Below are 57,671 nucleotides of genomic sequence, written 5' to 3' on the forward strand. Positions count from 1 at the left end.
TAAGACCAGGCTGAAATCAGGATAGCGTGCCACGCTGTGCATTGCTATTGGCCCGTCTGCACCACTACACTGAAGTGAAACTGTTTATTCAACAATAACAGATACAGGGACTTAATATGCTTTGGTCATTTATCGCTGTCTGTTTCTCCGCATGGCTGTATGTCGATGCGTCCTACCGCGGCCCTGCCTGGCAGCGCTGGCTGTTTAAACCCGTCACCCTCCTGCTGCTACTGCTGCTGGCCTGGCAGGCGCCGATGTTCAACGCCATCAGCTACCTGGTGCTCGCAGGGCTCTGCGCATCGCTGGTGGGCGATGCCCTGACCCTGCTGCCGCGCCAGCGCCTGCTCTATGCCGTGGGGGCGTTTTTCTTATCGCATCTGCTCTACACCATCTATTTCGCCAGCCAGATGACGCTCTCCTTCTTCTGGCCGCTGCCGCTGGCGCTGCTGGTCGTTGGCGCGGTGCTGATAGCGGTGGTCTGGACGCGTCTGGAGGAGATGCGCTGGCCAATCTGTACGTTTATCGCCATGACGCTGGTGATGGTGTGGCTGGCAGGTGAGCTGTGGTTCTTCCGTCCGACGGCCCCGGCGCTGTCGGCTTTCGTGGGGGCCACGCTCCTGCTGCTGAGCAATATTGTCTGGCTGGGCAGTCATTACCGTCGCCGTTTCCGCGCCGATAATGCCATTGCCGCCGCCTGCTATTTTGCCGGGCACTTCCTGATCGTGCGTTCGCTCTATATTTAACGCTTGACTCTGGAGTCGACTCCAGAGTGTATGCTGCGGTTAATGAGAAAATTATCATTGCCGGAGAGTGCCATGTCGACTCCAGAAACACCGAAAAAAGTGCCGCAGTTCGCGGCGCTTAAACTCGCCCCCCTTCCTGCTAAAGAGGCCTGTTGTAGCGTGGATCACACTCCACCGCAGGCCGAAACCGTGCTGCCTGCCGAGGGCGAGCGTTACAGCTGGGTGGTCAATGGCATGGACTGCGCCGCCTGCGCGCGCAAAGTGGAAAACGCCGTTCGCCAGGTGGCGGGGGTGAACCATGTCCAGGTGCTGTTTGCCACGCAAAAGCTGCTGGTTGATGCCGCAAGCAACGTCAGCGGCCAGGTCGAGGCCGCGGTAGTGAAGGCAGGCTACACGCTGCGCAATGAAAACGCGCCGGTCGAAAAATCCTCCATGCTGCGCGATAACCTCCCGCTCCTCACGCTGATAGTGTTGATGGCCCTGAGCTGGGGTCTGGCGCAGGTTAACCCTCCCCTCGGCAATATCGCCTTTATCGCCACCACGCTGGTCGGGCTCTGGCCGGTGGCCCGTCAGGCGCTGCGTCTGATGAAGAGCGGCAGTTGGTTCGCCATTGAGACGCTGATGAGCGTCGCCGCCATCGGGGCGCTGTTTATCGGTGCCACGGCGGAAGCGGCGATGGTGCTGCTGCTGTTTTTAACCGGCGAACGGCTGGAGGGCTGGGCGGCGAGCCGGGCGCGCAAAGGGGTGAGCGCGCTGATGGCGCTGAAACCGGAAACCGCCACGCAGATAATCAACGGCGAGCGCAAAACGGTGCCCATTGCCGGGCTGCGCCCGGGGGATGTGATCGAAGTCGCCGCTGGTGGACGCCTGCCCGCCGACGGGACGCTGCTTACCGCCGCCGCCAGCTTTGATGAAAGCGCCCTCACCGGCGAGTCCATCCCGGTCGATCGCACCGCGGGCGAAAAGGTGCTAGCGGGAGCCACCAGCGTCGATCGTCTGGTCGAGCTGACGGTCTTGTCGGAGCCGGGCGAGAGCGCCATCGACCGCATCCTGAAGCTGATTGAAGAGGCGGAAGCGCGCCGCGCCCCGGTGGAGCGCTTTATCGACCGCTTCAGCCGCCTCTATACCCCGGTGATTATGCTCATCGCCCTGCTGGTTGCTGTAGTGCCACCGCTGCTGTTCAGCGCGCCCTGGGAGGGCTGGATCTACAAGGGGCTGACCCTGCTGCTGATTGGCTGTCCATGTGCGCTGGTGATCTCGACGCCAGCGGCGATCACCTCCGGGCTGGCAGCCGCAGCGCGACGTGGCGCGTTGATTAAGGGCGGCGCGGCGCTGGAGCAGCTGGCGCAGGTGCAGCGGGTGGCCTTCGATAAAACCGGTACCCTGACGGTCGGCAAACCTCAGGTGACGGGCATTTATCCGCTCGACAACAGCGAAAACGCCCTGCTGGCGCTGGCGGCGGCGGTAGAGCAGGGTTCCACCCACCCGCTGGCGCAGGCGATTGTGCGTGAAGCAAAAGCTCGCGGGCTGACGATTGCGGCGGCGACCGCGCAGCGGGCGCTAATGGGCTCCGGGATTGAAGCCGAGGTCGCGGGCAGTAAAGTGCTGATTTGCGCCGCGGATAAATTCCCTGCCCCGCACCTGGCGGTGCAAATCACTACCCTGGAGCAGGCCGGACAGACGGTGGTGACGGTGGTTCAGGAGGGCGTGGCCAAGGGACTTATTACGCTGCGCGACACCCTGCGGGATGATGCGAAAGAGGCCGTGCAGGCCCTGCATCAGCTGGGGATCAAAGGTGTGATTCTCACCGGGGATAACCCGCGCGCCGCCGCGGCCATTGCCGGCGAACTGGGGCTGGATTTCCGGGCGGGGCTGCTGCCCGCCGATAAAGTGCAGGCGGTGACGGCGCTGAATGACACCGCGCCGCTGGCGATGGTAGGAGACGGTATTAACGACGCCCCGGCAATGAAGGCGGCAACCCTTGGCATTGCAATGGGCAGTGGCACCGATGTGGCGCTGGAGACCGCCGACGCGGCCCTCACCCACAACCGCCTGAGCGGGCTGGCGCAGATGATCAGCCTCGCGCGCGCCACCCGCGCCAATATCCGGCAGAATATTACTATCGCGCTGGGGTTGAAGGGAATTTTCCTGCTGACCACCCTGCTGGGCATGACGGGATTATGGCTGGCGGTGCTGGCGGATACCGGGGCGACGGTGCTGGTGACGGCCAACGCGCTGCGGTTATTGCGCCAGAGGTAAGAAAAAGCCCGGTGGCGGCTGCGCCTTACCGGGCCTACGATTTTCCAGGCCGGGCAAGCGCAGCGCCGCCCGGCCCCATCGTTACTGCATTCCCAACGTGTGCGGCAACCACAGCGATATTGCCGGAATGTAGGTCACCATCCCTAACACTATCAGCAGCATGGCATAGAACGGCAGCATCTCCTTCACTACGGCTTCGATCTTCTGCTTGCTCACCGCGCTGGCGACAAACAGCACCGAGCCTACCGGCGGGGTAATCAGGCCGATCCCGAGGTTAACCATCATGATCATGCCGAAGTGCACCGGATCGATACCCAGGGCGTTGGTCACCGGCAGCAGGACCGGCGTCAGGATCAGGATGATCGGCGCCATGTCCATCAGGGTGCCAATCAGCAGCAGCATGATGTTGAGGTACATCAGAATGACGTACTTGTTATCCGACAGCGACGTAAAGAATGCGGTGATGCGCATCGGCAGCTGCATGTAGGTCATCACCGCGCCAAAGGCCGCGGCAAAGCCAATCAGGATCATCACGATGGTGACCGTTTTGACCGTGCGGCACATCAGCTTCGGCAGCTCGTTCCACTTATAGTCGCGATAGATAAACATGGTGACGAAGAAGGCCCACAGGCAGGCGACCGCCGCAGACTCCGTTGCGGTAAAGATACCCGACAGGATCCCGCCGAGAATAATCACCACCGTCATCAGGCCCCACAGCGCATCCAGCATGGTTTTTAACGCCTGCTTGAACGGAATGCGCTCCCCTTTCGGGTAGCCGCGCTTGCGCGCGAAGCATAAACAGAGCGCCATCAGCCCCATGCCCAGCAGCAGACCCGGCAGTACGCCCGCGATAAACAGCGTGGCGATAGAGACCGTGCCGCCTGCCGCCAGGGAGTAGATCACCGAGTTGTGGCTCGGCGGGATCAGAATCGCCTGCACAGAGCCGCTGGCGGTGACCGCCGCCGCATATTCGCGCGGATAGCCCTTCTTCTCCATCTCCGGGATCATCACGGTCCCGATGGAGGCGGTATCCGCCACCGAGGAGCCGGAAATAGCGCCGAAAAAGGTCGAAGCGACGATATTCACCAGCGACAGCCCGCCGCGAATAAAGCCGACAAAGATATAGGCGAAGTTAACCAGCCGCCGGGCAATGCCCCCTTCCGCCATGATCGCCCCCGCGAGGATAAAGAACGGGATCGCCAGCAGGGTAAATTTGTTCACCCCGCTGGTGATTTGGATCATTAATGCTTCCAGCGGCAGATCAATCCACAGCGCGCCAGCCACGGCGCTTAAGCCGACGGCAAAGGCCACCGGCATCCCCAGCGCCAGCAGAATGGCGAGGGTGAATAACAAAACAAAGGCATCCATTGTTCACCCCTTAACTGTGGTTGCCGATCAGCACGACCGGGCGACTTTCCTGAGAGCCAAACAGCAGGCGCTCAAGCACAAACAGGATCAAAATCGCCGACCCCACCGGCAGCGGCAGATAACTTTCGCCGGAGGTCAGGATCGGAAACTCCGCGACCGGCTGGTCCCAGAGTTCAATGCACAGCAGGTAGCTGTACCAGAACATGATGCCGGAGATGACCAGCATCAGCAGATCCACCACCCGTGCGCAGACCGTTTTCAGTGAGTCTGGCAATCTGTCTGTGAGCATGTTCACCGCAATATGTGAGCCGGCGCGGTAGCTCACCGCCGCGCCGATAAAGGTGAACGTCACCATGCAGATAATGGCAATCGGCTCCGGCCACGACTCACCGCGGTTGAGTACGTAGCGCGAAAAGATGCCAATCGGGATAACGATGGTCATCACCAGCAGCGACAGCCCGGCAATGGCCATCGCCAGCAGGTAGAGACGGTCCATCCATTTCAGATAGAGTTCGGACATAAATACTCCGGCTTACTTAACGTCAGCGATGGCTTTCATCAGATCCTGATGTTTTTCACCATACTGGGCGCGCACCGGCTCGGTCGCTTTGACGAACACCGCCTTGTCGATGTCGTGGAACTGCACGCCGCCCGCCTTCATCTTCGCCAGCGCTTCGTCGTTGTAGGCCTGCCACAGCTTACGCTGCTCCATCTGCGCTTCACGGGCCAGGGTCTTAATTTTTTCCTGCTCGTCGGCGCTCAGCTTGTCCCACTTCACTTTGGAGTAGAGCAGCATTTCCGGAGTGATAAAGTGGCCGCTCAGGGTGTAGTTTTTGGCCACCGGCATGTAGTTGTGGGCGATATAGGTCGGTGGGTTATTCTCAGCGCCGTCGATAACGCCGGTCTGCATGCCGCTGTAGACTTCACTTACCCCCATCGCCACCGAGTTGGCGCCCATATCTTTCAACGTCGCCAGCGCCACCGGGCTGCCCTGAACGCGGATTTTCTTACCTTTCAAATCTTCCGGTTTAACAATCGGATCTTTGGTGATCAGGTTACGGGTGCCGGAGTCCATCCAGCCGAGGAAGACCAGCTTCGATTTCGGGTTCGCCGTCAGTTTTTCGCCGATCTGCTTACCGATGTCGCCGTCGATCACTTTGTGCATATGGTCTTCATCGCGGAATACATACGGCAGGGTAAAGACTTCGATATCCGGCAGGATGGCCGCAACCGGCGCCATGGAGACGCGGATCATATCGATGGCGCCCATCTGCGCCTGCTCAATCATCTGCTTTTCATCACCCAGTACGCCGCCAGGGAAGACTTTGATCTCCAGCTTGCCGTCGGTTTGTTGTTTAAGTTTTTCACCCATATGCTCCACCGCCACCACGTTCGGGTAGCCTTCAGGATGCACATCAGCAGCTTTAATGGTTTGAGCAGAGACAGAGGCAGCAAAAGCAGACAGACACAGAGCGGCCAGCAACGGCTTGATGGTCGTTTTCATTGAGTCAACTCCAGGGTATGAGGTAAGCGTTGGAACGGCGTTTTAGTTTTCAGCTTCAAAACTAGCCTAAGGCCTGGAAAACGAGGGTGAAGCGCCTCACAAAAAAGCGCTAAAATTTGAAACAATGGTTCAAATTGGTGATGGAGTTCAAACGAATGGCCTTTCAGGCCCGTGCAGGAGGGCGTGCCGGAGGGCGGCTACGCCTTACCCGGCCTACGCGTAGGCCCGTGCAAGCGCAGCGCCGCCGGGCAAAATGGCATTAGCCTTTGCGGATCAGATAGCGATAGGGCAGCGAGGCGGTTTCCTGTGCCAGCAGCTCATGTTCCATAAAGGTACAAAAGCCGGGAATATCGCGGGTGGTGGCCGGATCGTCGGCAATAATTAATAGCGTCTCGCCGGTTTGCATCGTGCGCACGGTTTTGCGCACCATCATCACCGGTTCCGGGCAGCGCAGGCCCTGGGCGTCAAGAGTATGGTCTGGGCTGGAAAACAGATCGGTCATCGTCGTCTCGTTCAGATAAAAAACGGCAGTAGTTTACGCCCCAGGCCGGGCAAAGCAAACCAGGTTAACGATTGCGTAAAAATTAGCCGTTGCAAAGCACAATGAAAGCAGTATGATGCGGCCGGTTTATTGGGTTCCCTCACCCCAACTCTTAAAAAGGTCACAATATGACGCAGTTCTCTCAATCGCAGCGCGTAAAAGCGTTGTTCTGGCTTTCGCTTTTCCATCTGCTGGTGATTACCTCCAGTAACTACCTGGTACAGCTGCCGATCTCCATTTTTGGTTTTCATACCACCTGGGGCGCGTTCAGTTTCCCGTTTATCTTCCTTGCGACCGATCTTACCGTCCGTATCTTTGGCGCACCGCTCGCCCGACGCATTATTTTTGCCGTCATGCTTCCGGCGCTATTTGTGTCATACGGGATCTCCTCGCTGTTCTATATGGGAAGCTGGCAGGGCTTTGAGGCGCTGACGCACTTTAACCTTTTTGTCGCCCGTATCGCCGCCGCCAGCTTTATGGCCTATGCGCTGGGGCAGATCCTCGACGTGCATGTCTTTAACCGCCTGCGCCAGAACCATCTCTGGTGGATGGCGCCGACCGCCTCCACGCTGTTTGGCAACGTCAGCGATACGCTGGCCTTTTTCTTTATCGCCTTCTGGCGCAGCCCGGATGCGTTTATGGCCGAACACTGGATGGAAATTGCCCTCGTGGATTACGCCTTCAAGGTGCTTATCAGCCTGGTCTTCTTCCTGCCGATGTACGGCGTACTGCTGAATATGTTGCTGAAAAGATTCGAGGATAAATCTGAAATTTCAGCATTACGGGCAGGTTAAAGGTTCCCCTGAACAGTTGTGATAAGATGGATTGATGCGCCGTTATGGCCGTTTATCGAAAGGAAGAATGTAATGCGCAATCTGGTTAAATATGTCGGGATTGGCCTGCTGGTGATGGGGCTTGCCGCTTGTGATAACAGCGACACGAAAGCACCTGCTCAGGCTGCGTCTGCGGAAAGCAACGCCACGGGTCAGCCGGTCAGCCTGATGGATGGCAAACTCAGTTTCTCACTGCCCGCGGATATGACCGATCAGAGCGGCAAGCTGGGTACGCAGGCGAACAATATGCACGTCTATTCCGATGCCACCGGGCAGAAAGCGGTGATTGTGATCGTCGGCGACGACACCAGTGAAGACCTGGGCGTGCTGGCGAAACGTCTGGAAGATCAGCAGCGCAGCCGCGACCCGCAGCTGCAGGTGGTCACCAACAAAGCCATCGATCTGAAAGGCCACACCCTGCAACAGCTGGACAGCATTATCTCTGCCAAAGGCCAGACCGCTTACTCATCCGTGGTGCTGGGTAAAGTGGACAACAAGCTGCTGACCCTGCAGATCACGCTGCCTGCTGACGACCAGCAGAAAGCGCAAACTGCCGCAGAGAACATCATCAATACCCTGGTGATTCAGTAAGTCATCACGATGAAATGGCCTCCTCCGGAGGCCATTTTTTTAGCCGCCACGTCAGCAGTAACGCCACCGCCACCAACCCCGCCGCCGCCAGATAGATAACCGGTACCCCGGCCCACGCCATCACCAGCCCGGCCAGCGGCCCGGTCACCCCCAGCGACATATCCATAAACACCGTATAGGTCGCCAGCGCCGCCCCCTGGTTCTGCTGCGGTACCGCTTTGACCGCCACCACCCCCAGCGCCGGGAAGACCAGCGAGAAGCCTGCCCCCGCAAGGAACACCCCGATCCGCGCCATCCACGGCGCCTCAGCGATGCCGGTCAGCAGCAGGCCGAGGATCTCAACGCTAAAGCAGATCATCGCCACGTTCAGTCCGCCCAGCCGGTTGATGCCGTTGGGGAACAGCAGGCGGGTGCCGACGAAGGCGCAGCTAAAGAGCGTCAGCGCGAAGGCCGCGCCGTCCCAGCCTTTATCGGCGTAAAACAGCGTAATGAAAGTGGCGATAACCCCAAAACCTGCCGAACCGAGCGCCAGCGCCATGCCGTAGGGCCAGACGCGCCCCAGCACCGTGCGAAACGGCATCGGCTTGCCTTTGCTGGCCTTCACTTTCGGACGTGGCAGGGCGAAGAGGATCGCCAGCAACGCCACCCCCATAATGGTCAACGCCAGCCCGCTCAGGCCGGTGTAGCGATAGCAGAGCACGCCAAGGGGCGCGCCCATCGCCATTGCGCCATAGGTGACGATGCCGTTCCAGGAGATCACCCGCCCGATGTGCGAAGCTCCCACTACCCCCACGCCCCACAGCGTTGAGCCCGTTCCGGCAAGGCTTTGTCCGATGCCTAAGATCACCCGGCCAAAACAGAGCAGCGCCAGGCTGACCACCGGCCAGGCGCTGGTCAACCCGGCCAGGAAATAGCTCACCCCGCTCAGGAAGCAGCCGCACAGCCCCAGCACCACAATGCTCTTGGGCCCGAACAGATCGGCATAGCGCCCGGCATAGGGGCGGCTTAACAGGGTGGCGAAGTATTGCAGGCTGATGACCAGACCCGCCCAGAAGGCGCTAAATCCCATGATGTCATGCACATAGCCCGGCAGGACGGCCAGCGGCAGGCCGATGGTCAGATAGCTGGCAAAGTTGAAAATCACGACGGAAACAATACGCAGGTTGAGGCGCAATCCACTCAGTGCCGGTTCGGCGGCAGGTTCGGGCATCAGGTTCACCAGAATTTTTACAACAGTGTTTCACTATTACCACGCCAGGGAGAGAAATGCAGCAGCGACTTTAAGATTAACGGCGTCAGCCGAAGCGCTGCGGGCGCACTACACTTAGGAGCATCTTATAAGAGGAATAATCATGATAATCACGCCGCCCGATAAAACGGGTCTTCCACCCGCTGATAAAGCGGGTCTCCATATTTTAATGAAGCTGGCCTGTCTGGTGGTGATCCTGGCAGGCATTCACGCCGCAGCAGATATTCTCGTTCAGCTATTGCTGGCGCTCTTTTTCGCCATCGTCCTTAACCCCCTCGTCACCTGGTTTTTGCGCCGGGGGGTAAGCCGCCCTGTTGCCATCACCATTGTCGTGGTGGTAATGCTGATTGGACTGACGGCGCTGTTTGGGGTGCTGGCGGCCTCGCTCAATGAATTTGCCGCCATGCTGCCGAAATACAACAAAGAGCTGACGCGCAAGATTGTCGATCTGCAGCAAATGTTCCCGTTCCTCAACCTGCACATCTCCCCGGAGCGGATGCTGAGACGGATGGACTCGGAAAAGGTGATGACCTTTGCCACCGCGCTGATGACTCAGCTTTCCGGGGCGATGGCCAGCATTTTGCTGCTGGTGATGACCGTGGTCTTTATGCTGTTTGAAGTGCGCCACGTGCCGTACAAGATGCGTTTTGCCCTCAATAATCCGCAGATCCATATCGCCGGTTTACACCGCGCCCTGAAGGGCGTGTCGCACTACCTGGCGCTGAAAACGCTGCTGAGTTTGTGGACCGGGGCCATTGTCTGGCTGGGGCTGACGCTGCTGGGGGTGCAGTTTGCCCTGATGTGGGGCGTGCTGGCCTTCCTGCTGAACTATGTGCCTAATATCGGCGCGGTGATCTCCGCCGTACCGCCGATGATCCAGGCGTTCCTGTTCAACGGTTTTTACGAATGCATGATGGTGGGGGCGCTATTCCTTATCGTCCACATGGTGCTGGGCAATATCGTTGAGCCGCGAATGATGGGCCACCGGCTGGGAATGTCCACTCTGGTGGTCTTCCTGTCGTTATTGATCTGGGGCTGGTTGCTCGGCCCGGTGGGGATGTTACTTTCCGTGCCGCTCACCAGCGTCTGTAAGATCTGGATGGAGACCACCCGGGGCGGCAGCAAACTGGCGATCCTGCTTGGGCCAGGCAGACCAAAAAGCAGGCTGCCGGGATAATCCCTGTACGCGCTGGAGGCGTGAATGAGCCCGCAGATGATGCGTGGGGGCGGGTTCGCGCCGACCATCAATTTAAGATAACCGGATGAGCAATGCGGCACGTTAGATTATATTATGGGTGAAGCCCGTCACATTGACTGCGAATATATTCAAAGTAATAACTTCGCGTTCGGCGGCATTAATACTTCCATAATCATTAAACGCTGGGCGTGACTATGTACCAGTTTCTTCTGGGAAAGATTTCTACCCTCAGCGCTGACTCTCTGGCGTCAGCGCTTTCTGAGCAGGCGCCGCAGGGCGCGCGCCGACTCCCCTGGCTGGCTGGCCGGGCGCTGCTCGCCCGGGCCTTATCGCCCGCCCCGGTACCGGAAATTGTCTTCGGTGAACAGGGCAAACCGGCCTTCGTCGATGCCAGACCCTATTGGTTTAACCTGAGCCACAGCGGGGACGATATCGCCCTGCTGTTAAGCGACGAAGGCGAAGTGGGCTGCGATATCGAAGTGATCCGTCCGCGGGATAACTGGCAGGCGCTGGCTAACGCCGTCTTTAGCCTCGCCGAACATGATGAGCTGGAGCGGGAGGCACCTGAGGCAAAACTGTCGGCCTTCTGGCGCATCTGGACGCGTAAAGAGGCGATCGTCAAACAGCGCGGCGGCAGCGCCTGGCAGATTGTCAGTATCGACAGCACCTTAAGATCGGCGCTCTGCGTCAGCCACTTTCAGCGCGGCGAACTCAGCCTTGCGGTCTGTACGCCAACGCCCTTCACCCTCCATAACGGCGCACTTCAGCTTCTGTAACCCGCTTATTTCAAATTATTCGGAAAGTCTGCCGGCAGCTCGCTGGCAGCACAGTCAATGACAGCATCGTTATTGGCACCGCAGTCGCGCACAAAGGTAATGGTGGCGAACTCATCAATGACCTCGGTTGGGTAGGCCGGGCCCGCCTCGCGATAAGAGACCATCAGCGGAATATGATCGTTCTGGAAGCAGACGGTTTTTTCCGGGTTATTCATCACCCAACGCGGGAAGAAGATCGTGCCGTGGAACAGCTTGTCGCCGAGGTTCACAATCAGGCTCACATCGGTACCGGTCGGTTCAGTCCACGAAATTTTATAAATACTCTCGCCCACACGAACGATATAAGCCTGCTGATCTTTTACCCAACGGTTTGCCACGATCCCGCTATGAATACGGTAGTCGAGCGTCTGCTCGTTTTTGACATAAATTTCGTAGTTCCAGCCGTTATCGTAGGTATATACCAAATGTTTGCCGACGAAACCGCTCAAATCATGTTTATCAAACTGGCTCATAATCTTTCTCCTCTGTTTCAATGAGCCCATCTTACGCCTGCAAAAATTGGATGAATAACGCTATGATTTAATCAAATTCATCCAAAAATTAGATTAGTTATGCACAAAACTACCCTTGAGCAGTGGTCGCTGCTGGAACGCGTCGTTGAGTTGGGCAGCTTTGCCCGCGCCGCAGAGGAGACGCATCGCAGCCAATCTTCCGTCAGTTATAACCTGGCATTGTTGCAGGAGCGGCTGGGCGTGGCGCTTCTGGTCCAGGTGGGGCGTAAGGCGGTGCTGACCCCGGAAGGAGAGCTGCTGTTAAATCAGGTCAAACCGCTGCTAAACGCCTTTACCCTGCTGGAGACGCGCGCCACGACGCTACGCAACGGGATGCGTACCCGACTGGATGTGGTGGTGGACAGCATTTTCCCTCGCCGTCATCTGTTTGCCATTCTGCGCCAGTTTCAACAGCGCTATCCGCAAACCGAGGTGCATCTGACCGAAATACTTGAGAACACCGGCGAGGCGCTGGCCCAGAGCGAAGCCGACGTGATGGTGCTAACCCGCCGCCAGGATGTGACCGGGCGCGGCGAGTGGTTGATGAATATCGACTTTGTCGCCGTGGCGCATCGGGAACATCCGCTGTTTGAACACGACACGCCGCTCACTGATGAAATGCTACGCTCCTGGCCACTCATCCAGATCGCCGGGCAGAACTACGCCGCGCCTCCCGGCGGCGAAGCCTGGACCTTCTCCACCATCGACGCCGCTATCGATGCGGTGATGTATCAGGTGGGGTATGGCTGGCTGCCGGAAGAGCGAATTCAGCAACAGCTGGAAACCGGTGTGCTAAAAACGGTGCCCCTGAGCCACGGCACGCGCCGTGCTACACCGCTGCATCTGATTGTAAAACGCACGCTCGCCCCGCTCGACGAACAGGTGGAAACCTTACTGCACCTCTTCAGCCAGCCGTCGCAAAGGTGAACTGCTACGCTTAATGGTCTGAACTTCAAATATGACAAGGAGCAGACCGTGAAAATCGATCTTACGGGAAAAGTGGCGTTAGTGACCGCCTCCACAGGCGGCATTGGCTTCGCCATTGCCAGAGGGCTGGCGGAGAGCGGTGCAGAGGTGATTGTTAACGGACGCAGCGTCGACTCGGTCAACCGGGGCATCCAGCAGCTGCAGCAGCAGATACCGGGCGTTCAGGTGCGGGCTGCCATTGCCGACCTCAGTTCGCAGGAAGGGGTGGATGCTCTGCTCCGGGTCGCTTCGGGCGTCGATATCCTCGTCAACAATGCCGGGATCTACGGCCCTCAGGATTTTTACGCTACCGACGACGAGACCTGGAATCACTACTGGCAAACCAACGTGATGTCCGGTGTACGGCTATCGCGCGCCCTGCTGCCCGGCATGGTGCAAAAAGGCTGGGGCCGGGTGGTCTTTATCTCCTCCGAGTCGGCCTGCAATATTCCGGCGGACATGATCCACTATGGGGTCACCAAAACCGCCCAGCTCTCTCTGGCGCGCGGTCTGGCAAAGTTTGTCGCCGGGAGTGGCGTCACCGTGAACAGCGTCCTGCCTGGCCCGACGATGTCGGACGGCTTTGCTGAGATGATGAAAGACGAAATAGAGAAAACCGGCAAGTCCCTGGAGACGCTGGCAAAAGAGTTCGTGATGGCCAATCGCCCAAGCTCGGTGATCCAGCGAGCCGCCACGGTAGACGAAGTGGCGAACATGGTGGTTTACGTCTGTTCCCAGCAGGCATCCGCCACCTCCGGCGCGGCGCTGCGCGTGGATGGCGGCGTGGTGGACGATATTATCTAGCGCTGCCGATGGCTACCCGTCCGCTGGCGGGTGGCATCTGACGCTAAAGCAGGTAAACTGAGGACAGAATGTGAATTTACGCTAAGACTCTGTTATGACCAATATGATTGCCGATGAGGCGATGGCAAAATCCAGCGTCCTCTCCGTGTTCGACTTTGATGGCACGCTGACCCATCACGACAGCTTTATCCCCTTCTTACGCTTTGCGTTCGGTAAGCGCTACTTTGCCGGTCGCCTGGTGCGGATGGCCTTGCCCACCATTCACTGCGTACGCCGCAAGCTGACCCGTGATGAACTGAAAGAGGTGCTGATCAAAACCTTCCTGACCGGCGTGGATGAGCACTGGCTGCGTGAGCAGGCAGAGCGGTTCTGCGAAAAGTACTGGGATAAACTGATGCGCCCCCAGGGGGTGCTGGCGGTGGCGGCGGAAGTCAACTCCGGCGCGGAAGTGACCATCTGCTCTGCCTCGCCGGCGCTGGTGTTGCAGCCATGGGCTGACAAGCTCGGCATTAAGCTTATCGGTACCCAACTGGAGGTGAAAGAGGGCAAGCTGACCGGGCGGATCACCGGCCATAACTGCCGCTGTGCGCAGAAGGTGGCCCGGCTGGAGAGCGTGTACGGCAGCCTGACCAATTACCACGTGCGCGCCTGGGGCGACACCCGGGGCGACCACGAGCTGCTGGCGGCGGCGCAGGATCCGCACTGGCGCCATTTCCATCCGCCGCGCGCGCGCCGCAATTCACCGATCAAGCCGTAAAAGATGCCGGGTGTTGTAGGCCCGGCAAGCGTAGCGCCGCCGGGCAAAATCCGTCAGGCTTCCCGTTTCCCCGGGAAGAGCAGGCTCGCCAGAATCCCCGCTGCCAGTACGCCCAACACCACCAACAGACTCGCCGTAGCGCCGATACCGTAGCCGTGGTGCCAGAAGTGATCCGTCGCGTTCAGACCGAGCTTAAAGGCGACGAAGAAGAGCAGCGCGATCACCGCTTTCTCCAGATGCACCAGATACTGCTTCAGCGCCTCCAGCACGAAGTAGAGGGTACGCAGGCCGAGGATGGCGAACATCATGGCGCTGTAGATAATCAGCGGCTCGCGGCTGACGGCGATGATCGCCGGCACCGAGTCAAAGGCGAACATCACGTCTGACAGCTCCACCACCGCCACACAGAGCAGCAGCGGCGTGGCATAGCGCTTCGCCTTCTTCACCCGTCCCACCATCACATCCTGGTTTTCAGGCTTGGCCAGCTCGGCATCCACCTCTTTCTGGCTGAGAAGAAACGCGTTACCGGTGATTTTTGGCCAGATCGGATAGAAGCGTTTTACCGCGCGGTAGGCCAGATGCTGGGAGTAATCCTCAATCTCGTCCTGCTCTTCGCCGCGTTTAAGCATCATCACCGCCGTCCAGGCCACAATCAGGGCAAAGACCACTTCAACGTATGGCCCCAGGCTCAGCAGGCTGGTGCCGATGGCGACGAAGATCCCGCGGAAGACAATCGCGCCAATCACCCCCCAGTAGAGCACCCGGTGACGATACTGATCCGGCACGCCAAACCAGGCGAAGATCGCCATCATCACGAAGAGGTTATCAACGGAGAGCACCTCTTCCAGGGCGTAACCGGTGAGGAACAGGCTCGCCACTTCGGCACCGTGATGCACGTAGAGGAACCCGGCGAACGCCATCGCCATCATCACCCAGAAGAGGGACCAGAGTGAGGCGCTTTTCAGTGAAATTGGTTTGTCATGGCGATGCATGAAGAGGTCGATAAACATCGCCCCGACAGCCATAACCACAAAAACAACAACGGTTTCCGTCGGGAAACCGAGATGAGCAGAGGACATAGACAACCCTTTTTGAAGACAAAATACACACCATGCAGACTGGCGAGGCCAGTAAAGAAAAAAAAGGGACCGTTTACCGGCTTCTCCCCTTAAAACGCATAACCCTGCGTGAGGGAGTGTACTTTACCTCACATTGCGGAGGTTCTGCCATCGGCGCTTTACTGGCTCATGCCGCGCAGCCGCTGCAGGACGGCCACCAGCACCGCCACCGACCAGCCAACCATCAGCGCGCCAACCAGCCCTTCCACTCCGCCAGTCAGTCGCCAGTGTTCCGGCAACGTGACGTCGCCATATCCCACTGTAGCGTAGCTGACCAGCGAGAAATAGAAGCTGGTGTTCCAGTCATTAAACGCGCCGACATAGCGATAAAAAACGGCAAACAGGCTGGCTTCAAGCAGATGGGCAAACAGGGCAGTCATGATGATAACGATATTGCGGAACACCACGCGCATCACCGATTCCACATTCAGGTTGATGAATTTCAGTATAAAAAACATCCATGTGGAATGAATGATCACCGTCAGGTTGATCAAAATAATAATGCTCACAAGCTGCATATCACACTCTCTGAAAGGTAACGCAATACGCCCTGCTCAGCTGAACAGGGCGTAAAATAGCGGAACGTTTGAGATGCAGTGTAGCGGATGGGGGCGAAGTACAGGGTGCAATAGTTGCGCCGGAATACTACCTTTCTGCCAGCGCCTCTGCACAGGCCCAGGCGCTGGCCCACGCCCACTGGAAGTTATAGCCACCCAGCCAGCCGGTAACGTCCATGACTTCGCCGATAAAATAGAGTCCAGGCACGTTGCGGGCCTCCATGGTGCGCGAAGAGAGTTCGTTAGTGTCCACACCCCCCAGCGTCACTTCCGCGGTGCGATAACCTTCGGTGCCGTTGGGTTGTACGCGCCAGGCGCTTAAGGTTTCGACCAGCGCCTGCTGATCGCGGCTGTTGAGCTGCTTGAGTGACACATCAGGAATTTGCCCCAGCTGCTGCAGGCACTCCACCAGCCGTTTCGGCAGCTGTATCGCCAGGGTGTTTTTCAGGCTCTGGTTAGGGTGCGCCGCACGCTGCTCATTGAGGAAGCTCTCCAGATCGCAATCCGGCACTAAATTGATGGTGACAAACTCACCCGGCTGCCAGTAGCTGGAGATTTGCAGCACCGCCGGGCCGGAGAGGCCACGATGGGTGAACAGCAGATTCTCCCGAAACACCGTACCGTCTTCGGCGGTAATCACCGACGGCACCGACACGCCGGAGAGGGTCTGCAGCTGTTCCAGCAGCGGCTTATGCAGGGTGAATGGCACCAGTCCGGCACGGGTCGGGAGTACCTTCAGCCCAAACTGCTCGGCAATTTTATAGCCAAACGGCGTGGCACCCAGCCCCGGCATGGAGAGCCCGCCGCTGGCGATCACCAGCTTATCTGCGCACACGGTTTCGCCATTAAGCTGCAGCGTGTAACCTGCCTCATCACGCGCCACATCCAGCACTTCGCTGCGAAGTCGCAGGGTAACCTGACCTTTTTCACACTCCGCCACCAGCATATCGACGATTTGTTGCGCGGAATCGTCGCAAAATAATTGCCCCAGCGTTTTCTCATGCCAGGCGATCCCATGTTTACCGACGAGGTCGATGAAGTCCCACTGGGTGTAGCGCGCTAACGCAGATTTGCAAAAATGACGGTTCTGGCTCAGATAGGCCGTAGGTTCGATATAAAGATTAGTAAAGTTGCAGCGGCCCCCACCAGACATCAGGATTTTACGACCTGGCTTTTTGCCGTTATCGAGCAGCAGAACCCGGCGTCCTGCCTGTCCGGCCATCGCCGCACAGAATAAACCCGCCGCACCTGCGCCAATAATGATGGCATCGTACTTTTCCACGTCTCGATCCTCCTGGTTTTCAGGCGCGAATTGTAAAGTTTCCTCAAGAAACGCACCAGCGTAAAAATCTGTAATTTCATGCATTTCGTTGAAATTTAAAAAGTAATTCTTTTGCTGCTACGCTTATGTCAGTAAGCAAATCAAAAAAAGGCTATATTTCACTTTGCCCGTTGCGCATTTGTCCTGGATAATGCGCCGCGTTCATGTCCTCAAAATGGCGTAACGTCCTATGCTACATTTGTTTGCTGGCCTGGATTTCCATACCGGGCTTTTACTTTTGCTTGCTCTGGCCTTTGTATTGTTCTACGAAGCGATTAACGGCTTCCACGATACTGCAAACGCAGTGGCAACGGTTATCTACACCCGGGCATTACGATCGCAAGTTGCGGTGGTGATGGCTGCAGTGTTTAACTTCTTTGGCGTTCTTCTTGGAGGTCTGAGCGTAGCCTACGCCATTGTGCATATGCTGCCAACGGATCTGCTGTTGAATGTCAGCTCTGGTCATGGTCTCGCCATGGTCTTCTCCCTGCTGTTTGCTGCAATTATCTGGAACCTCGGTACCTGGTATTTCGGCCTGCCAGCATCCAGTTCCCACACGCTGATCGGCGCTATCATCGGTATTGGTTTAACCAATGCGCTGATGACCGGTACGTCTGTGGTGGACGCCCTGAACATCCCTAAAGTTCTGGGTATTTTCGGTTCACTGATTATCTCCCCGATTGTCGGTCTGGTTGTGGCGGGTGGCTTGATCTTCCTGCTGCGTCGTTACTGGAGCGGTACGAAAAAACGTGCCCGTATCCACCTGACGCCGGCCGAGCGTGAAAAGAAAGACGGTAAGAAGAAGCCGCCATTCTGGACGCGTATCGCCCTGATCATCTCTGCTATCGGCGTGGCTTTCTCGCACGGCGCTAACGATGGTCAGAAAGGCATTGGTCTGGTGATGCTGGTGCTGATCGGCGTGGCCCCGGCGGGCTTCGTGGTGAATATGAATGCGTCCGGTTACGAAATTACCCGTACCCGTGACGCCATCAACAACGTCGAGACCTATTTCCAGCAGCGTCCTGACCTGCTGAAAAAAGCGACCGGCGTTGACCAGCTGATCCCTTCTCCGGAAGCGGGCGCGACCCAACCGGCGGAGTTCCATTGCCATCCGGCTAATGCGATCAGCGCCCTGGAGCGCGCAAAAGGCATGCTGACGGACGTTGAAAGCTACGACAAGCTCTCCGTAGAGCAGCGTGGCCAGATGCGCCGCATCATGCTGTGCATCTCCGACGTCACCGACAAAGTTTCTAAGCTGCCTGAAGTCTCTGCCGACGACAAACGTCTGCTGAAGAAGCTGAAAGTCGACATGCTGAACACCATTGAGTACGCACCGATCTGGATCATCATGGCGGTCGCGCTGGCGCTGGGTCTCGGTACGATGATCGGCTGGCGTCGCGTGGCGACAACCATCGGCGAGAAGATCGGTAAGAAAGGCATGACCTATGCCCAGGGGATGTCCGCTCAGATGACGGCGGCAGTCTCTATCGGTCTGGCCAGCTACACCGGTATGCCGGTATCCACTACCCACGTTCTCTCTTCGTCCGTGGCGGGTACCATGCTGGTTGATGGCGGCGGTCTGCAACGCAAAACCGTGACCAGCATTCTGATGGCCTGGGTATTTACCCTGCCGGCATCGATTCTGCTGTCCGGCTGTCTGTACTGGATCTCCCTGCAATTCCTGTAATCGCAGGCAGGTTACGCGAAGAGCGGGTCAGGTAACTGGCCCGCTTTTTTTTGCGCTCAATGCCAGATGAGGAGAGCAATCATGCTCACCACCACCAGGCCGCACAGTGCGCTGGTCAGGATGAACTGACGACGCAGGCGCTCACAGCGACGGATAAACTCATCATCATGATGATCGCGATAACGCTGGGCGTAGATATACCACACCAGGCGCATCTGTTTGCTGGGCTGCCCGTGCGAGGTAAAGAAGCCCCCGCCATCCACATATTGATAAAGCAACGGATCGCAGCCACGAAGTACCACCAATAGCGCGCGCAAGGATGAGAAATAACGCGCCATATTTACAATGCAAACCACACATAACGCCCAAAACAATGCGACGGTGCTAATCATACTTCCTCCCCGGCGTCCGCCCTCGAAGCAACGCTTCGGGACTACCGCACCCCAATGCCCTGACAGACGGTTCAGTGATAGAGAGACGTAAAAACCGATCGGCTTCACATTTTATTATCCGAACGGCTTATTCAATAGTGTAGGAGATCCGTTAATTTTTTTGCCACAAGGTTAATCGTTATCAACACCAATGCTTGAAAATTTTGTTTAACTGGGCCGTAATGAAAGCAGGTAGACGACTGCTACAGGCATTGGTCATCGATAACTTAAGGAAGGAGTAACACTATGGCTTATAAACATATTCTGATCGCTGTTGACCTCTCCCCGGAGAGCAAAGTGCTGGTTGATAAAGCGGTATCCATGGCGCGTCCGTACAATGCGAAAGTTTCCTTAATTCATGTGGACGTAAACTACTCCGATCTCTATACCGGCCTGATCGATGTGAATCTGGGGGATATGCAGAAGCGTATCTCCGAAGAGACCCACCATGCACTGACCGAGCTTTCCACCAATGCGGGCTATCCGATCACCGAAACCCTGAGCGGCAGCGGCGACCTGGGCCAGGTGCTGGTCGATGCGATTAAGAAATACGATATGGATCTGGTGGTCTGCGGCCATCACCAGGACTTCTGGAGCAAGCTGATGTCATCCGCCCGTCAGCTGATTAACACCGTACACGTTGATATGCTGATTGTGCCGCTGCGCGACGAAGACGACGAGTAAGGCGGGATTGCCTGAATGTAGGCCGGGTAAGGCGAAGCCGCCACCCGGCTTTTTTTATTCCGGGGTACCGGAATAGATATCAAACCGGTGCCCTTTGGTCACCACCGCATTGGTCGTCGCAACCTCCGCCAGTGGCGGCGCGTAATCCGGGCGCTTCACCACCACGCGCTTCGTAGCCAGCAGACGCGCAGGCGCCAGCAGGCCATCCGCATCGAGATCCGGCCCCACCAGCGACTGAAACACCCGCATCTCTTTCTTCACCAGCGCGCTTTTCTGCTTATGCGGGAACATCGGGTCGAGATAGACCACCTGCGGGCGTGGGGTGATATCGGTCAGCGCCGTCAGGCTTGAGGCGTGGATCAGCTGTAACCTCTCCTGCAACCAGCCGCCGATTTCCGGATCGGCATAGCCACGGGTCAGGCCGTCATCCAGCAGCGCGGCCACCACCGGATTGCGCTCCAGCATCCGCACACGACAGCCTACCGAGGCCAGCACAAAAGCGTCGCGCCCGAGTCCCGCCGTGGCATCCACCACGTCCGGCAGGTAGCTGCCCTTAATCCCGACCGCTTTGGCCACCGCTTCGCCGCGTCCGCCGCCAAACTTGCGCCGGTGCGCCATCGCCCCACCAACAAAATCGACGAAAATGCCGCCGAGTTTGGGCTCGTCGCGCTTGCGCAGCTCCAGATGGTCCGGGGTCATCACCAGCGCCATCAGGTTTTCTTCATCGTGCTCCAGCCCCCAGCGGGCGGCAAGAACAGATAAGGCGCCGTCTCCGGCGCCTGTTTCATCAACTAAGTGAATCTTCACGAATCAACTAACCCTTGATCCCGTAATGCTCCAGCATCGCATCCAGCTGCGGTTCGCGGCCACGGAAGCGTTTGAACAGCTCCATTGGCTCTTCAGAACCGCCGCGGGTCAGGATGTTATCCAGGAATGACTGACCGGTTTCGCGGTTGAAAATCCCCTCTTCCTCGAAGCGGGAGTAGGCGTCTGCCGCCAGCACGTCTGCCCACAGGTAGCTGTAGTAGCCCGCCGCATAGCCGCCCGCAAAGATATGGCTGAACGCGTGCGGGAAGCGTCCCCAGGCCGGGCCTGGAATAAGGGCAACCTGCTTTTTGATCTCCGCCAGGGTTTCGAGGACCTTCGCCCCCTGCTCCGGGCTGAACTCCGCATGCAGACGGAAATCGAACAGACCGAACTCCAGTTGGCGCAGGATAAACATTGCCGCCTGGTAGTTTTTCGCTTCCAGCATCTTATCCAGCAGCGCTTTTGGCAGCGGCTCGCCGGTCTCATAGTGGCCGGAGATAAACGCCAGCGCGTCCGGCTCCCAGCACCAGTTTTCCATAAACTGGCTCGGCAGCTCCACGGCATCCCACGGTACACCGCTGATACCGGCAACGCCTGCCGCTTCAATGCGGGTCAGCATGTGGTGCAGACCGTGGCCGAATTCGTGGAACAGAGTGATCACTTCGTCATGGGTGAACAGCGCAGGTTTGCCGTTAACCGGACGGTTGAAGTTACAGGTCAGATAAGCAACCGGCTTTTGCAGCGAGCCATCCGCTTTACGCATCTGCCCTACGCAGTCATCCATCCAGGCGCCGCCGCGTTTATTTTCGCGGGCGTAGAGGTCGAGATAGAAGCTGCCGCGCAGTTCGTTCTGGTCGTCGTACAGTTCGAAGAAGCGCACGTCGTCGTGCCACACTTCCACATCGTTGCGCTCTTTGGCGGTGATGCCGTAAATGCGTTTCACCACTTCGAACAGGCCGTTAACGGCTTTGTTTTCCGGGAAGTACGGACGCAGCTGCTCATCGCTGATGCTGTAGAGATGCTGCTTCTGTTTCTCGCTGTAATACGCGATATCCCACGGCTGCAGCTCATCGACGCCGAATTCCGCTTTGGCAAAGGCGCGCAGCTGGGCCAGCTCTTTCTCGCCCTGAGGACGAGCGCGTTTGGCCAGATCGGTTAAGAAATCGAGTACCTGCTGCGGGTTTTCGGCCATTTTGGTAGCAAGAGATTTATCTGCGTAGCTGTCAAAGCCCAGCAGCTGCGCCAGCTCGTGACGCAAGGCAAGAATTTCCGCCATCACCGGGGTGTTATCCCACTTCCCGGCGTTCGGGCCTTGATCGGACGCGCGGGTGCTGTAGGCGCGATACATCTCTTCACGCAGGGCCTGGTTATCGCAGTAGGTCATTACCGGCAGATAGCTCGGGATATCCAGCGTCAACAGATAACCGTCCTGCTCTTTCGCTTCGGCTTGCGCTTTTGCTGCCGCCAGGGCGCTTTCCGGCATGCCAGCCAGCTCCGCTTCGTCGGTAATCAGCTTCGTCCAGCCCATGGTGGCATCCAGCACGTTATTGCTGTACTGGTTGCCCAGCTCAGACAGGCGCGTCGCGATTTCGCCGTAGCGCTGCTGCTTCTCTTTTGCCAGACCAATGCCCGACAGTTCAAAATCGCGCAGCGCGTTATCGACAGCCTTTTTCTGCGCGATATTCAGCGTCGCATAGTGATCGCCCTCGCGCAGGTCGCGGTACGCTTTGTAGAGCCCTTCGTGCTGCCCGACCCAGGTGCTGTACTCCGACAGCAGGGGCAGGGTTTGTTCGTAGGCCTCACGCAGTTCCGGGCTGTTTTTCACCGAGTTCAGGTGGCTGACCGGGGAAAAGATGCGGCCGAGCACATCATCCACTTCCGCCAGCGGCTGACACAGGTTTTCCCAGGTATAAGGGGCGCCATGCGCTACCACGCTCTCAACGGCGGCACGGCAATCGTCCAGTGCTTTGGTGACAGCGGGAACAACATGTTCAGGCAAAATGGAGGAAAACGGTGGCAACGAAAAAGGCGTCAGTAATGGATTGGTCATAAGCACTGTCCTGTTAAATGAGTGAATGAAGCGCGCATCCTGCGCGAGCATATTGTTTCCAGGATGGGGTTAAGTGTAGTGAATTTCAATGGCTGAGGTGACAGAAAAACAGCCGCCGCGACGGTGCGTGCCGGGCCTGCGGGTAATCTGTGCCGTTCTGCTGTAAACTGTGCTCAATCGACATTATCGGAACATATCTACCCATGCTCAGTTATCGCCACAGCTTTCACGCGGGCAACCACGCCGACGTTCTTAAACACACCGTACAGAGTCTGATCATCGAGGCGCTGAAAGAGAAAGATAAGCCTTTTCTCTATCTGGACACCCATGCCGGCGCGGGCCGCTATCAGCTGAGCGGCGAGCATGCCGAGCGCACCGGAGAGTACCTCGAAGGCATCGCCCGCATCTGGCAGCAGGATGACCTGCCGGCGGAGCTGGAACCCTATATCGGCGTGATCAACCATTTTAACCGCAGCGGCCAGTTACGCTACTACCCGGGTTCGCCGCTTATCGCGCGCCAGCTGCTGCGCGAGCAGGACAGCATTCAGCTGACTGAACTGCATCCAAGCGACTACCCGCTGCTGCGCTCTGAATTCCAGAAAGACAGCCGCGCGCGCGTGGAGAAATCGGACGGCTACCAGCAGCTGAAAGCGAAGTTGCCGCCGGTTTCCCGTCGCGGTCTGGTGCTGATCGACCCGCCATACGAAATCAAAAGCGACTACCAGGCGGTGGTTGCGGGTATCAACGAGGGCTACAAACGCTTTGCCACCGGCACCTATGCGCTGTGGTATCCGGTGGTGCTGCGTTCACAGATCAAACGCATGATCAAGGATCTGGAAGCGACCGGCATCCGTAAGATCCTGCAAATTGAGCTGGCCGTTCGCCCGGACAGCGATCAGCGCGGCATGACCGCGTCCGGCATGATTGTGATTAACCCGCCCTGGAAGCTCGAAGCGCAGATGAATAACGTCCTGCCGTGGCTGCACAAAAAGCTGGTCCCGGCCGGTACCGGCCATACTACCGTTAGCTGGATCGTGCCAGAGTAATCGCAGTCATCGATGGAAACTATTGATTTCAGGTATACAATCGCGGCAATTAACGATTAAGGATAAGACCATGACCAAGCATTACGATTACATCGCTATCGGCGGCGGCAGCGGCGGTATCGCCTCGATTAACCGTGCGGCCATGTACGGCCAGAAGTGCGCGCTGATTGAAGCAAAAGATCTCGGCGGCACCTGCGTTAACGTCGGTTGTGTACCGAAAAAGGTGATGTGGCATGCGGCGCAGATCCGCGAGGCCATCCATCTCTATGGCCCGGATTATGGTTTTGATACCACCATTAATAACTTCGACTGGGATCGTCTGATCGCCAGCCGTACCGCCTACATCGATCGTATTCACACCTCCTACGATAACGTGCTGGGCAAGAATAATGTCGATGTGATCCGCGGTTTTGCCCGCTTTGTCGATGCGAAGACGATCGAAGTCAACGGTGAAACGATCACCGCCGATCATATCCTGATCGCTACCGGTGGCCGCCCGAGTCATCCAGCTATTCCGGGTGCGGAATACGGTATCGACTCCGACGGTTTCTTTGAGCTGCCTGCCCTGCCGAAACGCGTTGCCATCGTTGGCGCGGGTTACATCGCCGTGGAGCTGGCGGGCGTGATTAACGGCCTCGGCGCCGAAGCGCACCTGTTTGTGCGTAAACACGCCCCGCTGCGCAACTTCGATCCGCTGATCGTCGATACCCTGGTGGAGGTGATGAATGCCGAAGGCCCACATCTGCATACCGAAGCCATTCCGAAAGCGGTTGTGAAAAACGCTGACGGCAGCCTGACCCTTGAGCTGGAAGATGGCCGCAGCCAGACCGTTGATTGCCTGATCTGGGCCATTGGCCGTGAACCCGCAAACGACAACTTCAACCTGGCCGTCACGGGTGTCAAAACCAATGAGAAAGGCTATATCGTTGTCGATAAGTTCCAGAACACCAGCGTACCGGGCATCTACGCCGTGGGCGATAATACCGGCGCCGTTGAACTGACCCCTGTTGCTGTCGCCGCGGGTCGTCGTCTTTCCGAGCGTCTGTTTAACAACAAACCGGAAGAGCACCTGGATTACAACAACATCCCGACCGTGGTCTTCAGCCACCCGCCAATCGGTACCGTCGGTTTAACCGAGCCTCAGGCGCGAGCGCACTATGGCGACGACCAGGTGAAAGTGTATAAATCCGCCTTCACCGCCATGTATACCGCGGTCACGTCTCACCGTCAGCCGTGCCGCATGAAGTTAGTGTGCGTCGGCCCGGATGAGAAGATTGTCGGCATTCACGGTATCGGCTTTGGTATGGATGAGATCCTGCAGGGCTTTGCGGTCGCGCTGAAAATGGGTGCGACCAAGAAAGACTTCGATAATACCGTAGCTATTCACCCAACGGCGGCAGAAGAGTTCGTGACCATGCGTTAGTTCGCCTTGTCAGCGAGTATGCACGTTTAAAGACCGGCCCTCAGTGGCCGGTTTTTTTATGCACCCTCCCCCACCGCCACGCCGCTGCTGGCGCAGATGTACATACGGTAACAAAATTCACCGGTAATGACGGCAGGCCTGGCTACGCTTAAAAAGTATTAAGCGCTTACCTGGATCGATTAATTAAGATTAGAGAAAAGAGTATGCAAGTGAAGATCAACGCAAAAAGGCTGGCTAAATTCCATCTGATTCTTGCCCTGGTATGGGCGATGTTAACCATACCCACCCTTCTGTGGTGGAAAAACAGTATTCTTTGGGTCTCTCTGATGAGTATTTACGCCATTGTGGTTTCGCATCTGGCGGCCTATAGCGCGGCCCATGCGGAAAAAGCGGCCAGCAATGCCCTGAATCAAAGCGAAGAGACCCGGCAAAAGACTGATGAAATAGCAGGCGATCCACGTCAGGCGCACTGATCGTGCCTCACCGGTGTCAGGCAAACAGGATCTGCCCGACGCCGGTACACTCCTCAAAAATAAACATTCTGCGTGGCATATTTAACAGGCGCATTCCCGCCACCTGGCAATAGCGTAAGCGGATCGGCTGCGTAACCACGCTATTTGATAAAAAGACATTGCGCATATCGCAATTTTCAAAACAGAGCTCGTCGATATAACAGCGGTTAATTAATAAACTGCTGAACTGTATATTGCGGAACACACTCTGCTTCAGATTACAGCGGAAAATAATGGCGTTGTTCTCTCCTTCAAAAATATCCAGCCATGCTAAATGGTGGCTTTCCAGCAGCCCCTGCAGTTCTGTTATAGTGGATTGATAGCCGCTCGGCTTTGCAAAAGAAAAAGGCATAGCGCCCTGACGCTTCGCGTTAAGGTTCATAAGGATTTCCTGTTTGAGCGCGTCATCAGAGACGATGACGACGAGGTGAAAGGCCTTAATTACTTATTTGCGCGTAGCGAAACAATGGCGATTTTGGACACTTATTTGCAGAGTTGGCCAATAAAAGAAAAGTCGAATACACAGCGTTATTAAACAACTACAAAAATAATTTACCTTAAGGGGATATTTAATGCCAATCAGCAAAAGTAAGAACGCTATTCTGGTGTTTGAATCACCGTGGAAACTCGATGATTATGATGCCAACCGCTCATCCGTGCTGCCGTTCGTGCACGGAATTGCCAAAATGCATGGCGACACTGAGGTCTACTCTCTGAATTTTTATAATAAAAAGAGCTTCGAGATTGCGCTGGATTGCCTGTGCCGTCAGAAATTTGATAATACCCTCGTCTATATTGCGGCGCATGGCAGTAAAACCCGTATCGGCGATGTTTCTCTCACCGACATCCTTGACGCCATTAATGATAAATCCCGGAAGTTCAACATCAAAGGTTTGATGCTGGGCTCATGTTTTGCGGGCAGCGACCCCCATTTACTGGAGGCGTTTCTGGAAGGTAGCAAACTGACCTGGTGCGCCGCCTATTCCTCTTCATGCTACTGGTTGCAGGGCACGATGCTTGACTGCGCTCTTCTCCATAGCGCCCTTAATATCGAAGATGCGCATTATAAAACGCATGAAGAGATGCAGGAGGCGTTTGCTGAGGCTATTGCCCACTTCGCCCCAAATGCCAACATCGGGACCGACAGTAATGAGCAACCTGTCGCGCTATCAGCATCCCTACAGATCGTAATTCAGCCTGAAGGCCGGGGTTTCCGCGCCCGTCTCTCCTCTGAAGAGATTTTTGACCGCGCGAAAGCCTGGCGCTTCAACGAGGAGACAGAAGAAGCCCTCTGATTCATACTCTGTTGCAAAGCGAATGATCCGAATTTTAGATCGCCTGCGCACTGCTGGATTGCCCGTTTATTGCCTGCAATAACATCAACATGCCTCCAGTAGTGCCCGTTTTGCCCCGCCAGTAAAATGTGATCTACCGCACATATACCTCTTCACAGACCGAAGCGAATGTCTAAGATTAGTAAGCAACCGGATAAAACCAGACCTGAGACTACGCAAACCGGAGGTCCTGACCACCATGTTCAACCAGAAAATACGCACTGTAGAGACCGTAGAGTTCGACATAGAACAAGAACTTCTCTACGAAATCGATCCCTGCGAGTTAAAACTGGATGAAATGCTCGAGGCGGAACCGGAACCTGAAATGATTGAAGGGCTGCCCGCATCCGATGCGCTCACCCCTGCCGATCGCTACCTTGAACTCTTCGAGCATGTTCAGTCGTCGCGACTGTTTGAAGACAGCAAAACCTTTCCAGACTGTGCGCCGAAAATGGATCCGCTGGATATCCTTATCCGCTATCGCAAGGTGAGACGACACCGCGACTTTGACCTGCGCCAGTTTGTGGAAAACCACTTCTGGCTGCCAGAAGTGCTGTCGAGCGAATATGTATCGGATCCCTCTTTCTCGCTCAAAGACCATATCGACAACCTGTGGCCGGTACTGACCCGGGAGCCGCAAGATCATATCCCGTGGTCGTCACTGCTGGCGCTGCCGCAGGCCTACATCGTCCCCGGCGGGCGATTCAGCGAGACCTACTACTGGGACTCCTATTTTACCATGCTGGGGCTGGCCGAAAGCGGTCGCCACGACATGCTCAAGTGCATGGCGGATAACTTTGCGTGGATGATTGAAAAGTACGGTCATATTCCTAACGGCAACCGCACCTACTATCTGAGCCGCTCGCAACCGCCGGTGTTTGCCCTGATGGTGGAGCTGTTTGAAGAGGATGGCGTGCGCGGTGCCAAACGCTATCTGGACCATCTGAAGATGGAGTACGCCTTCTGGATGGACGGCGCAGAGTCGCTGCTGCTCAACCAGGCTTACCGCAGTGCGGTACGTATGCCGGACGGCTCTCTGCTCAACCGTTACTGGGATGACCGTGACACTCCAAGGGATGAATCCTGGATAGAGGACGTTGAAACCGCCCGTCACTCCGGGCGTCCACCTAACGAGGTCTATCGCGATCTGCGCGCCGGGGCTGCCTCCGGTTGGGACTACTCCTCCCGCTGGCTGCGGGATCCGAGCCGGCTGGCGAGTATCCGCACCACGCAGTTTATCCCTATCGATCTCAACGCGTTCCTGTTCAAGCTGGAGAGCGCCATCGCCAATATTTCAGCCTCAAAAGGGGATAAAGAGACTGCGGATCGCTTCCGCCAGAAAGCGAGCGATCGCCGCGCGGCGGTTAACCGCTATCTGTGGGATGAGGAGAACGGCTGCTATCGCGATTATGACTGGCGCCGGGAGCAGCTGGCGCTCTTTTCCGCGGCCAGCATCGTGCCGCTGTATGTCGGTATGTGTACCCATGAGCAGGCCGAACGGTTATCCGACGCGGTAAAAGCGCGTCTCCTGACGCCGGGCGGTATCCTTGCCACCGAGTATGAAACCGGGGAGCAGTGGGATAAACCTAACGGCTGGGCGCCATTACAGTGGATGGCGATCCAGGGATTCAAACAATACGGCAATGATTCTCTGGGGGATGAGATCGCGTGGAGCTGGCTGCACACGGTAAACCATTTCTACAAAATGAATCACAAGCTCATCGAGAAGTACCACATCGCCAGCAGCCAGCCCCGGGAAGGGGGCGGGGGTGAGTATCCCCTGCAGGACGGTTTTGGCTGGACTAACGGCGTGGTGCGCAGACTCATTGGCCTGTACGGGGAGCCGTAGCTCCCCGCGTTGTCAGCGGATCACCTCATAAATGGCTGTATGAATCGTCTGCCATTTTTTGGTACTGGCGTCCGGCTGGGCCTGTGCCCGCCGCTTCGCCTGATCCATCTCGCGTCGCTGGCGTTCTACCACCGCCGGAACGGTACAAAATGCCTGCAGATACTCTTTACGCAGATCCGTCAGCGGTTCGCCCGCTGACATCGCGTGTGCGAGGGTGTTGATAAACTGTCGGCAGGGCTTCGCCTGCCCCATCTGCAGACGATAGCGCATCAGGATATCCAGCACCTCCCGATGTCCCACCGACAGGGCGTGCTCTGTCCAGGAGAGCTTCCACTCCATTCCCGCCTTCAGAAACAGCAGCGCCACGCGGGTATCGTTCCTGTCAATCGCTGCGCGGAAGTTATTCTCATCCCAGGTGACGCCCATGCGCGTCAGCGTTTCGCGGGAGGAGGGCGACTCACGCATCTCTTCCGCCGCCGTTTGCACAGGAGGCGAGGTGGTACTGGCCGCCTGGGTCGGCGTGCTGCTTTCCATTAATAGCCAGGTACCCGCCGCCAGCATTCCCATCACCATCACCCCCACCGCCCCCCACAGTCCCACCGAGATCAGATGATCGCGTTGCTCCGGGGTGCGCGCGGGCCGACGGTTCGGTTTATCGATAGCGTCGCGCACCTCAAAAATGTCATCGCCGGTGGCCCGGCTTTTTTCTCGCGCATTTTCCCAGAAGAGCTCCAGCTCGTGGTTATTCTCTGCCATCAACCCCGTCGGGTTTACGGCGGTACGGCCTTCGTTAAAGGCACGCTGAACGGGGCCGGCAATCTGGGCGTAGTAGTTGTCCAGCAGCAGGATTTGCGCAGAGGTCAGCGGCTGCCGGGCAATGATGTTGTTGCGGATCAGGCGGATATCATCAAGAAAGGAGTGGAGCGTCTTACGCGGTTCCACCATCAGCGTCAGCAGAGCGGGATCGCTGAACAGCGCCGAATAAGAGCGGGAGTACTCTTTCTTGTCCACCAGCATCAGCGCCAGCTCGCTAAACATCATGCCGCCGAGGGCATCGTTGCGCTCGCCCTGCTGCAGCCAGCGGCGAACCCGATCGGCACCGAAGAGCGTTTTAAGGTGATTGTTCAGGCGCGTTGGATCTGGCCAGGCCTGCATAATCAGCCCTTTAATCATCAATTCCAGCGCACGTACCTGTTTCCGGGCTTGCTGTTGCTGAAGCTCATCGCCGGGGCTCATTTCGGTACTGTAGGTCAGCAGCGGCTGCTGCAAACGCAGGTGTTCCAGGGCCGTCACAAAGCGCGTCGCGGCAATCAGCTGGTTGTCGCTCACATCCTGCCCGCTCTCATACTGCGGCACCCGCTGCTGCAAAAGCCGCAATTGCAGGGTGAATTGTGAGAGCTCCGCATCGTTGAGGTTCAGGCGTTTTGCCACGCTCGCCCAGCCCCCCAGCGCCAGCCTGGCGGAATCCAGCTGCTCAAGGAACCAACGGGGATCTTTGCCTTCGGCAACATGCACCTTTAACAGGAGCAGGATCTCCACAGAGGCCTGACGAATAATTCCCAGACAGCGTTCAAACTGCTCGCGGATCACGTGCGATTTACTGAGGGTCATCATTATCCTTAACTGCCGCGCAAAGATTCAGGCGCAGCGAACGGAGAGCGGTTGTTTTTTAAGTGGTTATACCAGATTAAACATACCCGATAACCGGCACTATTTCAGTGATAATGTTAATATCATTTACAAAAGCTCCCGGAGATCTGGCATGCCTGTGCTGCACACCCCGCGTTTAACCTGTTCCCCACTGCAGGAAGAGGACTGGCCCTTTTTTCTCTCCCTACAGCAACACCCCGATGTGATGCGCTACGTGGCCGAAGCCCGTCCGGAAGAGGCCATTCGCGAAACGTTTACCTCTCGCCTGCCCGCGTGGTCTCCAGGCAGTGATCACTGGCTGTGCCTGGTGGTGCGCGATCACAATCAGACCCCGCTTGGGGTCACGGGCTATATTCATCGCGATGATGATTGTGCCGAAGTGGGGTTCCTTTTCGCCCCGCAGGCGCAGGGCAAAGGTTACGGCTTTGAATCCTTACAGGCGGTGTGCGATTACGCCTTTATGCAGGGAGATATCCGCCGTTTGACCGCTACGGTGACGGCGGGCAATGTCGCCTCTAAACGTCTGCTGGAAAAAGTGGGCTTTGTGCTGGAAGGTGAACTGCGCGAAAGCTACTGGCTGGCAGGTGAGTGGCAAAACGACTGGCTGTTTGGGCTGTTAAGAAAAGAGTACTGCTAAGCGTGCCGCGGGGCTCCCTCCCCGGCACCTGATTACAGGAACATCCCTCCGGAGACCTCAACGCGCTGCGCATTCATCCAGCCGAGTTCGTCGCTGAGCAGCGCCGCAATCGCATCGCCGATATCGTCCGGTAACCCAACGCGGCCCAACGCTGTCTGGGAGGCGATCTGCTGATTGATTGCTTTGTTATCGCGTACGCGACCGCCGCCAAAATCGGTTTCGATAGCCCCCGGGGCGATAATGTTGGCGGTGATCCCGCGCGCCCCCAGCTCCTTAGCCTGGTAGCGGGTGAGCACTTCCATAGCCCCTTTCATCGCCGCATAGGTGCTGGAGCCCGGTAGCGCAAAACGAGCCAGGCCAGATGAGACGTTGAGGATCCGCCCGCCGTTTTCCATCAGCGGCAATAGCCCCTGGGTCAGAAAGAACGGGCCTTTGAAATGGATGTTCATCACTTCATCAAACTGCGCTTCAGTGGTTTCCATATAGGGGGCATATAAACCCACACCTGCGTTGTTCAACAAATAATCGAAGGTGTTGCGCTTCCAGACTGAATGCAGTTTTTCAATCACCTTAGTGGCGAACTGTTCAAAGCTGGCAATATCCCCGACGTTCAGCTGCAATGCTGCTGCTTTTACCCCTTTTTGTTCAATTTCACGTACAACTTCGAGCGCTTCCTGCTCGCTCCGGTTGTAGGTCAGCAGGATCCCGACACCCTTTGCTGCCAGCTTCAGCGCCGCGTTTTTACCGAGCCCGCGGCTGCCGCCGGTCACTATTGCTATACGTTCAGTCATAAGAAACCTCGTTTCGGCTGTTGTGATGATTGAGAAAGAGCTTATTAGGTGATAGAAAATCAATAAATACGCTACGCAACGCTTCACTGTTTCAAAATAAACAACAATGAGCGCTCCCTATGGATAAAATTCACGCAATGCAGTTATTTATTCGCGTCGCTGAACTGGAGAGTTTTTCCCGCGCCGCAGATTCAATGGGCCTGCCTAAAGGTAGCGTATCGCGCCAGATTCAGGCGCTGGAGAACGGGCTTGGCACCCAGCTGCTGCACCGCACCACGCGTCGGGTCAGCCTGACGCAGGACGGTATGGTCTACTACGAGCGGGCCAAAGATCTGCTGACCAATATGGAAGAACTGGATGGTCTTTTTTTGCACGATCCTGCCAGCGTCAGTGGAAGAATACGCGTCGATATGCCGGCCAACGTTGCGCGAAATTTAGTCATCCCCAAACTGCCACTCTTCCTGCAACAGTACCCCGGCATTGAACTGGAGCTGAGCAGCAGCGACCGGCTGGTGGATGTGATTCGGGAAGGATTTGATTGCGTGGTGCGCGTCGGCACCCTGAAAGATTCCGGCTTAATTGCCCGCCCGCTCGGCAGGCTGTCGGTGATCAACTGCGCCAGCCCCGATTATCTGTCGCGTTTTGGCTATCCCGACGGGCTGGATGATTTAACCTCCCATGCGGTGGTGCATTACGCAACGCATCTCGGCACCCGGCCCCAGGGGTTCGAATATTACGATGGTGAGGCGACCCACTGGGTTAAGACCGGCGGTGTCCTGACGGTCAACAGCACCGAGACTTACCATGCCTCCGCCCTCGCCGGGCTGGGAATTATTCAGGTGCCGCGGGTAGGCGTGCGTGACGCCCTGCGGGCCAAAAAGCTGCTGGAGATCCTCCCGCAGTACCGCGCCAGGCCCATGCCGGTGTCGCTCATTTATCCCCACCGCCGCAACCTCTCCCGCCGGGTGCATCTGTTTATGGCCTGGCTCACGGAAATCATGAAAACCTACGTTGACTGAGCGCAGGCTATAATTGCAATGAACTCTCGCTAACGATAAGGAAAACGTGACTGATGCCGGATAGCAGCCAGCAACGTCCCACCCAGGATCTGGACTACGAGCCGATTAAGAAACTGGAAAATAGCCCGCCCCCGGCGCCAGATGAACCCAAAATTACCGCCGTGCGTAAAAGGGGCAGCCTGCTCGACAAGGCGAAAGATCTCATCCAGCTGATCCAACAGCGGCCGATGATTGCTCACCTGCTGCGCGCCGCCGAGCGTTTTAACGATCGGTTGGGCAACCAGTTTGGCGCCGCAATCACCTACTTCTCCTTCCTGTCGATGATCCCCATCCTGATGCTCTCCTTTGCGGCAGCTGGGTTTGTGCTGGTGTCGCACCCGACGCTGTTGCAGGACATCTTCAGCAAAATCCTGCAAAACGTCAGCGATCCGACGCTGGCCTCGACCCTGAAAAGCACCATCAACACCGCCGTCCAGCAACGTACTACTGTCGGGATTGTCGGTTTGTTTGTGGCGCTCTACTCCGGCATCAACTGGATGGGCAACCTGCGTGAAGCGATCCGCGCCCAGTCGCGCGACGTCTGGGAGCGTAAGCCGCAGGACCAGGAGAAAATCTGGATTAAGTATTTCCGCGACTTCGTCTCGCTGATCGGGCTGCTGGTGGCGCTGGTTATCACCCTCTCCATCACTTCCGCGGCAGGCTCGGCGCAGCAGATGATCATCTCCGCGCTCTATCTCGACACCATCGAGTGGCTGAAGCCAGTCTGGCATCTGGTGGGGTTAGGGATCTCGATGCTGGCGAACTACCTGCTCTTCTTCTGGATTTTCTGGCGCCTGCCGCGCCATCGCCCTCGCCGTAAGGCGCTGATCCGCGGCACGTTCATTGCCGCTATCGGCTTTGAGGTCATTAAAATCGTGATGACCTACACCCTGCCGTCACTGGTGACCTCCCCGTCCGGGGCGGCATTCGGCTCCGTGCTGGGGTTGCTGGCCTTCTTCTATTTCTTCGCCAGACTGACCCTCTTCTGCGCGGCATGGATCGCCACCGCCGAGTACCCGGATGACCGGCGAATGCCCGGTAAAAGCCACCGTTAATTCCCCTATCGGGCTGAATAAGAATGAAATATATCAGCCCGATTCATCATTTCAGCATATAAATCCAGCCTGTAACTTTTATTTAACCGAAAACCAGTTATATATTCCAACTTTTTATTTCTGTGAAGCATTTCATAGATGTGATTCTTCTGGTCCGAAAATTATCCGCTTTTTGCTCGCTTTTTCACCGGCCGCTGCGTTTGTTACAGATTGAAATATCGCTTTTGCTGTGCGTAATATGGCCTTTCGTTCGCCAAAAATAAGAAAAGTTTATGCAAGCCACAGCCACAACACTTAATTCAGAGCAGGAAAACGCCCCGGTTAACTCGCGCAATAAAGTCGTCGTCGCGTCACTGATTGGCACCGCCATTGAATTCTTCGACTTCTATATTTACGCCACCGCTGCGGTTATCGTTTTCCCGCATATCTTCTTCCCGCAGGGCGACCCGACGGCGGCCACGCTACAGTCGCTGGCAACCTTCGCCATCGCCTTTGTTGCGCGCCCTATCGGCTCGGCCCTGTTCGGTCACTTCGGCGATCGCGTCGGGCGTAAGGTAACCCTGGTTGCTTCGCTGCTGACCATGGGTATCTCTACCGTTGCCATCGGCCTGCTGCCGACCTATGAAACCATCGGGATTCTGGCCCCGCTGCTTCTGGCGCTGGCCCGTTTTGGCCAGGGTCTGGGACTGGGCGGGGAATGGGGCGGCGCGGCGCTGCTGGCCACCGAAAATGCCCCGCCACGCAAACGTGCGCTGTATGGATCCTTCCCACAGTTGGGCGCGCCGATTGGCTTCTTCTTTGCCAACGGCACCTTCCTGCTGCTCTCCTGGCTGCTGACTGACGAGCAGTTCATGACCTGGGGCTGGCGTATTCCGTTTATCTTCTCGGCGGTGCTGGTGCTGATTGGCCTCTATGTGCGCGTCTCCCTGCACGAGACCCCGGTGTTTGCCAAAGTGGCCGCCGCGAAAAAACAGGTAAAAATCCCGCTGGGCACGCTGCTGACCAAACACGTTCGCGTGACCGTGCTCGGCACCTTCATCATGCTGGCGACCTACACGCTGTTCTATATCATGACCGTCTATTCCATGACCTTCAGCACCACGCCTGCGCCGGTGGGCCTGGGCCTGCCGCGTAACGAAGTGCTGTGGATGCTGATGATGGCGGTTATCGGTTTTGGCGTGATGGTGCCGATTGCGGGCCTGCTGGCCGACCGTTTTGGCCGTCGCCCGAGCATGATTGTGATCACTTCGCTGATTATTCTGTTTGCGCTGTTCGTCTTCCCGCCGCTGCTCGGTTCCGGTAATCCGGCGCTGGTGATGGCGTATCTGCTGATTGGCCTGAGCCTGATGGGGCTGACATTCGGTCCGATGGGCGCGCTGCTGCCAGAGCTGTTCCCGACCGAAGTGCGTTACACGGGCGCCTCCTTCTCCTATAACGTCTCTTCGATTCTGGGTGCGTCCGTGGCGCCGTATATCGCTACCTGGTTACAGGCGAATTACGGTCTGCAATACGTAGGGATCTACCTGGCGGCGATGGCGGCACTGACGCTGATTGCGCTGCTGCTGACTCACGAGACTCGCCATCAGTCATTGTGATCCTTAATGCCGGGTGGCGCTGCGCTTACCCGGCCTACATTCTCCTGTAGGCCGGGCAAAGCCTCCCACTATTTCTTCATCTGCGACAGAATGGTTTGACACTGATTGGCCTGCCCCTCAGACGGCGAGATGAGCGCCAGCAGCGCTGCAGCAGGGGTAACCAGGGTCGCCAGCGCAGCGGCCACCGCACCACGAGCAATTAACGGCCCCGCCTTCACCCCCGCATCCGGATCTTTAAAGCTACCACGCACGTACAGCGGCGAGCGCAGCGTCACGATGCGAATGCCTTTACTTTCCGGGTTGATGGTGAGATCCAGCTGTTCCGAGGCCATACTGGCGGTGCCGGTGACGTTGATCACCGCGTTTTCAGTATCGAAGGCGAAAATCTGCGGCCGTGCGACGCCGTTGACCAGGTCAATATTGGCCGCTGCGCAGTTTACCCGCACCTCGTCGTCGCCAAAGATCTGGCCGACGATGAAGTTCCCGACGTTCAGACCCAGAATTTCCATCAGGTTACGGCTCACCAGCCCGTCGTTCATCAGCAGCTTCAGATTGCCGTTACCGTTCCCCAGCAGGGCCGCAACAGAGTTGCCGGTACCGCGAATTTTGGCATCGCCATTCATCTCCCCCAGGGTTTTCTGCATCAGCTCCACATCCGGCATCAGCTCCTTCAGCTTCAGCCGTCGCGCCTGAATATCGGCCTGGCCCCGCATCGGATTTTTATCGCCTTCAAGATGGATATTTGAGGAGATGGTGCCGCCAGCCAGACCAAACTTCAGCGGCTCCAGACGCAGGTCGGCGTTTTTCAGGAGGATATGGGTAGAAAGATTACTGATAGGCAGGCTGCTGCCATGCTCGATCCGCCGCCCTTTGAAGCGCACGTCCGCATCCATTACGTCCCACTTATCGGTTTCGAAGCGGTCGTTCGGCAGCACTTTGCCGGACGGCGGTGCCTGCTTGCGTACCTCCTCCGCTTTGGTGCCTTTACCGGAGTCGACGCCAATCAGCGGCCCGAGGTCCGCCAGCCGCAGCTGACGCGACTCCACATCCCCTTCCAGCTTCGGCCGCGGTTTGCCGGTGGTGTAGGTCAGCGAACCGTGGATATCGCTGTCACCGATCCGGCCATTAAAGTTGCGGTAATCGTAGACCGAGGCCTCTTCCGAATTGATCTTCGCCACCAGCCGACCATCGGTTTCAAACGGCGGCGTATCAGGCAGCAGTACGCCGGTCAGCTCATAAAGTTCGCCCAGCGAATCCCCGGCAAATTTCAGCTTCAGATCGACGCCGCCCATCTTCATTGGGTCGTTCACCGTACCGACAAAAGCCACCCGGGTATTGCCGGAGCGGAAGTCAGCCTGCACCGGGAAGGGGGTGCCTTCGCTGCGCAACGCCAGCATACCGCCAATTTTACCGGTGCCGCGCAGCGGCTGATCGTTGTAGCGCCCTTCCGCCTTCAGGCCAAAGACGTAATCGCCGACCTTATCCTTTTTGCCTTTATCGCCAGTCACTTCGCTGAAGGGTACCGGCTTGCCCAGCGGATCGACGAAGAGCTCCATCTGTGCTTTGCTGACCGCGTCGTTCACGTCGATCCGCCCACGATCGAACAGAATATTATCGAGGCGGAAAGACCAGGACGAAGGCTGGGCATCAGGATCTTTTTCTTTATCATCGCCTGCCAGATCGAAGGTCCAGTTATTGGTCTTCTCCGACAGGCGGATCAGCCGGGCATCTGGCTGTTGCAGTTTGATCCACGGCAGATAGACCGTTTTGGTAAGCAGTGCCAGCGGCGCAAGGGTGGCCTCCACGCGCGGGAGATGCACCATGGTGATTTCAGGAATGTCCGGCGGGTTGCCGAGAATAACGTCGTTAGCGTGAACGTGCGGCCAGGGTATCCAGCTGCGCCAGCCCGTTTCGCCCTTCTGCCGCTCCCATACCACGCCCAAGTCCCCGCGAATAGCGAAAGGACGGTTAAGTTCGGTCGAGACTTTCTGGTTGATGGTCGGTTTGAGGCGGTTCCAGTCAAATGTCGCGATCACGACAATCAGCACCACAATCAGCAACAAGAAGACTCCCCCTGTCCAGGTGATAATCTTCGCTGTTTTTGTCATCCCATACTCCCTTTCAGTAATCACTTGCCTTTCATGAATATAGTCCAGGCATGCGGAAAGGGGGCGGCAGCGTCCGGTAATAACGCGTTAACCACGCGCTATTACGGGAAGCTGCTGGGTTTTACAGGGTGATGATTACGTTGTCGAGCGTCTCCATCGACACCGGGCGGGAGAGGAAATAGCCCTGGGCGGCAGCGGCGGGTGAGTTCTGTACATCGCGCCACTCTTCCAGCGTCTCGACGCCTTCGACGATAACCCCCTGGCAGTAGCGGTTCATCAGTTGCAGCAGAAGCGTGAACAGATTGCGCCCTTCCGGCGTCTGGCGCAGCATAATGAACAGATCGCGCGCCACTTTGATGTAATCGTAACGCACTTCGCTCAGGGCGGAGAAGTTCGCCATACCGGTGCCAAAGTCGTCCAGCCACAGCGGGCCAAACTCACACATGGTGGCAAACGAGGAGTCCTGCGGCAGACGAACGTGCTCCACCAGCTCAAAGCGCAGCCACGGCAGCCGCTGGATCAGCTTCTGCAGGCTCTCATCCTGCCGCACCGCCAGCAGAGTTGGGCCATCGACGTTAACCGAAGCCAGAATGTTGTTGTCGGCGAAAAAGTTTTGTCTCACCGCCAGCATGGCGAGCTGCTCCTCCAGGATATCCAGACGATGACGCACGGGGACTTCCGCGAAGTAGCGATCCGGTGCAATCCGCTGTGCCGGGTTTGAAGGATGGGTCACGACGGTCAGGATCTCAATCGCCATCAGCTTACCGTCGGTACGGTAGATCGGCTGATAAGTATAAGCGCGCTCACATTGCAGCCAGTAGCGGTGTTCCTGTAAGTTCTCAATACTCGCTTCAGGGATGCTCAGCAGCTGGATGTCCTGCCTTAACTTCATTTCAGATGTCCTGTTGAATGGGAAAGAGCCTGTCGGGACTGGTCAAAGGATTATCGGCTCCTGGTAAGAGAACTTTATGTCCGGTTGCGGACGAAAATGAAAATCTGAGATATCAAACCCGTCAGGAACTTGTCCGAGTTCAAAAAAATAATGGAACGTCGTTTTAATACAGTTGACCGCTTCCGGCCTCCAGCGCAAACTAACCGCAGTTTAATTATCCAGGTTCACGACTATGTCCAAAAAAATTGCCGTGATCGGCGAATGTATGATCGAACTCTCCCAGAAAGGCGCGGAAGTCAGCCGCGGCTTTGGTGGCGACACCTTAAATACCTCCGTATATATTGCTCGTCAGGTCGATGCTGACGCGCTGGCGGTAAACTATGTTACGGCGCTGGGCACCGACAATTTCAGCCAGCAGATGCTGGACGCATGGCAGAGTGAAAATGTCGATACTTCCCTGACCCAGCGGATGGAAAACCGCCTGCCGGGCCTCTATTACATCGAGACCGACAGCACCGGCGAGCGCACCTTCTATTACTGGCGTAACGAAGCTGCCGCCAAATTCTGGCTGGAGAGCGACAGCGCGGCGCAGATCTGCGAAACGCTGGCCCATTTCGACTACCTCTATCTGAGCGGCATCAGCCTTGCGATCCTCAGCCAGAGCAGCCGTGAAAAACTGCTCTCCTTACTGCGCGAATGCCGCGCCAACGGCGGGAAGGTGATTTTCGACAACAACTACCGTCCACGCCTGTGGGCCAGCCGCGAAGAGACGCAGCAGGCCTATAGCCAGATGCTGGAATGCACCGATATCGCTTTCTTAACCCTCGACGACGAAGATGCGCTGTGGGGCGAGAAGCCGGTTGATGAGGTGATTGCGCGTACGCAGGCCGCCGGTGTCAGCGAAGTGGTAATTAAGCGCGGGGCAGATTCCTGCCTGGTGGCGATCGCCGGAGAAGCGGTTATCGAAGTACCTGCGGTGAAGCTGGCGAAAGAGAAAGTGATTGATACGACCGCGGCGGGTGACTCCTTCAGCGCCGGCTATCTGGCGGTGCGTCTGACGGGCGGTACGCCGGAAGCGGCAGCGCAGCGCGGCCACCTGACCGCCAGCACGGTGATCCAGTATCGCGGCGCCATCATTCCACGCGAAGCGATGCCTGCTTAAGGGCTGTATCCATTAAAAAAGGCAACTTACGTTGCCTTTTTCCTTTTACTGCGCGCGTGCCATAATGTCGTTCCACGTCGCCTGCAGCTCCTTCATATCATATTCAGGTTCACCTTTCGGCTGCATTAAAATTAGCGACATATCCTGAGAAAGCTGCTGACGCAGATCCTGGCTCAACATATCCGCGGTCAGGCTGTTAAGGAAATCCTGGCGCAGCTTCTGATACTGTTCCGGCGCGATATCCACCACCTGATTTTGCAGGGAGCGAATACGCTGGCTGATCAGGATATCGGTATCGGTACGGGCATAGGTGGCGAACAGTTTTTGCAGCTCAATATTTTTCTGCGCCACCAGCGCGTTGAACTCCTCTTCGCTCAGGCCATTATCACGTACTTTCGCCAACTCTTTTGCCACTATCGCCATATTGGCGTTCAGCTTGTCGCCCGGCGACTCAACATTAATGGCGCACTGGGCGCGCTGGAACAGCACCCGGCAATCAAAGCCCAGACCAATATCTTTGGCGTTGTTCTTACTCAGGGTTTGCTGAACATGCCAGAACAGCGCTTCACGGGCTAAATCGGCGCGCCAGTAGCGCAGCAGCGCGGCAGACTCACGAATCGGCTGCCACGGGCTGTCCCACATGATGGAGAGACGATCCTGGCGCACGGCATCGGTCATGATGCTCACCGGCTCTGCGCGCAGAGGTGAAAGCGTTGGCACCGGCGCTGGCGTGTTACGTTTGCCTTTCAGCTCGCCGAAGGTTTTGCCAATCTGCTCAATCACCGCGCGGCTATCAATGTTACCGACCACAATCAGGGTCATGGCATCCGGGGTATACCAGGTCTGGTAGAACGACTTCACCTGTTCAATATCAACCGGTTGCTTTAGCGGCTCTGCCGGATCGTGGCCCAGCAGCGCCGAACCTTTCAGACGATAGCGCCACCAGCCCTCTTTGGTATCCGCAGGCCAGGTCGCCACCATGTCGCTGTTGCTCAGGGCGTAATTCACCGTCTCAGGGGTAATGGACACGTTACCGGCGGTATCTGACAGCCAGGTCAGCGCCTCTTTAAGCAGATCGTTGCGGTTGTTTGGCAGGCTGAGGTTAAACATGGTGTAGTCGTAGGAGACGACAGCAGGCGGCAGCGGGCGTTTCGGATCGATACCCTGTTGCCACAGTGAACGGGCCTGTACAGCCTGAAGGCTACCGCTTTGGGTCAGAGCCAGTCGGGGCAGGAAATGACTGAAACCGCTCTGTTGCGTACTCTCGGTCAGGGAGCCGGTATTGACGGAAAGGCGGATTTCAATGCGGTCGCTGGGGCGCTGTGGGGTGGCTAAAACTTGCCACTGAAAACCGTTAGACAGCGTTCCCTGTTGCCAGGCCGGGTCCGGCTGGAGCGCGTCAGCCTGCACGTAACTGGCTGCTGCCATCATGAGCAAACCGCCGGTTAAGAGTCGAATTTTTGTGCCCTGCATGTGAACCCCTGATCAACATTCCTGGTAACAAAGAGTGCCACACGCCCTGTCGCACTCTAAATATGATGTACAAAACACTCCGATTAGACCGCGCATGAAACGAAACGTCACGGCATGAAGTGAAATTTACCCGAAATAAATCTTATCGAATTATGACAAGTATGCTGGGCCATTATGCGCAGGAGCCCGCACCCCGACAAGGGAATGCGGGCCTGAGGGAAGATTTTAGGAGGACAAACCGTGTGTTTTGCCGTCTGGCGCACGATTATTCAGCGTATCGTCGAGCTTTTTGTGGTCCAGCTCTTTTACCCACTTCGCCACGACTACTGTTGCCACGCCGTTACCGACCAGGTTGGTCAGCGCACGGGCTTCAGACATAAAGCGGTCGATACCGAGGATCAACGCCAGGCCGGCCACCGGCAGATGTCCCACCGCGGAGATGGTTGCCGCCAGGACGATAAATCCGCTCCCCGTGACCCCAGCCGCCCCTTTTGAGGAGAGCAGCAGCACAACCAGCAGCGTAATTTGATGGAAGATATCCATATGGCTGTTAGTGGCCTGGGCGATAAACACCGCCGCCATCGTCAGGTAGATCGATGTCCCATCCAGGTTAAAGGAGTAGCCGGTGGGGATCACCAGCCCGACGACCGATTTACGGCAGCCCAGCTTCTCCATCTTATCGAGCATGCGCGGCAGCGCCGATTCGGATGAGGAGGTGCCCAGCACAATCAGCAGCTCTTCACGGATGTAGCGAATGAACTTGAAGATGCTGAAGCCGGTCGCGCGGGCGATGCTGCCCAGCACCACCACCACAAACAGAATACAGGTGATATAGAAGCAGACGATCAGCTGGCCCAGCTGCACGAGGGTACCGACACCATATTTACCGATGGTGAAGGCCATTGCCCCGAAGGCGCCAATGGGTGCCAGACGCATAATCATGTTGATGATGCCGAAAATCACCTGCGAGAAGCTTTCAATAACGTTAAAAATCAGCTGACCTTTGCTGCCGAGGCGATGCAGGGCAAAACCAAACATCACGGCGAACAGCAGCACCTGCAGGATATTCCCGCTGGCGAAGGCGCCAATCACGCTGCCGGGGATCACATCCAGCAGGAAGGCGACCACACCCTGATCTTTCGCCTGCTCGGCATAGACCGCCACCGCTTTTGCATCCAGCGTCGAGGGGTCAACGTTCATGCCCGCGCCGGGCTGCACGACGTTAACAATCACCAGACCAATGATCAGCGCGAGGGTACTGACGACTTCGAAATAGAGCAGCGCCACTGCACCCGTACGGCCAACGGCTTTCATGCTTTCCATGCCTGCGATACCGGTCACGACGGTGCAGAAAATAACCGGCGCGATCACCATCTTAATCAGCTTAACGAAAGCATCGCCAAGCGGTTTCATCTGGGCGCCTAATTCAGGGTAGTGATGACCAAGCAGAATACCAATGGCAATGGCGGTTAATACCTGAAAGTAAAGACTTTTGAAGAGAGAGGTTTTCATAAGATGTCCTTGGGAAGAAAAGCCGCAGGAAATGTAGGGTTACCCGTTACCTGCGGCCTTAAAATACCACCCATAAATCAGGACAGATAGAAGTTCAGGCTGAAATTGAAACGCAAATGTTAAGAAATTTGAGCTGACTCGCACAATCCAGCAACATTTCAGTCATCAGCGCTATTGGCATTGTGTTTAAGATAGCGACTCTCAAAAATATCGCCAGGAACGGCTTTATCGAACAGATATCCTTGCCCGCACTCTACCCCGGCATCGGCCAGCCAATGACGCTGGGCTTCGGTTTCGATCCCTTCGGCAATAATGCTCAGCTTCAGGCTACGCGCCAGCTGGATAATCGCCTCGACCATGCTGCTGTCTTCCGGCAGCCCCTCCACAAACGCCTTATCAATCTTCAGTACATCTACCGGCAGGGTTTTCATATGTTGCAGCTGGCGCAGACCAGCGTATCCCATGCCAAAATCGTCCAGCGCGATGCGCACCCCGGCATTCCGCAGCGGGCGGAGTATCGCTACCGCTTCGTTAGGATCGTCAATTCGGCGGCTCTCGGTCACTTCCAGAATGAGGGTATCCGGCTTAATCCGATAGCGGAGAATCATCGCCAGCAGGTCCGGAACCATGTTGGGGTGCATTAGCTGGAGCGCCGACAGGTTAACCGATAGCGGCATCATCACCCCACGCGACTGCCAGGCTGACAGCAGACGACAGGACTCTTCCAGTACCCAGTGACCCACCGTCACAATCAGGCCGCAATTTTCAATACGGTCGATCAGCCCTTCCGGAAGCGCCCAACTGCCATCGGGCTGACGCATCCGCAACAGCGCTTCGGCGCTATGGACCTCACCGGTACGCAGATCGACCTGCGGCTGTAGCCAGATGGCAAAATTGTTGCTGTCCAGCGCGGTCAGAATATCGTTCTCTTCTGAGAGCCGCTGCTGCGCTTTCTCCATCTGCTCGGGCTCAAAGAACTGAATCTGATTCTTACCCTTCTGCCGGGCGGTAAACGCGGCGGAAAAGGCCCGGCGGTAAAGTTGCTCTGCGGTCAGGTTGCCGTAAAACATGGCGATACCAATACTGGCGCTCGGGCGCAGCTGGATCCCCTGAACCGGCAACCGCTCATTGATAACAGTAAGCACTTGCTGACCTAATGTGATGGCATGCCACGGCTCCTTGACGCCATTAGCGATAATCACGAAGTCGTAGCCGCTTACCTGCGTCAGTACCATCCGCGGCGCAAGCACGGATTTCAGCTTTTCAACCAGCGTCAGCAAGACCATCTCTCGCTGGCTCTCTTTCAGCACGCCGGCGGTATCCTGCAATGTTTCACAGGCCACCACTATCAGCGCCATGGTCTGCTGCCGCTTCACCGCCTGCTCCAGCATCACCATCAGAAACGCCTTGTTGGGCAGTTCCGACACCGGGAAACGGGTGGCATTGTGGTTGAGCTCATCATGCTGGCGCAGCATACGCTGCTGGTTGAGGTTGTAGCTGCGGACCAGCATGCCAATTTCGTCGTCGTGATGCAGGCGCGGCAGGGCAAGCTGGTGCCCCATCTGTTGCTGCGGCGAGAGGGTATCCAGCTCCCGGGCAATGCGACGCAGCGGATGGACGATGAGACGGTTTATGCACCAGGTCAGCGCCACGGTAAGCATCAGCGTCAACAATAAGTAAGTGGTTACCAACGTCGAGATCCAACTGATGACAAATTTGTACATCCGCCAGGAGTCAGACTGTAGCACCAGATAGGCCAGCGGCTGCGGGTTCGCCGGACGCTGCAACGAATAGACCGGAAGGGAGATCTGCACCGGCATTTCAAACAGCCGCTTCATCATCACCGGTACCGGATGCTCCGGGATAAAGTTCATGCGTAGCGCCTGAAACTGATTCGGCAGCACAACATCCGCCTGGCTGACGACCCCTGCCGGCTTGATGCTTTTGATAATGGACTCCGCCTGAGGAATATCACCCTTCAGAATAGCGGCAGAGAGAGGCTCACGGATTGAGCGGGCGATGCTCTCGAGTTGCGTAGCCGTGTTGTAGCGATTTTGCTGAATGGCATGAAACAGCAAAATAACGCAAAAGACGAAAACAAACACCATAGTGACGGCAGTGACCATCGCCATTTGTTTGATAGTTAAAGAGCGGCTGACACGCAAAATGGATCTCCAGAAACGCGAAAGGCAGGTTAATCAACTGTTACCCTGCTGCTTTCAGAGTATACCTTATCGGGAACTGTTTAAGAGAGTGTAACCAGGCGTTTAGGGATTATTCTGGTTGCCGCTTCGCACGGGGGATGGCGGCGGTATAGCTGAAGAACCGGGGAGCCCGCGGCTCCCCGCAATTTATTCGGCGCTGCGCAGTGAAATCTCGCCGCCGATCCATGGTTTAATCACGCCATCCTGCTCCAGCAACAGCGCGCCCTGCTCGTTGATACCGCGCGACGTGCCGTAGACCTCTTTGTCGCCGATGATCAGCTTCACCGCACGGTGAGCAAAGTTATCCAGCTTTTCCCAGCGGGGCAGGAACGGGGCTACACCTTCCTGTTCGAAGATTTTCAGCGAATGGCGTAGCTCGTTAATCACCTGCACGGCAAGGACATTGCGATCGATGGCGATCCCTGCTTCCTGCAGGTTGATCCAGCCCTGATTAATATCTTCGGCCTGTACATTGCGCATCACCAGATTTATCCCCGCACCCATTACGATCTGCGCGGCATCACCGGTTTTCCCGGTCAGTTCTACCAGAATACCAGCCAGTTTGCGATCGTTCAGATAGAGATCGTTTGGCCACTTCACGCGCACTTTGTCGGCGCCCAGCGACTGCAACACTTCTGCCAGCACAATGCCAATCACCAGACTGAGGCCGATGGCGGCGGCGGGACCTTGTTCCAGACGCCAGTACATGGAGAGATAAAGATTGGCACCAAAAGGCGAAAACCATTTACGTCCCCGGCGGCCACGACCCGCCTGTTGGTATTCTGCCACGCAGCAGTCGCCGGACTGTAGCGTGTCAAGCCGGTCGAGCAGATACTGGTTAGTAGAGTCAATTACCGGCAGAACGGCAACGCTGCTGTCGGTGATCTGACCGCTGATAAAGGCTTCGTCCAGGAGCTGAACCGGCTCCGGCAGACTGTAGCCTTTGCCCGGCACGGTAAAGACATCCACTCCCCAGTCACGCAGGGTCTGAATATGTTTATTGATGGCGGCGCGGCTCATTCCCAGCTGTTCGCCCAGCTGTTCACCGGAATGGAAATCGCCATCAGCCAGAACAGAGATAAGCTTCAGGGGAACGGTATGATCCTTCATGCAATGGCCTCCACCGCATTAACTTCACCGTGATGGCCGATAAAGCGCACCTCCGGCTCCAGCCAGACATCAAATTTCTCACCCACATGCTGGCGCACCTGATGGGCCAGCTGCACGACATCACGGCTGGTCGCATTGTTTTCGTTGATAAGCACCAGGGCCTGCTGACGATGTACCGCTGCGCCGCCACAGGTTGTGCCTTTAAGCTGACACTGATCGATCAGCCAGCCCGCAGCCAGCTTAACGCTGCCATCTGCCTGCGGATAGTGTGGCGCCTGCGGCCACTGGGCGAGTAAGGTTTCGGCTTTTTCACCGGAGATAACCGGATTTTTGAAGAAGCTTCCGGCGTTACCGTTCACTTTCGGATCGGGCAATTTACTCATTCGCATATGGCAAACCGCGTCGAAAATCTCTTTTGCAGTGACCGTGGCAGGATCCAGACGAGTGAGATCGCCGTAGGTCAGGACAGGCTGCCAGTTTTTGGTCAGGCGCAGACCAACCGCAACGATGACATATTTATCCTGATACTCATGTTTGAAAATGCTGTCGCGATAGCCAAAGCGGCACTGTTCCGCACTTAAACGCAGCGGATTACCCGTTGCCAGCTCGATACAGTCGACATAATCACAAACATGTTTGAGTTCGATGCCATAGGCACCGATATTCTGAATAGGAGATGAACCCGCACAGCCAGGGATTAGCGCCAGGTTTTCCAGACCCGGCATATTATTTTCAAGGGTAAACTGCACCAGGCGATGCCAGTTCTCCCCGGCTCCCACGTGCAAACGCCAGCAATCCTGCGCCTCTTCAACTTTAATCCCGCTGATGCGGTTAACGATCACCGTACCAGAAAAGTCTTCCAGAAAGAGAACGTTACTGCCTTCGCCCAGAATAAGAACAGGGAGGTGGTGTTGCGTGGCGTGATTCCATGCGGCCAGCAGTTGCTGCGCATCGTCGGCCCGCACGATCTGTCGGGCATTTCGGTCAATACCGAAGGTGTTCCAGGGCTTAAGGGAGTGATTCATAGACGCTATCCAGATGCAAAAACCGGGATAGTTTACCGTATATGGAATCGGTTAGGGGGATAACTTTAAAGACGGGATAGAATACGCAGAAACGCAAAAAGCCCATCCGTGAGGATGGGCTTTCGGCTTGTTTGATGCCTGGCAGTTCCCTACTCTCGCATGGGGAGACCCCACACTACCATCGGCGCTACGGCGTTTCACTTCTGAGTTCGGCATGGGGTCAGGTGGGACCACCGCGCTACAGCCGCCAGGCAAATTCTTGGTGCTCTGTACGCAATACTTTATCGCATCAGCCGCGTTGGCTGCGCTCGTAAAGTCAGTCACATACTTCAGTATGCTCCTTCCTTTCCTTCGCTTGCCGCCTTGCTGCTGCGCAAACTATTGTGTACTTAACTCTGAATCAATGCTGAAAATTTTCTCAAACCCACCGAAACAGCTTCGGCGTTGTAAGGTTAAGCCTCACGGTTCATTAGTACCGGTTAGCTCAACGCATCGCTGCGCTTACACACCCGGCCTATCAACGTCGTCGTCTTCAACGTTCCTTCAGGAGCCTTAAAGGCTCAGGGAGAACTCATCTCGGGGCAAGTTTCGTGCTTAGATGCTTTCAGCACTTATCTCTTCCGCATTTAGCTACCGGGCAGTGCCATTGGCATGACAACCCGAACACCAGTGATGCGTCCACTCCGGTCCTCTCGTACTAGGAGCAGCCCCCCTCAATTCTCCAGCGCCCACGGCAGATAGGGACCGAACTGTCTCACGACGTTCTAAACCCAGCTCGCGTACCACTTTAAATGGCGAACAGCCATACCCTTGGGACCTACTTCAGCCCCAGGATGTGATGAGCCGACATCGAGGTGCCAAACACCGCCGTCGATATGAACTCTTGGGCGGTATCAGCCTGTTATCCCCGGAGTACCTTTTATCCGTTGAGCGATGGCCCTTCCATACAGAACCACCGGATCACTATGACCTGCTTTCGCACCTGCTCGAGCCGTCACTCTCGCAGTCAAGCCAGCTTATGCCATTGCACTAACCTCCTGATGTCCGACCAGGATTAGCTGACCTTCGTGCTCCTCCGTTACTCTTTAGGAGGAGACCGCCCCAGTCAAACTACCCACCAGACACTGTCCGCAACCCGGATTACGGGTCTACGTTAGAACACCAGCCATTAAAGGGTGGTATTTCAAGGACGGCTCCACGCAGACTGGCGTCCACGCTTCAAAGCCTCCCACCTATCCTACACATCAAGGACCAGTGTTCAGTGTCAAGCTATAGTAAAGGTTCACGGGGTCTTTCCGTCTTGCCGCGGGTACACTGCATCTTCACAGCGATTTCAATTTCACTGAGTCTCGGGTGGAGACAGCCTGGCCATCATTACGCCATTCGTGCAGGTCGGAACTTACCCGACAAGGAATTTCGCTACCTTAGGACCGTTATAGTTACGGCCGCCGTTTACCGGGGCTTCGATCAAGAGCTTCGCGTTGCCGCTGACCCCATCAATTAACCTTCCGGCACCGGGCAGGCGTCACACCGTATACGTCCACTTTCGTGTTTGCACAGTGCTGTGTTTTTAATAAACAGTTGCAGCCAGCTGGTATCTTCGACTGATTTCAGCTCCACCCGCAGGGGCTTCACCTACATATCAGCGTGCCTTCTCCCGAAGTTACGGCACCATTTTGCCTAGTTCCTTCACCCGAGTTCTCTCAAGCGCCTTGGTATTCTCTACCTGACCACCTGTGTCGGTTTGGGGTACGATTTGGTGTTACCTGATGCTTAGAGGCTTTTCCTGGAAGCAGGGCATTTGTTGCTTCAGCACCGTAGTGCCTCGTCATCACACCTCAGCGTTAAAAAGGTACCGGATTTACCTGGAACCTCCGCCTACATGCTTAAACCGGGACAACCGTCGCCCGGCCAACATAGCCTTCTCCGTCCCCCCTTCGCAGTAACACCGAGTACAGGAATATTAACCTGTTTCCCATCGACTACGCCTTTCGGCCTCGCCTTAGGGGTCGACTCACCCTGCCCCGATTAACGTTGGACAGGAACCCTTGGTCTTCCGGCGAGCGGGCTTTTCACCCGCTTTATCGTTACTTATGTCAGCATTCGCACTTCTGATACCTCCAGCATGCCTCACAGCACACCTTCGCAGGCTTACAGAACGCTCCCCTACCCAACAACACATAGTGTCGCTGCCGCAGCTTCGGTGCATGGTTTAGCCCCGTTACATCTTCCGCGCAGGCCGACTCGACCAGTGAGCTATTACGCTTTCTTTAAATGATGGCTGCTTCTAAGCCAACATCCTGGCTGTCTGTGCCTTCCCACATCGTTTCCCACTTAACCATGACTTTGGGACCTTAGCTGGCGGTCTGGGTTGTTTCCCTCTTCACGACGGACGTTAGCACCCGCCGTGTGTCTCCCGTGATAACATTCCCCGGTATTCGCAGTTTGCATCGGGTTGGTAAGCCGGGATGGCCCCCTAGCCGAAACAGTGCTCTACCCCCGAGGATGAGTTCACGAGGCGCTACCTAAATAGCTTTCGGGGAGAACCAGCTATCTCCCGGTTTGATTGGCCTTTCACCCCCAGCCACAGGTCATCCGCTAATTTTTCAACATTAGTCGGTTCGGTCCTCCAGTTAGTGTTACCCAACCTTCAACCTGCCCATGGCTAGATCACCGGGTTTCGGGTCTATACCCTGCAACTTAACGCCCAGTTAAGACTCGGTTTCCCTTCGGCTCCCCTATACGGTTAACCTTGCTACAGAATATAAGTCGCTGACCCATTATACAAAAGGTACGCAGTCACACCCGAAGGTGCTCCCACTGCTTGTACGTACACGGTTTCAGGTTCTTTTTCACTCCCCTCGCCGGGGTTCTTTTCGCCTTTCCCTCACGGTACTGGTTCACTATCGGTCAGTCAGGAGTATTTAGCCTTGGAGGATGGTCCCCCCATATTCAGACAGGATACCACGTGTCCCGCCCTACTCTTCGAGTTCACAGCAAGTGTGCTTTCGTGTACGGGAGTATCACCCTGTACCCTGCGACTTTCCAGACGCTTCCACTAACACACAAGCTGATTCAGACTCCGGGCTGCTCCCCGTTCGCTCGCCGCTACTGGGGGAATCTCGGTTGATTTCTTTTCCTCGGGGTACTTAGATGTTTCAGTTCCCCCGGTTCGCCTCGTTAGCCTATGTATTCAGCTAACGATAGTGTGACGAATCACACTGGGTTTCCCCATTCGGACATCGCCGGGTCAAGGGTTCATATCACCTCGCCGGCGCTTTTCGCAGATTAGCACGTCCTTCATCGCCTCTGACTGCCAGGGCATCCACCGTGTACGCTTAGTCGCTTAACCTCACAACCCGAAGCTGTTTCACTTCGTGTTGTGAAAATTTGAGAGACTCGAACACACTTACGTGTGTCGTTTCAATTTTCAGCTTGATCCAGATTTTTAAAGAGCAAATATCTCAAACGTAACTCGATGAGTTAGTTTTGAGATATAAAGGCAGGTGACTTTCACTCACAAACCAGCAAGTGGCGTCCCCTAGGGGATTCGAACCCCTGTTACCGCCGTGAAAGGGCGGTGTCCTGGGCCTCTAGACGAAGGGGACACTGAAGTCTCAATCGCAAGACGCCTTGCTATTCACTTTCTATCAGACAATCTGTGTGAGCACTGCAAAGGCAGGTTCTTTAAGGTAAGGAGGTGATCCAACCGCAGGTTCCCCTACGGTTACCTTGTTACGACTTCACCCCAGTCATGAATCACAAAGTGGTAAGCGCCCTCCCGAAGGTTAAGCTACCTACTTCTTTTGCAACCCACTCCCATGGTGTGACGGGCGGTGTGTACAAGGCCCGGGAACGTATTCACCGTAGCATTCTGATCTACGATTACTAGCGATTCCGACTTCATGGAGTCGAGTTGCAGACTCCAATCCGGACTACGACGCACTTTATGAGGTCCGCTTGCTCTCGCGAGGTCGCTTCTCTTTGTATGCGCCATTGTAGCACGTGTGTAGCCCTACTCGTAAGGGCCATGATGACTTGACGTCATCCCCACCTTCCTCCAGTTTATCACTGGCAGTCTCCTTTGAGTTCCCGGCCTAGCCGCTGGCAACAAAGGATAAGGGTTGCGCTCGTTGCGGGACTTAACCCAACATTTCACAACACGAGCTGACGACAGCCATGCAGCACCTGTCTCAGAGTTCCCGAAGGCACCAAGCCATCTCTGGCAAGTTCTCTGGATGTCAAGAGTAGGTAAGGTTCTTCGCGTTGCATCGAATTAAACCACATGCTCCACCGCTTGTGCGGGCCCCCGTCAATTCATTTGAGTTTTAACCTTGCGGCCGTACTCCCCAGGCGGTCGACTTAACGCGTTAGCTCCGGAAGCCACGCCTCAAGGGCACAACCTCCAAGTCGACATCGTTTACGGCGTGGACTACCAGGGTATCTAATCCTGTTTGCTCCCCACGCTTTCGCACCTGAGCGTCAGTCTTTGTCCAGGGGGCCGCCTTCGCCACCGGTATTCCTCCAGATCTCTACGCATTTCACCGCTACACCTGGAATTCTACCCCCCTCTACAAGACTCAAGCCTGCCAGTTTCAAATGCAGTTCCCAGGTTGAGCCCGGGGATTTCACATCTGACTTAACAGACCGCCTGCGTGCGCTTTACGCCCAGTAATTCCGATTAACGCTTGCACCCTCCGTATTACCGCGGCTGCTGGCACGGAGTTAGCCGGTGCTTCTTCTGCGAGTAACGTCAATCACTGTGGTTATTAACCACAATGCCTTCCTCCTCGCTGAAAGTACTTTACAACCCGAAGGCCTTCTTCATACACGCGGCATGGCTGCATCAGGCTTGCGCCCATTGTGCAATATTCCCCACTGCTGCCTCCCGTAGGAGTCTGGACCGTGTCTCAGTTCCAGTGTGGCTGGTCATCCTCTCAGACCAGCTAGGGATCGTCGCCTAGGTGAGCCATTACCCCACCTACTAGCTAATCCCATCTGGGCACATCCGATGGCAAGAGGCCCGAAGGTCCCCCTCTTTGGTCTTGCGACGTTATGCGGTATTAGCTACCGTTTCCAGTAGTTATCCCCCTCCATCAGGCAGTTTCCCAGACATTACTCACCCGTCCGCCACTCGTCACCCGAGAGCAAGCTCTCTGTGCTACCGTTCGACTTGCATGTGTTAGGCCTGCCGCCAGCGTTCAATCTGAGCCATGATCAAACTCTTCAATTTAAGTTTGATGCTCGTGAATTAAACTTCGTAATGAATTACGTGTTCACTCAGAGACTTGGTATTCATTTTTCGTCCGAGGACGTTAAGAATCCATGTCACTTTGAGTGCCCACACAGATTGTCTGATAAATTGTTAAAGAGCAGTGCCGCTTCGCTTTTTCGCTGCGACGCGGGGTGTGCATATTACGCTTCCCCGCCTCAGAGTCAAGCGATTATTTTCGCTTTTCTCCGTGAGGTTCTTACCGAACCCCGCTGACCCGGCGGCGTGTTTGCCGTTGTTCCGTGTCAGTGGTGGCGCATTATAGGGAGTTATCTGACGGTGACAAGCAGAAATCTTAAAAAGTTTTCCGTTCGCTTACTTTTCGACCTTTGCGACTATTAATGCCGCGAATTGCGGGTTAATTGCGCAATTTCCCGGGCGAAACTGGAGACCTGGGACCAGTCGGTATAGACCACCTCTTTACGGGTATCCGTTTCGCCGCCTGTCATCTTCATAATAAGGCGGATCATAAAGCGATCGTACCAGCGGTAGCGCGGATAACGCAGCGCACCCGCAAAGACGGCACAGGCAGTTGGCTTCCAGGGTGAGTTCAGTAAAAACTTGCGCGTGTAGCTGTTGGTTTGCGGCGTGCGCTTTTCCGCTTTACGCGCCACCAGATTCACAGAGTAGAAAGCGCCAGGCAGGCTATTCAGCATTGCCGTATGCTTTTTCACGAAGCGATCCACCGCAGGATGGAAATGACCGTAACGAATCGAGGCGCCAATCACCACGCGGTCATACTCCTGCCACGCAATCTCTTCTGTGCGGTTCAGATTGACGACATCCGCATAGATACCCTGCTCTTTTAACTCAGAAGCCAGAAAAGCGGCAATCTCCCGCGTCTGCCCGTCGCGCGTTGAAAATAGAATTAATGTTTTCACAAACGGCTCCCTTATTCGCGCCAGAATGTTGGTGTCAGGAGAACCAACAGCGTAAAGACCTCAAGACGCCCGAACAGCATATTGGCAATCAGGATCCACTTCGCGGTTGGGTTCATACTGGCAAAGTTGTCTGCGACCACGCCAAGGCCCGGCCCCAGGTTGTTCAGTGTGGCGACCACGGAGGCAAACGCCGAAAAGTCATCCACGCCCGTCGCGATGATCGCCAGCATGCTGACGATAAAGACCAGCGCGTAGGCAGAGAAGAAGCCCCACACCGCCTCCAGAATACGCTCCGGCAGTGCGCGGTTGCCCAGTTTGATGCTGTAAACCGCATTCGGGTGTACCAGACGCTTAAGCTCGCGGTTCCCCTGTTTAAAGAGCAGCAGAATGCGGATCACCTTCAGGCCACCGCCCGTCGAACCGGCACAGCCGCCGATAAAGGCCGAACAGAGCAGCAGCACAGGCAGGAAGAGCGGCCAGCGCGCGATACTGTCGGTGGTGAACCCTGCGGTGGTCGCCATCGATACCACCTGGAAGAAAGCCTGATTAAGGGTGGTGACCGCCGAGTCATAGACATCGTGTAGCCACAGCACCAGGGTACAGATAGCCACCAGCGTCAGCTGCACGCCAATGAACATGCGGAACTCCGGGTCGCGCCAGTACACCTTCAGGTTACGGCCGCTTAACAGCGAGAAGTGCAGGCCGTAGTTACAGCCGGAGATAAGCAGGAAGATAGCAATGATGGTATTGATTGTAGGGCTGTCAAAATAGCCGACGCTGGCATCATGGGTTGAGAACCCACCAATGGCGATGGTCGCAAAACTATGGCCAATGGCATCAAAGGCTGGCATCCCGGCGAACCACAGCGCCAGCGCACAGGCGACCGTCAGCAGAACATAGATCAGCCATAACGTTTTGGCCGTCTCGGCAATACGCGGGCGCATTTTATTATCTTTCAGCGGCCCCGGCATTTCGGCACGGTAGAGCTGCATCCCCCCGACGCCCAATATTGGCAGGATAGCTACGGCTAATACGATGATCCCCATACCGCCGAACCATTGCAGCATCTGCCGGTAAAAAAGGATGGCATGAGGTAATGAGTCCAGCCCCACCAACGTGGTGGCTCCGGTGGTGGTCAGCCCGGAAAAGGATTCGAAGAAGGCATCGGTGATCGTCAGGTTGGGTTGTTCCGAGAAGATGAAGGGTAATGCCCCCACGCTGCCCAGCACGGTCCAGAACAGCACCACGATCAGGAAGCCTTCCCGGGATTTCAGCTCCCCTTTCTGACGGCGGTTAGGCCACCACAGCAGGGAGCCAATCATCAGCGCGACGAAAAAGGTCTGCGTAAAGGCGCGGCCCGCACCATCCCGATAAATAAGCGCTACCAGTCCCGGGAGGATCATCGTCCCGGAGAAAAGTATGACCAGCAATCCAACAATTCGGGTTATGGCACGAAAATGCATCTCTGCCGCTTCCTTTGGTATTCAATAAGTAGGGTGGGGATTATTCTTCAATCGGCCGCAATTGCAACGAACCACGACTAAAATCAGCCAGTTTTGCTGAGAATGCCGGAAGCGCCGCCTGGGGTAATGCCACCCGCAAGTGCACCATCGCCTGGTAGTCACTGAGTACGATCAGGCCCTGATACTGCTTCAGCAAGGCCTCGATGCCGGATAACTGGGCGTAATCGCACAATAAAGTATATTCGGTAAGTGGCGTTTTGCGGATAGTCGTCAGCTGTTTAAGCGCCTGCTGGACGCCGCCGCCATAGGCCTTGACCAGCCCGCCCGTTCCCAGTAATACGCCGCCGTAGTATCGCACCACGACGGCGGTGATTTCGCCAACGCCGCTGCCCATGAGCTGCGAGAGCATGGGTTTGCCCGCCGTGCCCGCCGGTTCACCATCATCCGAGAACCCGAGCTTTTGCGAGTCGTCAGGCGGCCCGGCCACCCACGCCACGCAGTGGTGGCGGGCGTCGGGATGCTCCGCTCTTACTGACTCTACAAACGCCTTCGCCGCCTCCACGCCGTCGGTATGCGCCAACAGCGTGATGAAACGGCTTTTCTTGATCTCTTCCGTAAAGGTGACCGGCGCTGCCGGTATGAGCCAGCTTTCCATTACGCCAGCTTCAGATCTCGCGTCATGTTTTCAGTACCGTTCTCGTGGATCACCACGTTATCTTCGATACGGATCCCACCAAACGGCTTCAGCGCTTCGATTTTCTGCCAGTTGAAGTGTTTGCTGAACTGCCCTTCACGCCACGGCGCCAGCAGCGACTCTATAAAGTAGATGCCCGGCTCGATGGTCAGCACCATGCGCGGTTGCAGAATACGGGTGCAGCGCAGGTAGGGATATTTAGACGGCGCCGCCAGGTGCGTACCGGTATCATCCTGCATAAAGCCCGCCGTATCGTGGACCTGCAGACCCAGCGGATGGCCGATACCGTGCGGCATAAAGGGCCCGGTCAGGTCGTTTTCCACCATCGCCTCTTCGCTCATATCGCTGACGATCTGGTACTTACGCAGCAGTTTCGCAATGCGCTGATGGAACTGGATGTGGTACTCCACGTAGCTCACGCCCGCCTTCATGGTGGCGATCAGGGCAAGCTGTTCATCATTCACGTCTTTGATAAGCGCAGCGAACTCGGTGTCGCTGTTTCCGGCCCAGGTACGGGTCAGGTCAGCGGCATAACCGTTATATTCCGCCCCGGCATCCAGCAGGAAGCTGCGCATTTCGGACGGCGCGCGGTGATCGAGTTTGGTGTAATGCAGCACCGCCGCATGTTCGTTCAGCGCCACGATGTTGCTGTAAGGCACATCGGTATCACGATGGCCGGTCGCCGTCAGGTAAGCCTGGTTAATATCGAACTCGCTCATGCCGGACAGGAACGCTTCATGTGCCGCACGATGGCCGTTAACCGCGGTTTTTTGCGCTTCACGCATACACGCCAGTTCATAGTCGGTCTTATATGAGCGGTAATAGTGCAGATAGTCGATCACCCCTTTCGGGTTGACGTTTTCCGCTGTGATCTCCATGGCAAGTGCCCGTTCAGGCACCGGGCCAATATAGGCAATGTTACCGCGAGCCGCGGGTAACTGGCTGCTAATACCGTCCGCTTTCGGCAGGGCAATCACCTCTATCTCGTCCGTCCAGAATGAGGTCGGCAGCGGCTCCACGTTGTGCCAGTAATCCACTGGCAGATAGAACCAGAGTTTCGGCTTGTTCACACCATCCACCAGCAACCAGCAATTGGGAACCTGCGTTACCGGCACCCAGGCTTTAAATTGCGGATTCACTTTGAAGGGATAAGCATGATCGTCAAGGAAGACATTAAACAGTTCGCCGGAGTGGATGAGCAACGCATCCAGCTTAAAGCGAGCCAGTACGTCGCGTGTACGTTCCTGTAACGTAACAATATGATTTTTGTAGAGCGCGGCCAGTGAGTCCATCATTATTCCTTTCGTTTTGACCTCAAGTCCCCGCATCTTAGCACACCTCAGAAAAGCTGCGTGATCTTCGCCGAGCGTGATCAGACCTACAATTATTTAATGACTAATTTGCATTTCATTAACACAAAACCCACACTCCGTTTCATCTGGTATGACCAGATCCAATTGCTGGATTCAGGAGACTGACATGCTCTACAAAGGCGACACCCTGTACGTAGACTGGCTGGAAGGTGGCATTGCCGAACTGGTGTTCGACGCCCCCGGCTCAGTGAACAAGCTTGATACCGCAACCGTGGCCAGCCTTGGCCAGGCGCTGGACGTTCTTGAAAAACAAACCGATTTAAAAGGTCTGCTGCTGCGTTCCGAAAAAGCGGCATTTATTGTCGGCGCAGACATCACCGAATTCCTCTCGCTGTTCCTGGTACCACAGGAGCAGCTGAGCCAGTGGCTCCATTTCGCCAACAGCGTCTTTAACCGTCTGGAAGATCTGCCGGTCCCGACCCTTTCTGCGGTTAATGGCTATGCGCTGGGTGGCGGCTGTGAATGCGTGCTGGCGACCGATTATCGTCTGGCGACGCCGGATCTGCGCATTGGTCTGCCTGAAACGAAGCTGGGCATCATGCCGGGCTTTGGCGGCTCGGTACGTCTGCCGCGCCTGCTGGGTGCCGATAGCGCCCTGGAAATTATTGCCGCGGGTAAAGATGTCAGTGCCGATCAGGCATTAAAACTCGGTCTGGTGGATGGCGTCGTTAAGCCGGAAAAACTTCATGAAGGGGCACTGGCGATACTGCGCCAGGCGATTAACGGCGATCTCGACTGGAAAGCAAAACGCCAGCCG

Annotated in this window: 46 protein-coding genes, 1 tRNA gene, 3 rRNA genes and 3 pseudogenes (1 of these 53 running past the window's edge); 23 read left to right on the top strand and 30 right to left on the bottom strand. The window is 56.4% G+C overall.

Annotated elements, in window-relative coordinates; genetic code table 11:
- The first annotated feature begins 116 nt into the window (after positions 1–116).
- The gene (locus C2U54_RS03300; RefSeq protein ID WP_103177368.1) at positions 117–743 is read left to right on the top strand and encodes a lysoplasmalogenase; all 627 of its coding nucleotides are present in this window, start codon (positions 117–119) and stop codon (positions 741–743) included.
- A gap of 72 nt (positions 744–815) precedes the next feature.
- Positions 816–3,002, top strand: coding sequence for a Zn(II)/Cd(II)/Pb(II) translocating P-type ATPase ZntA (gene zntA, locus C2U54_RS03305; protein ID WP_103177369.1), 2,187 nt, complete (start codon positions 816–818; stop codon positions 3,000–3,002).
- An 81-nt stretch (positions 3,003–3,083) separates the two neighbouring features.
- Here the strand turns inward: zntA and C2U54_RS03310 are convergent, their stop codons facing one another.
- The 4 genes from C2U54_RS03310 to tusA all read right to left on the bottom strand — a co-directional run bounded on the left by C2U54_RS03310 (position 3,084) and on the right by tusA (position 6,376).
- The gene (locus C2U54_RS03310; protein WP_103177370.1) at positions 3,084–4,370 is read right to left on the bottom strand and encodes a TRAP transporter large permease; all 1,287 of its coding nucleotides are present in this window, start codon (positions 4,368–4,370) and stop codon (positions 3,084–3,086) included.
- A 10-nt stretch (positions 4,371–4,380) separates the two neighbouring features.
- A complete protein-coding gene (locus C2U54_RS03315; RefSeq protein ID WP_103177371.1) occupies positions 4,381–4,890 on the bottom strand; it encodes a TRAP transporter small permease in 510 nt (169 codons plus the stop codon).
- Positions 4,891–4,902: 12 nt separating this feature from the next.
- Positions 4,903–5,874, bottom strand: coding sequence for a TRAP transporter substrate-binding protein (locus C2U54_RS03320; RefSeq protein WP_103177372.1), 972 nt, complete (start codon positions 5,872–5,874; stop codon positions 4,903–4,905).
- A 259-nt stretch (positions 5,875–6,133) separates the two neighbouring features.
- Positions 6,134–6,376 carry a sulfurtransferase TusA gene (gene tusA / locus C2U54_RS03325; protein WP_103177373.1) on the bottom strand — a complete coding sequence of 81 codons (243 nt, stop codon included), beginning with the start codon at positions 6,374–6,376 and terminating at the stop codon, positions 6,134–6,136.
- Between the two features lie 167 nt (positions 6,377–6,543).
- Here tusA and C2U54_RS03330 point away from each other — a divergent pair, with 167 nt between their 5' ends.
- A complete protein-coding gene (locus C2U54_RS03330) occupies positions 6,544–7,209 on the top strand; it encodes a 7-cyano-7-deazaguanine/7-aminomethyl-7-deazaguanine transporter (RefSeq protein ID WP_103177374.1) in 666 nt (221 codons plus the stop codon).
- A gap of 72 nt (positions 7,210–7,281) precedes the next feature.
- A complete protein-coding gene (locus tag C2U54_RS03335; RefSeq protein WP_103177375.1) occupies positions 7,282–7,839 on the top strand; it encodes a DcrB family lipoprotein in 558 nt (185 codons plus the stop codon).
- A 4-nt stretch (positions 7,840–7,843) separates the two neighbouring features.
- Here the strand turns inward: C2U54_RS03335 and C2U54_RS03340 are convergent.
- Positions 7,844–9,083, bottom strand: a pseudogene (locus C2U54_RS03340) (MFS transporter).
- 108 nt (positions 9,084–9,191) lie between these two features.
- Here C2U54_RS03340 and C2U54_RS03345 point away from each other — a divergent pair.
- The 3 genes and pseudogenes from C2U54_RS03345 to acpT all read left to right on the top strand — a co-directional run bounded on the left by C2U54_RS03345 (position 9,192) and on the right by acpT (position 11,062).
- A complete protein-coding gene (locus C2U54_RS03345) occupies positions 9,192–10,265 on the top strand; it encodes an AI-2E family transporter (protein WP_103177377.1) in 1,074 nt (357 codons plus the stop codon).
- A 24-nt stretch (positions 10,266–10,289) separates the two neighbouring features.
- Positions 10,290–10,478, top strand: a pseudogene (locus C2U54_RS03350) (beta-ketoacyl-ACP synthase); the annotation flags it as partial.
- Positions 10,479–10,480: 2 nt separating this feature from the next.
- The gene (gene acpT, locus C2U54_RS03355) at positions 10,481–11,062 is read left to right on the top strand and encodes a 4'-phosphopantetheinyl transferase AcpT (protein WP_103177378.1); all 582 of its coding nucleotides are present in this window, start codon (positions 10,481–10,483) and stop codon (positions 11,060–11,062) included.
- 5 nt (positions 11,063–11,067) lie between these two features.
- On the opposite strand, the gene C2U54_RS03360 is transcribed toward acpT, so the two are convergent.
- Positions 11,068–11,574: a phenolic acid decarboxylase gene (locus tag C2U54_RS03360; protein ID WP_103177379.1), complete on the bottom strand. Its 507-nt coding sequence runs from the start codon at positions 11,572–11,574 to the stop codon at positions 11,068–11,070.
- A gap of 99 nt (positions 11,575–11,673) precedes the next feature.
- On the opposite strand from C2U54_RS03360, the gene C2U54_RS03365 reads away from it, so the two are divergent.
- The 3 genes from C2U54_RS03365 to C2U54_RS03375 all read left to right on the top strand — a co-directional run bounded on the left by C2U54_RS03365 (position 11,674) and on the right by C2U54_RS03375 (position 14,140).
- Entirely contained in the window at positions 11,674–12,540 is an 867-nt protein-coding gene (locus tag C2U54_RS03365) for a LysR family transcriptional regulator (protein ID WP_103177380.1), read from the top strand.
- 48 nt (positions 12,541–12,588) lie between these two features.
- On the top strand, positions 12,589–13,383 hold the full coding sequence (locus C2U54_RS03370) for an SDR family NAD(P)-dependent oxidoreductase (protein ID WP_103177381.1): 795 nt from the start codon (positions 12,589–12,591) through the stop codon (positions 13,381–13,383).
- A 94-nt stretch (positions 13,384–13,477) separates the two neighbouring features.
- Positions 13,478–14,140 carry an HAD family hydrolase gene (locus C2U54_RS03375; protein ID WP_103177382.1) on the top strand — a complete coding sequence of 221 codons (663 nt, stop codon included), beginning with the start codon at positions 13,478–13,480 and terminating at the stop codon, positions 14,138–14,140.
- 53 nt (positions 14,141–14,193) lie between these two features.
- Here C2U54_RS03375 and C2U54_RS03380 read toward each other — a convergent pair whose 3' ends face one another.
- The 3 genes from C2U54_RS03380 to C2U54_RS03390 form a co-directional block, all read right to left on the bottom strand.
- Positions 14,194–15,219 carry a TerC/Alx family metal homeostasis membrane protein gene (locus C2U54_RS03380; RefSeq protein ID WP_103177383.1) on the bottom strand — a complete coding sequence of 342 codons (1,026 nt, stop codon included), beginning with the start codon at positions 15,217–15,219 and terminating at the stop codon, positions 14,194–14,196.
- A 158-nt stretch (positions 15,220–15,377) separates the two neighbouring features.
- A complete protein-coding gene (locus C2U54_RS03385) occupies positions 15,378–15,776 on the bottom strand; it encodes an ion channel (protein ID WP_103177384.1) in 399 nt (132 codons plus the stop codon).
- A gap of 127 nt (positions 15,777–15,903) precedes the next feature.
- Positions 15,904–17,097 carry an NAD(P)/FAD-dependent oxidoreductase gene (locus C2U54_RS03390; protein WP_103181000.1) on the bottom strand — a complete coding sequence of 398 codons (1,194 nt, stop codon included), beginning with the start codon at positions 17,095–17,097 and terminating at the stop codon, positions 15,904–15,906.
- Between the two features lie 229 nt (positions 17,098–17,326).
- Between C2U54_RS03390 and pitA the strand changes: the two genes are divergently transcribed.
- Positions 17,327–18,823 (top strand): inorganic phosphate transporter PitA, encoded by a 1,497-nt coding sequence (gene pitA / locus C2U54_RS03395; RefSeq protein WP_103177385.1) that lies wholly within the window; start codon positions 17,327–17,329, stop codon positions 18,821–18,823.
- A gap of 56 nt (positions 18,824–18,879) precedes the next feature.
- On the opposite strand, the gene uspB is transcribed toward pitA, so the two are convergent.
- Positions 18,880–19,215 carry a universal stress protein UspB gene (uspB, locus tag C2U54_RS03400; RefSeq protein WP_032615027.1) on the bottom strand — a complete coding sequence of 112 codons (336 nt, stop codon included), beginning with the start codon at positions 19,213–19,215 and terminating at the stop codon, positions 18,880–18,882.
- 285 nt (positions 19,216–19,500) lie between these two features.
- Between uspB and uspA the strand changes: the two genes are divergently transcribed.
- A complete protein-coding gene (gene uspA, locus C2U54_RS03405; RefSeq protein ID WP_103177386.1) occupies positions 19,501–19,938 on the top strand; it encodes a universal stress protein UspA in 438 nt (145 codons plus the stop codon).
- 54 nt (positions 19,939–19,992) lie between these two features.
- On the opposite strand, the gene rsmJ is transcribed toward uspA, so the two are convergent.
- Together rsmJ and prlC are read right to left on the bottom strand one after the other, a co-directional pair.
- Positions 19,993–20,745 (bottom strand): 16S rRNA (guanine(1516)-N(2))-methyltransferase RsmJ, encoded by a 753-nt coding sequence (rsmJ, locus tag C2U54_RS03410; RefSeq protein WP_103177387.1) that lies wholly within the window; start codon positions 20,743–20,745, stop codon positions 19,993–19,995.
- A 7-nt stretch (positions 20,746–20,752) separates the two neighbouring features.
- On the bottom strand, positions 20,753–22,795 hold the full coding sequence (gene prlC, locus C2U54_RS03415; protein WP_103181001.1) for an oligopeptidase A: 2,043 nt from the start codon (positions 22,793–22,795) through the stop codon (positions 20,753–20,755).
- A 203-nt stretch (positions 22,796–22,998) separates the two neighbouring features.
- On the opposite strand from prlC, the gene C2U54_RS03420 reads away from it, so the two are divergent.
- The 3 genes from C2U54_RS03420 to C2U54_RS03430 all read left to right on the top strand — a co-directional run bounded on the left by C2U54_RS03420 (position 22,999) and on the right by C2U54_RS03430 (position 25,737).
- Positions 22,999–23,841 carry a 23S rRNA (adenine(2030)-N(6))-methyltransferase RlmJ gene (locus tag C2U54_RS03420; protein ID WP_103177388.1) on the top strand — a complete coding sequence of 281 codons (843 nt, stop codon included), beginning with the start codon at positions 22,999–23,001 and terminating at the stop codon, positions 23,839–23,841.
- 70 nt (positions 23,842–23,911) lie between these two features.
- Positions 23,912–25,264, top strand: a complete 1,353-nt coding sequence (gene gorA, locus C2U54_RS03425) for a glutathione-disulfide reductase (protein WP_103177389.1) — start codon at positions 23,912–23,914, stop codon at positions 25,262–25,264.
- A 203-nt stretch (positions 25,265–25,467) separates the two neighbouring features.
- Positions 25,468–25,737, top strand: coding sequence for a monooxygenase (locus C2U54_RS03430; protein WP_103177390.1), 270 nt, complete (start codon positions 25,468–25,470; stop codon positions 25,735–25,737).
- Between the two features lie 16 nt (positions 25,738–25,753).
- Here C2U54_RS03430 and C2U54_RS03435 read toward each other — a convergent pair whose 3' ends face one another.
- Positions 25,754–26,158, bottom strand: coding sequence for a hypothetical protein (locus C2U54_RS03435; RefSeq protein ID WP_103177391.1), 405 nt, complete (start codon positions 26,156–26,158; stop codon positions 25,754–25,756).
- A gap of 190 nt (positions 26,159–26,348) precedes the next feature.
- Between C2U54_RS03435 and C2U54_RS03440 the strand changes: the two genes are divergently transcribed.
- Positions 26,349–27,071 carry a hypothetical protein gene (locus C2U54_RS03440; RefSeq protein WP_103177392.1) on the top strand — a complete coding sequence of 241 codons (723 nt, stop codon included), beginning with the start codon at positions 26,349–26,351 and terminating at the stop codon, positions 27,069–27,071.
- Positions 27,072–27,309: 238 nt separating this feature from the next.
- Positions 27,310–28,959, top strand: a complete 1,650-nt coding sequence (locus tag C2U54_RS03445) for an alpha,alpha-trehalase (RefSeq protein WP_103177393.1) — start codon at positions 27,310–27,312, stop codon at positions 28,957–28,959.
- A 12-nt stretch (positions 28,960–28,971) separates the two neighbouring features.
- Here the strand turns inward: C2U54_RS03445 and C2U54_RS03450 are convergent, their stop codons facing one another.
- Positions 28,972–30,570: an STY4199 family HEPN domain-containing protein gene (locus C2U54_RS03450; protein ID WP_103177394.1), complete on the bottom strand. Its 1,599-nt coding sequence runs from the start codon at positions 30,568–30,570 to the stop codon at positions 28,972–28,974.
- A 151-nt stretch (positions 30,571–30,721) separates the two neighbouring features.
- Here C2U54_RS03450 and C2U54_RS03455 point away from each other — a divergent pair, with 151 nt between their 5' ends.
- A complete protein-coding gene (locus C2U54_RS03455) occupies positions 30,722–31,246 on the top strand; it encodes a GNAT family N-acetyltransferase (protein WP_103177395.1) in 525 nt (174 codons plus the stop codon).
- A gap of 32 nt (positions 31,247–31,278) precedes the next feature.
- On the opposite strand, the gene C2U54_RS03460 is transcribed toward C2U54_RS03455, so the two are convergent.
- Positions 31,279–32,037 (bottom strand): SDR family NAD(P)-dependent oxidoreductase, encoded by a 759-nt coding sequence (locus C2U54_RS03460; protein ID WP_103177396.1) that lies wholly within the window; start codon positions 32,035–32,037, stop codon positions 31,279–31,281.
- Between the two features lie 119 nt (positions 32,038–32,156).
- Between C2U54_RS03460 and C2U54_RS03465 the strand changes: the two genes are divergently transcribed.
- From C2U54_RS03465 to C2U54_RS03475, 3 genes are all read left to right on the top strand, one after another.
- The gene (locus tag C2U54_RS03465; protein ID WP_103177397.1) at positions 32,157–33,056 is read left to right on the top strand and encodes a LysR family transcriptional regulator; all 900 of its coding nucleotides are present in this window, start codon (positions 32,157–32,159) and stop codon (positions 33,054–33,056) included.
- A 53-nt stretch (positions 33,057–33,109) separates the two neighbouring features.
- On the top strand, positions 33,110–34,150 hold the full coding sequence (gene yhjD / locus C2U54_RS03470) for an inner membrane protein YhjD (protein ID WP_371816542.1): 1,041 nt from the start codon (positions 33,110–33,112) through the stop codon (positions 34,148–34,150).
- A 272-nt stretch (positions 34,151–34,422) separates the two neighbouring features.
- A complete protein-coding gene (locus tag C2U54_RS03475) occupies positions 34,423–35,745 on the top strand; it encodes an MFS transporter (protein WP_103177399.1) in 1,323 nt (440 codons plus the stop codon).
- Between the two features lie 68 nt (positions 35,746–35,813).
- Here C2U54_RS03475 and C2U54_RS03480 read toward each other — a convergent pair whose 3' ends face one another.
- Positions 35,814–37,853, bottom strand: coding sequence for an AsmA family protein (locus C2U54_RS03480; RefSeq protein WP_103177400.1), 2,040 nt, complete (start codon positions 37,851–37,853; stop codon positions 35,814–35,816).
- Between the two features lie 121 nt (positions 37,854–37,974).
- The gene (gene pdeH, locus C2U54_RS03485; protein ID WP_103177401.1) at positions 37,975–38,745 is read right to left on the bottom strand and encodes a cyclic-guanylate-specific phosphodiesterase; all 771 of its coding nucleotides are present in this window, start codon (positions 38,743–38,745) and stop codon (positions 37,975–37,977) included.
- A 232-nt stretch (positions 38,746–38,977) separates the two neighbouring features.
- On the opposite strand from pdeH, the gene C2U54_RS03490 reads away from it, so the two are divergent.
- The gene (locus C2U54_RS03490; protein WP_103177402.1) at positions 38,978–39,907 is read left to right on the top strand and encodes a sugar kinase; all 930 of its coding nucleotides are present in this window, start codon (positions 38,978–38,980) and stop codon (positions 39,905–39,907) included.
- A gap of 60 nt (positions 39,908–39,967) precedes the next feature.
- On the opposite strand, the pseudogene C2U54_RS03495 reads toward C2U54_RS03490, so the two are convergent.
- The 13 genes and pseudogenes from C2U54_RS03495 to pepQ all read right to left on the bottom strand — a co-directional run.
- Positions 39,968–41,380 (bottom strand): annotated as a pseudogene (locus C2U54_RS03495) (M16 family metallopeptidase); the annotation flags it as partial.
- A gap of 225 nt (positions 41,381–41,605) precedes the next feature.
- On the bottom strand, positions 41,606–42,892 hold the full coding sequence (gene dctA / locus C2U54_RS03500) for a C4-dicarboxylate transporter DctC (protein WP_103177404.1): 1,287 nt from the start codon (positions 42,890–42,892) through the stop codon (positions 41,606–41,608).
- Between the two features lie 158 nt (positions 42,893–43,050).
- Positions 43,051–45,057 (bottom strand): biofilm formation regulator HmsP, encoded by a 2,007-nt coding sequence (hmsP, locus tag C2U54_RS03505; RefSeq protein ID WP_210406389.1) that lies wholly within the window; start codon positions 45,055–45,057, stop codon positions 43,051–43,053.
- A 186-nt stretch (positions 45,058–45,243) separates the two neighbouring features.
- A complete protein-coding gene (gene birA, locus C2U54_RS03510; protein ID WP_103177406.1) occupies positions 45,244–46,206 on the bottom strand; it encodes a bifunctional biotin--[acetyl-CoA-carboxylase] ligase/biotin operon repressor BirA in 963 nt (320 codons plus the stop codon).
- Positions 46,203–47,231, bottom strand: a complete 1,029-nt coding sequence (murB, locus tag C2U54_RS03515; protein ID WP_103177407.1) for a UDP-N-acetylmuramate dehydrogenase — start codon at positions 47,229–47,231, stop codon at positions 46,203–46,205. The genes birA and murB overlap by 4 nt, the downstream gene beginning before the upstream one ends.
- 136 nt (positions 47,232–47,367) lie before the next feature.
- Positions 47,368–47,483: ribosomal RNA gene (rrf, locus tag C2U54_RS03520) — 5S ribosomal RNA — on the bottom strand.
- A 196-nt stretch (positions 47,484–47,679) separates the two neighbouring features.
- Positions 47,680–50,583 (bottom strand): 23S ribosomal RNA (locus tag C2U54_RS03525).
- 180 nt (positions 50,584–50,763) lie between these two features.
- Positions 50,764–50,839 (bottom strand) — tRNA-Glu (locus C2U54_RS03530).
- Between the two features lie 85 nt (positions 50,840–50,924).
- Positions 50,925–52,464: ribosomal RNA gene (locus tag C2U54_RS03535) — 16S ribosomal RNA — on the bottom strand.
- Together the 16S, 23S and 5S rRNA genes with 1 tRNA gene alongside form the textbook arrangement of a ribosomal RNA operon.
- A gap of 377 nt (positions 52,465–52,841) precedes the next feature.
- Positions 52,842–53,384 (bottom strand): menaquinone-dependent protoporphyrinogen IX dehydrogenase, encoded by a 543-nt coding sequence (gene hemG, locus C2U54_RS03540; RefSeq protein WP_103177408.1) that lies wholly within the window; start codon positions 53,382–53,384, stop codon positions 52,842–52,844.
- An 11-nt stretch (positions 53,385–53,395) separates the two neighbouring features.
- Positions 53,396–54,847, bottom strand: a complete 1,452-nt coding sequence (gene trkH, locus C2U54_RS03545; RefSeq protein WP_103177409.1) for a Trk system potassium transporter TrkH — start codon at positions 54,845–54,847, stop codon at positions 53,396–53,398.
- A 40-nt stretch (positions 54,848–54,887) separates the two neighbouring features.
- Positions 54,888–55,502 (bottom strand): IMPACT family protein, encoded by a 615-nt coding sequence (locus C2U54_RS03550; protein ID WP_103177410.1) that lies wholly within the window; start codon positions 55,500–55,502, stop codon positions 54,888–54,890.
- Positions 55,502–56,833: a Xaa-Pro dipeptidase gene (gene pepQ / locus C2U54_RS03555; protein WP_103177411.1), complete on the bottom strand. Its 1,332-nt coding sequence runs from the start codon at positions 56,831–56,833 to the stop codon at positions 55,502–55,504. The genes C2U54_RS03550 and pepQ overlap by 1 nt, the downstream gene beginning before the upstream one ends.
- A 187-nt stretch (positions 56,834–57,020) precedes the next feature.
- Here pepQ and fadB point away from each other — a divergent pair, with 187 nt between their 5' ends.
- Positions 57,021–57,671 carry the 5' portion of a fatty acid oxidation complex subunit alpha FadB gene (fadB, locus tag C2U54_RS03565; RefSeq protein ID WP_103177413.1) on the top strand. The gene runs 1,539 nt beyond the window's last position, so only the first 651 of its 2,190 coding nucleotides appear in the window; the start codon lies at positions 57,021–57,023; its stop codon lies off the right edge, out of view.

Origin of the sequence: Leclercia sp. LSNIH1 (genome assembly GCF_002902985.1) — a bacterium.
Lineage (GTDB): Bacteria > Pseudomonadota > Gammaproteobacteria > Enterobacterales > Enterobacteriaceae > Enterobacter.

Excerpts from the sequence above, each read along its gene's own strand:
- zntA (WP_103177369.1), top strand. The coding sequence starts at position 816 with ATGTCGACTCCAGAAACACCGAAAAAAGTGCCGCAGTTCGCGGCGCTT.
- C2U54_RS03360 (WP_103177379.1), bottom strand. The coding sequence starts at position 11,574 with ATGAGCCAGTTTGATAAACATGATTTGAGCGGTTTCGTCGGCAAACAT.
- C2U54_RS03375 (WP_103177382.1), top strand. The coding sequence starts at position 13,478 with ATGACCAATATGATTGCCGATGAGGCGATGGCAAAATCCAGCGTCCTC.
- C2U54_RS03300 (WP_103177368.1), top strand. The coding sequence starts at position 117 with ATGCTTTGGTCATTTATCGCTGTCTGTTTCTCCGCATGGCTGTATGTC.
- C2U54_RS03550 (WP_103177410.1), bottom strand. The coding sequence starts at position 55,502 with ATGGAAAGCTGGCTCATACCGGCAGCGCCGGTCACCTTTACGGAAGAG.
- uspA (WP_103177386.1), top strand. The coding sequence starts at position 19,501 with ATGGCTTATAAACATATTCTGATCGCTGTTGACCTCTCCCCGGAGAGC.
- trkH (WP_103177409.1), bottom strand. The coding sequence starts at position 54,847 with ATGCATTTTCGTGCCATAACCCGAATTGTTGGATTGCTGGTCATACTT.
- C2U54_RS03440 (WP_103177392.1), top strand. The coding sequence starts at position 26,349 with ATGCCAATCAGCAAAAGTAAGAACGCTATTCTGGTGTTTGAATCACCG.
- C2U54_RS03450 (WP_103177394.1), bottom strand. The coding sequence starts at position 30,570 with ATGACCCTCAGTAAATCGCACGTGATCCGCGAGCAGTTTGAACGCTGT.
- C2U54_RS03480 (WP_103177400.1), bottom strand. The coding sequence starts at position 37,853 with ATGACAAAAACAGCGAAGATTATCACCTGGACAGGGGGAGTCTTCTTG.
- uspB (WP_032615027.1), bottom strand. The coding sequence starts at position 19,215 with ATGATTAGCACCGTCGCATTGTTTTGGGCGTTATGTGTGGTTTGCATT.
- pepQ (WP_103177411.1), bottom strand. The coding sequence starts at position 56,833 with ATGGACTCACTGGCCGCGCTCTACAAAAATCATATTGTTACGTTACAG.
- C2U54_RS03320 (WP_103177372.1), bottom strand. The coding sequence starts at position 5,874 with ATGAAAACGACCATCAAGCCGTTGCTGGCCGCTCTGTGTCTGTCTGCT.
- C2U54_RS03430 (WP_103177390.1), top strand. The coding sequence starts at position 25,468 with ATGCAAGTGAAGATCAACGCAAAAAGGCTGGCTAAATTCCATCTGATT.
- pitA (WP_103177385.1), top strand. The coding sequence starts at position 17,327 with ATGCTACATTTGTTTGCTGGCCTGGATTTCCATACCGGGCTTTTACTT.
- C2U54_RS03330 (WP_103177374.1), top strand. The coding sequence starts at position 6,544 with ATGACGCAGTTCTCTCAATCGCAGCGCGTAAAAGCGTTGTTCTGGCTT.
- C2U54_RS03380 (WP_103177383.1), bottom strand. The coding sequence starts at position 15,219 with ATGTCCTCTGCTCATCTCGGTTTCCCGACGGAAACCGTTGTTGTTTTT.
- tusA (WP_103177373.1), bottom strand. The coding sequence starts at position 6,376 with ATGACCGATCTGTTTTCCAGCCCAGACCATACTCTTGACGCCCAGGGC.
- acpT (WP_103177378.1), top strand. The coding sequence starts at position 10,481 with ATGTACCAGTTTCTTCTGGGAAAGATTTCTACCCTCAGCGCTGACTCT.
- C2U54_RS03335 (WP_103177375.1), top strand. The coding sequence starts at position 7,282 with ATGCGCAATCTGGTTAAATATGTCGGGATTGGCCTGCTGGTGATGGGG.
- C2U54_RS03385 (WP_103177384.1), bottom strand. The coding sequence starts at position 15,776 with ATGCAGCTTGTGAGCATTATTATTTTGATCAACCTGACGGTGATCATT.
- yhjD (WP_371816542.1), top strand. The coding sequence starts at position 33,110 with ATGCCGGATAGCAGCCAGCAACGTCCCACCCAGGATCTGGACTACGAG.
- gorA (WP_103177389.1), top strand. The coding sequence starts at position 23,912 with ATGACCAAGCATTACGATTACATCGCTATCGGCGGCGGCAGCGGCGGT.
- C2U54_RS03315 (WP_103177371.1), bottom strand. The coding sequence starts at position 4,890 with ATGTCCGAACTCTATCTGAAATGGATGGACCGTCTCTACCTGCTGGCG.
- dctA (WP_103177404.1), bottom strand. The coding sequence starts at position 42,892 with ATGAAAACCTCTCTCTTCAAAAGTCTTTACTTTCAGGTATTAACCGCC.
- C2U54_RS03445 (WP_103177393.1), top strand. The coding sequence starts at position 27,310 with ATGTTCAACCAGAAAATACGCACTGTAGAGACCGTAGAGTTCGACATA.
- C2U54_RS03465 (WP_103177397.1), top strand. The coding sequence starts at position 32,157 with ATGGATAAAATTCACGCAATGCAGTTATTTATTCGCGTCGCTGAACTG.
- C2U54_RS03310 (WP_103177370.1), bottom strand. The coding sequence starts at position 4,370 with ATGGATGCCTTTGTTTTGTTATTCACCCTCGCCATTCTGCTGGCGCTG.
- prlC (WP_103181001.1), bottom strand. The coding sequence starts at position 22,795 with ATGACCAATCCATTACTGACGCCTTTTTCGTTGCCACCGTTTTCCTCC.
- C2U54_RS03455 (WP_103177395.1), top strand. The coding sequence starts at position 30,722 with ATGCCTGTGCTGCACACCCCGCGTTTAACCTGTTCCCCACTGCAGGAA.
- C2U54_RS03420 (WP_103177388.1), top strand. The coding sequence starts at position 22,999 with ATGCTCAGTTATCGCCACAGCTTTCACGCGGGCAACCACGCCGACGTT.
- C2U54_RS03435 (WP_103177391.1), bottom strand. The coding sequence starts at position 26,158 with ATGAACCTTAACGCGAAGCGTCAGGGCGCTATGCCTTTTTCTTTTGCA.
- murB (WP_103177407.1), bottom strand. The coding sequence starts at position 47,231 with ATGAATCACTCCCTTAAGCCCTGGAACACCTTCGGTATTGACCGAAAT.
- C2U54_RS03490 (WP_103177402.1), top strand. The coding sequence starts at position 38,978 with ATGTCCAAAAAAATTGCCGTGATCGGCGAATGTATGATCGAACTCTCC.
- birA (WP_103177406.1), bottom strand. The coding sequence starts at position 46,206 with ATGAAGGATCATACCGTTCCCCTGAAGCTTATCTCTGTTCTGGCTGAT.
- C2U54_RS03345 (WP_103177377.1), top strand. The coding sequence starts at position 9,192 with ATGATAATCACGCCGCCCGATAAAACGGGTCTTCCACCCGCTGATAAA.
- C2U54_RS03365 (WP_103177380.1), top strand. The coding sequence starts at position 11,674 with ATGCACAAAACTACCCTTGAGCAGTGGTCGCTGCTGGAACGCGTCGTT.
- C2U54_RS03475 (WP_103177399.1), top strand. The coding sequence starts at position 34,423 with ATGCAAGCCACAGCCACAACACTTAATTCAGAGCAGGAAAACGCCCCG.
- pdeH (WP_103177401.1), bottom strand. The coding sequence starts at position 38,745 with ATGAAGTTAAGGCAGGACATCCAGCTGCTGAGCATCCCTGAAGCGAGT.
- C2U54_RS03460 (WP_103177396.1), bottom strand. The coding sequence starts at position 32,037 with ATGACTGAACGTATAGCAATAGTGACCGGCGGCAGCCGCGGGCTCGGT.